Consider the following 57,671-nt stretch of genomic DNA (forward strand, 5'->3'; position numbering starts at 1 on the left):
CTGGAGCGGGTGGAGCGGGCGGGGTCAGGTGACCTCAACGCCCGGGTCACCCGGGACGTGTCCCGGGTCGCCGAGGCGGTGCGCACCGCGCTGCCGGAGCTGGCCCGTTCGGTCCTGTCCATCGTGCTGACCCTCGTGGCCCTCGCCGTCCTGGACTGGCGGTTCCTGCTGGCCGCGCTCCTCGCGGTGCCCGTGCAGGCGTACACGGCCCGCTGGTACGTGCGCCACGCCGTGCCGCTGTACGCCCGCGAGCGGATCGCCACCGGCGCGCAGCAGCAGCAACTCCTCGACACCATCGGGGGCGCGGCGACCGTACGGGCCTACGGGACCCAGGCCGAGCACACCGAGCGCGTCACCGAACGGTCGCGCGCGACCGTGGAGTTGACGATGCGGGGTGTGGGCCTGGTGCTGCGCTTCTACGGCCGGCTGCACATCGCCGAGTACGCCGGACTGGCGGCCGTGCTGACGACGGGCTTCCTGCTGGTGCGCGCCGACTCCGTGTCCCTGGGCACCGCCACGGCCGCGGCGCTCTACTTCCACAGCCTCTTCGGTCCGGTCAACACGGCGCTGGTGCTCCTTGACGACGCCCAGTCGGCGACGGCCGGGCTGGCCCGCCTGGTGGGCGTGGTGGACGAGCCCACGACACCGACGGCGCCTGTACGGGCAACGGCCCCGAACTCCGCCGCCGTCACCCTGCACGGGGTCTCCCACGCGTACGTGCCGGGCCGTCCGGTGCTGCACGAGGTCGACCTGGCGGTCCGGCCGGGCGAGCGGGTCGCGCTCGTCGGCGCGACGGGGGCCGGCAAGACGACCCTGGCCAAGCTGGTGGCGGGCCTGCACCGGCCCGCGGTCGGCCGGGTCGACGTCGGGGGCGCGGAGCCCGACGAGGCGGGCCGCTCGGTGGCCCTGGTCACCCAGGAGGTGCACGTCTTCGCCGGACCGCTCGCCGAGGACCTGCGACTGGCCCGCCCCGAGGCCGACGACGACGAACTGCGCAAGGTGCTGGCCACGGTCGGCGCCCTCGAGTGGGTCGACGCCCTGCCCGAGCGGATCGAGACGGTGGTCGGTGACGGCGGCCACCGGCTGACCGCCGACCGGGCCCAGCAACTCGCCCTGGCTCGGCTGCTGTTGGCGGATCCGCCGGTCGCGGTGCTCGACGAGGCCACCGCCGAGGCCGGCAGTTCGGGCGCGCGGCAGCTCGAACAGGCCGCGCTGCGCGTCCTGGACGGCCGTACCGCGTTGATCGTCGCCCACCGCCTCAGCCAGGCCGCGTCCGCCGACCGCGTGGTCGTCCTGCACGAGGGACGCGTCGTGGAGAACGGCACGCACACCGAACTCCTCGCCGCGGAAGGGCCGTACGCGGTCCTGTGGCGTGCCTGGTCCGACAACCGGTCCGACGGGACCTCCGGGACCGCCCACTGACACCCCCCGCGCACGTCCTCCTCGTACCGAACAGAAGGATCACTCGATGGCCCGCCCCAGAACCGCCGTCCGGCTGACCGGACTTCTCACCTCAGTCGTCCTGCTCCTGGGCGGCGCGGTCGCCTGCGGTTCAAGCGACTCCGACTCGTCCGGCTCCGCCGGTTCCTCCGACACTTCCGAGTCGACGGTGTCGGCCGACGCGTACCCGGTCACCATCCAGCACAAGTACGGCAGTACGACGATCAAGTCCGAGCCGAAGCGGATCGTCACCGTGGGTCTCACCGACCAGGACGCGGTACTCGCCCTGGGCAAGGTGCCGGTCGCCACCACGCAGTGGCTCGGTGACTACAAGGGGGCCGTCGGCCCCTGGGCGCAGGACAAGCTCGGCGGTTCGGCGGCGCCCGCGCTGCTCACGGACTCCGGCACCGGTCCGCAGGTGGAGAAGATCGCCGCGCTCAAGCCGGACCTCATCCTCGCTCTGTACTCGGCGCTGACGAAGTCCCAGTACGAGAGCCTGTCGAAGTTCGCGCCGGTGGTGGCACAGCCCAAGGAGTTCAACGACTACGGCATTCCCTGGCAGGAGCAGACCGAGGAGATCGGCAAGGCACTCGGCAAACCCGACGAGGCGAAGAAGCTGGTGACGGGGGTCGAGGACAAGTTCGCCGCCGCCAAGAAGGCCAACCCCGCCTTCGCGGGGGCGACCGCGGTCATGGCGACCCCGTACGAGGGCACCTTCGTCTACGGCAGCCAGGACCCGCGCTCCCGGCTGCTGTCCGGCCTCGGTTTCTCGCTGCCGACGGACCTGGACAAGCTGATCGGGGACCAGTTCGGCGCCAACATCAGCAACGAGCGCGTGGACCTGCTCGATCAGGACGTGGCCGTGTGGATCGTGCCGGATCTGACGACCGCGGTCACCAAGCTGCACGGCAACAAGGTGTACGGCGATCTGGACGTCGTGAAGCAGGGGCGCGAGGTGTTCGTCAAGGAGACCAGCGACTACGGCAACGCGGTGTCCCTGTCCACGGTGTTGAGCATTCCCTACGTCCTGGACCGGCTCGTGCCGCAGTTGGCGGCGGCGGTGGACGGCAAGCCCGCGACGAAGGTCGAGCAGCCGGCGTCCTGAGCACGGCGGACATGCGAGAGGGGCGGGCCCACGTGGGCTCGCCCCTCTCGCGTCGCGCGAACGTCAGGCTCGGTCCACGAGGCTCTTGGGCCGCATGTCCGTCCAGTTGGCCTCGATGAAGTCCAGGCACTCCTGTCGGCCCGCGGGACCGTGGACGGGCCGCCAGCCGGCGGGGACGGCGACGAACTCCGGCCACAGGCTGTGCTGTTCCTCGTCGTTGACGAGGACGGAGTAGACGCCGTCGGGGTTCTCGAACGGGTTGCTCATGCGGGGTTCATACCTTTCGTGGGAGTGGTGCCGGACGTGGGAGTGGTTGCGGACCCGCCCGGGCCGGCTTCGTGGGCGCCCGCCCGCCGGACCAGGGCCTCCAGGGCCCTGAACCAGGTGCGGCCCAGGTCCTGGACCGCCTCCTCGGTCAGCAGGTCGGCCGCGAAGGCCCAGTGGGCGGTGAGTTCGGGGCCGCCGGGGCGGTCCTCGGTGAGGGCGTTGAGGGTCAGCGCGTGCGACATGGGCATGGCCGGGTCGGCGTCGAGGTCGGCGGCGTCGTCGTCCTCGGTGTAGGACCAGTCGGCGGCCTCGGGGTGGTCGAAGCGGCCCATGTAGTTGAACTCGATCTGGGGTTCGGCGAGTTCGGAGAGCTGGGCGCCGGTGCTCGCGTTGAGGTGGCGCAGCAGCCCGTGGCCGACGCCGGCCGTGGGCAGGCTCGCGAGGTGGTCGCGGACGCGGGCCAGCACCGCGTCCAGGGCCGGTCCGCCGGCGAACGCCTCGGCCGGGTCCCCGTCACCGGTGTCCAGCCGTACCGGGACGACGCTGGTGAACCAGCCGACGGTACGGGACAGGTCGGCGTTGCCCGCGAGTTCCTCCTCGCGGCCGTGGCCCTCCAGGTCGACCAGGACGGCGCCGCCGGGCGCGGTGCCGAGAACCCGGGCCCGCCAGTCGGCGACGGCCAGCGCGAACGCGGTGAGCAGCACGTCGTTGATCGTGGCGTCGAAGGCCGCGGGAACGCGCCCGAGGAGGGGGCCGGTGACGTCGGTCGGCAGGCTCAGCGACAGGTAGCGGGTGGTGGTGACGGTGTCCCGGGCCGGGTCGAGCGGCCGGGCCAGCGGCAGTCCGGCGCCCTCGGCGAGGACCGAGTTCCACAACGGGAGTTCGTCCTCACGGACGGGGTCGGCCGCACGGGCCGTGAGGAGCCGGGACCAGCGCGCGAACGACACCTCCACGGGGGCGAGTTCGGCGGTACGACCCTGGCGCTCGGCGGCCCAGGCGGCGGCGAGATCCGGGAGCAGGACGCGCCAGGACACGCCGTCGACGACCAAGTGGTGGACCAGGAGCAGGAGTCGGCCGGGCTGCCCGGGGCCGGCGTCGAACCAGACCGCGCGGACCATGGCTCCCGCGTCCGGGTCGAGTCCGTCCCGGGCCGCTTCGGCGTGGCGGGCGATCGCCTCGCGCAACCGAGATCGATCGGCACCGCGCACGTCGACGCGAGCGAGCCAGGCTGCGATGTCGGTCTCCCTCGCTGCGGGCACCCGCAGGGTCCACTCGGTGCCGTCCGGGCCCCGGTCGAGGCGGGCCCGCAGCATGTCGTGGCGGTCGGCGACGGCTCGCAGGACCGCGAGCAGGCCCGGTTCGTCAAGGTCGGCGGGTGTCTGGACCAGGGCGGCCTGGTGGTATCCGGCGATCGGTCCGCCGCGTTCGCGTAGGGCGTGCATGATCGGGGTGAGCGAGACCGTGCCGGTGCCGTTGTCGTGACCGGGGATCCACTCACCGGCCGCCAACGGGGTGGCGACGGCGGCCAGGGCGGCGACGGAACGGTGTTGGAAGACTTGGCGGGGAGTGATCCGCAGGCCCAACGCCCTTACACGAGCGACGAGTTGCATGGCCACGATGCTGTCGCCGCCGAACGCGAAGAAGTCGTCGTCGGTGCCGACCGCGTCCGCGGGCAGACCGAGGAGGTCGGCGAACACGTCGCGCAGGGTGCGCTCGGTGTCGTTCTCAGGTGCCCGGCCGCCGCCCGCCGCGGTGAAGTCCGGTGCGGGCAGGGCGGTGCGGTCGAGCTTGCCGTTGGACATCAGCGGCAGCCGGTCCAGGACGACCACGGCGGCCGGGACCATGTACTCCGGCAGCACGGACGCGGCGTGGGCGCGCAGCCCGGCCGGGTCGGCGTCTCCCTCGGGGACGACGGCGTACGCGATGAGCTGTCGGACGCCGGGGCGCTGTTCGCGGGTCGTCACGACGGTCCGGTCGACGGCCGGGTGGGTGTCCAAGGCGGCCTCGATCTCGGCGAGTTCGACCCGGTAGCCGCGGATCTTCACCTGGTCGTCGGAGCGGCCGGCGAACTCCAGCTGCCCGTCCTCGGTCCAGCGCGCCAGGTCGCCGGTGCGGTACATCCGGGCGCCGGGCTCGGTCGCGTGGGGATCGGCGACGAACCGTTCCGCGGTCAGAGCGGGCCGGTCGAGGTAGCCGCGGGCCAGGCCGGGTCCTGAGAGGTAGAGCTCGCCGGTGACGCCGGGCGGCACCGGGCGCAGGGCCTGGTCGAGGACGTAGGCGCGGGAGTGGTGGACAGGGCGGCCGACGATCGGGCGGGCGCTGTCGCGGACGCGGCCGACGAGGGCGTCGACGGTGGCCTCGGTGGGGCCGTAGAGGTTGAACGCCTCGGTGTCGGGGAGCGCGGCGAGCCGGGTCCACAGGGCGTCGGGCACCGCCTCCCCACCGAAGCCGACGACGGCGAGGGGGCAGTCGCCGTCCGGGCCGATCAGCCCGCTGTCCGCCATCTGCGCGAGCAGCGACGGGGTGACCTCGATGAAGTCGATCCGCCGCTCGCGGATGAAGGCGGCGAGGAGTTCGGGGTCGCGGCGGGTCTCGTCGTCCGCGATGTGCAGGGCGTGCCCGTCCAGCAGCCACAACTGCGGTTGCCAGGAGGCGTCGAAGGAGAACGACCAGGCGTGCGCCACGCGCAGGTGGCGGCGGCCGGTGCGGCGCCGGGCGAGGGCGTGCAGGTCGTGCTGGTGGCTGTGGAAGAGGTTGGCGACACCGCGCTGGGTGACGACGACTCCCTTGGGGCGACCGGTGGATCCGGAGGTGTAGATGACGTAGGCCGGGTGGTCGGGGTCGGGGGCGGTGGGGTCGGCCTCGGGCAGGTGGTCGGCGGCAAGCAGGTCGTCGAGGTCGAGCACGGGCACCTCGGCGTCGGGCAGTCCGGCGGCGGTCTGCCGGGTGGCGAGGACCAGGGTGGGACGGGCGTCGGCGAGCAGGTCGCGCAGCCGGGTCTCGGGGAGGTCGGGGTCGAGGGGCAGATAGGCGGCGCCCGCCTTCATCACGGCCAGGATGGCGGCGATGTGGTCGGCGGTGCGGGGCAGCGCGAGGGCCACGGTCCGCTCCGGTCCGGCGCCATGACCGGCGAGGATCCTGGCCAACCGGTCGGTGCGGGCATCGAGTTCGGCGAACGTCCAGGTGGTCCGGCCGTCGGTGACGGCGGTGGCGTCGGGGCTCGCCGCGGCCTGGGCGGCGAAGAGCGCGGGCACGGTGGCCGGTCGGTCCTCGGCGGCGGGCAGCGCGGTGTCGTTCCAGGTCTCCACCACGGTGTGCCGGTCCGCGGGCCCGAGCAGGTCGAGGCGGCCGACGGGGAGTTCGGGCTCGGTGGCCATGGTGTCGAGCAGGGCGACCAGGGCGGTCGTGATCCGGCGTACGACGGCCGGTTCGAACAGGTCGGGCCGGAACTCGGCGGTCAGCCGCAGCCGTTCGGCTGGCTCGACGGCCCAGGCGAACGGGTAGTGCGTGGCGTCCTCGTGGTCGCGCACGACGACCCGGGGTGAGGTCTCCTCGGCGGAGTCGGCGACCGGGTAGGACTCGAACACGACCAGGGTGTCGAAGAGTTCACCGAGTCCGGCGGCCCGCTGGATGTCGGCGAGGCCGAGGCGCTGGTGGGCGATCAGCCCGGACTGCTCGTCCTGGAGCCGGGCCAGCAGACTCGCCGCCGTCTCCTCGGGACGGATACGGACACGCACGGGAACGGTGTTGATGAACAGGCCGATCATCGACTCGGCACCGTCCAGCTCCGGCGGACGTCCGGCGACGGTGGCACCGAACACCACGTCGTCACGGCCGGTGAGCCGGCCCAGGAGCACGCCCCAGGCGGCCTGGACGAGTGTGTTGAGGGTGAGGCCGTGCTCTCGGGCGAACGCGTCGAGGGCGGCGCTGCGTTCGGCGTCCATTTCGACGGTGTGGGTGTGCGGGACGGCGGAGGGGCGGGCCGGGTCGGCCGGTGCCAGCCGGGTGGGCTCGGCCAGACCCTCAAGTGCCCGTGTCCAGGCCTCGGTTGCCAGGGCGGGGTCCTGGGCGGCGAGCAGGCCGAGGTAGGAGCGGTAGGACGCGGGCACGGGCAGGGCGCGGCCGTCGTACAGCGCCCACAGTTCATCGGTCAGCAGGGGCAGGGACCAGCCGTCGAGGAGGAGGTGCTGGTGGGACAGGACGAGCCGGTGCCGGTCGGGCCCGATGCGGGCCAACAGCAGGCGCAGCAACGGAGGTTCGGCCGGGTCGAAACGGCGCCGCTCCTGACCGAGCAGCCGCTCCCACGCGTCGGTGTCGTCCCCGTCACCGGTCAGGTCGACCTGCCGCCACGGCAGCGTGGCCGTGCGCGGTACGACGGCGACGGCACGTCCGGAGGCCAGGTGCCGGAAGCCGCTGCGCAGGTTCTCGTGCCGGTCGAGCAGCGACTGCCCTGCGGCGCGCAGCCGTTCGGCGTCGAGGGGTCCTTCGAGGTCGTAGGAGATCTGGACGGTGTAGACGTCGGGACCTTCGTCGCCCGAGTCGAGGGCGGCGTGGAAGAGGAGGCCGGCCTGGAGCGGGGAGACGGGCAGGAGTTCGGTGCCGGCGGGCCACCCCGCGAGCTCCGTGCGCTCGTCCTCGGTGAGGTCCAACAGGCCTGCGACGGGTGCCGGACGGTCGTCGGTGGTGAGGGGCATGGCCAGAGCCGCCAGTCCCGCCGCCGTCTTCCGTCGGAACACGTCACGCGGGCTGAACGCGAGGCCGGCCGCACGAGCACGGGCGACGAGCTGCATGGCGACGATGCTGTCCCCGCCGAGGGAGAAGAAGTCGTCTTCCGGGCCGACGCGTTCGAGGCCGAGGACGTCGGCGACGAGCGCGCAGACCGTCTCCTCCATCGCGGTGCGGGGTCGGGTGTCGGAGACTTCAGCGGCGAAATCCGGTGCGGGCAGGGCCCGTCGGTCCAGCTTCCCGTTGGGGGTGAGCGGGAGCGTGTCGAGGACGATGACGGCGGACGGGACCATGTGGTCGGGCAGGACGGCGGCGGTGTGGGCGCGCAACGCGGCCGGGTCCGGGGCACCGGCGGTTGCCGGGACGACGTAGGCGACAAGACGTTCGTCGCGGACGACGACGGTCGCGTGGTCGACGGACTCGTGCGCGGCCAGGACCGTCTCGATCTCGCCGAGTTCGATGCGGAAACCGCGCAGCTTGACCTGGTCGTCGATCCGGCCCAGGTACTCCAGCTCTCCGTCCGTCGTCCAGCGGGCGAGGTCGCCGGTGCGGTACATGCGCTCACCGGGGGCGCCGAACGGGTCGGCGACGAACCGCTCGGCGGTCAGGCCCGGGCGGTTCAGGTAGCCGCGGGCCAACTGGACGCCCGCCAGGTACAGTTCGCCCGCCGCACCGGGCGGGACCGGTCGCAGGCCGGCGTCGAGGACATACGTGCGGGTGTTCCAGACCGGACGGCCGATCGGGACGGTCCTCGGGGCCGTGCCCACCTCATGGGCGGTGACGTCGACGGCGGCCTCGGTGGGGCCGTACAGGTTGTGCAGCCGGGTGTCCGGGAGCAGGTCCCCGAAGCGCGCCGCCAGCGGAGCGGGCAGCGCCTCGCCGCTGCACACGACCTGGCGCAGTCCGGTGCAGCGGGCGGCGGTGGGCTCGTCCAGGAAGGCGCGGAGCATCGACGGTACGAAGTGCGCGGTGGTGATACCCGTCCGCTGGATGAGCGCTGCTAGGTAGGCCGGGTCCTTGTGGCCTTCCGGCCGGGCCACGACGAGGGTGGCGCCGGTGACCAGGGGCCAGAAGAACTCCCAGACGGACACGTCGAATCCGGCCGGGGTCTTCTGCAACACCCGGTCGTCCGCGTCGAGTTGGTAGGCGCCCTGCATCCACTGGAGGCGGTTGGCGATGGCCTCGTGGGGGACGGTGACGCCCTTGGGGCGGCCGGTCGAGCCGGACGTGTAGATGACGTACGCGGGGTGGGCGGGGTCGTAGGCCGTCGGCAGCGGCGAGCGGCGAGTGCTCTCGGGCGTGCCCTCCGCGTCGACGACGAGGCGGGGTGTGTCGTCGGTGTCCGGGAGGCGTACGCCGTCGGTGGTGACCAGGCAGACCGGGCGGGCGTCGGCGAGCATGTGCGCGAGCCGGTCGGCCGGGTGGTCCGGGTCCAGGGGCAGGTAGGCGGCGCCCGCGCGGAGGACGGCGAGCAGGGTCACCACGAGTGCGGCCGAGCGGGGCAGGGCGACGGCGACGGTGGTCTCGGCGGTGGCGCCGTGTGCCGCGAGGACGTGGGCGAGTCGCTCCACGCGCAGGTCGAGGTCGGCGTAGGTGAGGCTGCCGTCCCCAGAGCCGTGCTCCGAGCTGTCCCCGGCTCCCTCCTCGAAGACGAGGGCGGTGGCGTCCGGGGTGCGGGCCACCTGGGCACGGAAGAGTTCGGGCAGGGTGAGGTGCGGGACCGGGTGCGCGGTGGCGTTCCAGGTGTCCAGTACGAGGGTGCGCTCGTCGTCGCGCAGCAACTCCACTGTGCTGATGGGCCGTTCGGGGTCGGCGACGATCTGGGCGAGCAGGTGTTCCGTCCGGCGGGCGAGTCCTTCGGCCGTGGCGGGGTCGAAGAGGTCGGCGCTGTACTCGATCCAGCCCTGGATGCCCTCGCCGTCGCCCTGCTCGACGAAGTCGAAACTGAGGTCGAACTTGGCGGTGTCCTGGCCGACCGGTTCATGACGCGCGCTCAGCCCGGGGAGGGTGGGTGCGTCGCCGCGTCCGGCCAGGTGGACGACCATCACCTGGAAGAGGGGGTGGCGGGCGAGGGACCGCTCGGGGTTGAGGGCCTCGACCAGCCGCTCGAAGGGCAGGTCCTGGTGTTCGTAGGCAGCGAGGTCGGTCTCGCGGACGCGGCCGAGCAGGTCGGCGAAGCTCGGGTCGCCGGACAGATCGGTGCGCAGCACAAGGGAGTTGACGAAGAACCCGACCAGGTCCTCCAGCGCTTCGTCGCCGCGTCCGGAGACCGGGGCGCCGAGCGGGATGTCGTCGCCGGCGCCGAGGCGGTGCAGCAGGGTGGCCACGGTCGCCTGGGCGACCATGAACATGCTGACGCCGTGCAGACGGGCGAGTTCCCGCAGTGCGCGGGTGAGTGAGGCGGGCACGGTGAAGCCCACGGTTCCGCCGCGCCCGCTGGACTCCGCCGGACGCGGCCTGTCGGTGGGCAGGTTCAGCTCCTCGGGCAGACCGCCGAGAGCACGTGTCCAGTGGGCGAGCAGATCGGGCTCGGTCGCGTCGAGCAGGTCGCGCTGCCAGAGGGTGTAGTCGGCGTAACTCGCGGGCAGCGGGGCCCAGTCAGGGGTACGACCCTCGACGCGGGCCGCGTACGCGGAGCCCAGGTCGGCGAGCAGCGGCCGGTCGGACCACTCGTCGGTGGCGATGTGGTGCAGCAGGAGCAGCAAGACGTGTTCGTCGGGGCCGGTCGCGAACAGGGTGACGCGGAGCGGTAGTTCGCGCTTCAGGTCGAATGCGTGCGCGGCCTCGCGGGCCAACTCCTTGTACGGCGCAGTGTGTACGGGTACGACCGTGTCCTGCGGGTCGAGCACGTCCTGGTACGGCACTCCGTCCTCGGCCGGGAAGAGCGTGCGCAGCGGGGCGTGCCGGGCGACGAGGTCGCCGACGGCGGCTTCCAGCGCGGCGCGGTCCAGTGGGCCGGTGAGTCGCCAGGCGGCGGGGATGTTGTAGGCCGGGTCGGGTCCGGCGACCTGGTGGTGCAGCCACAGTCCGCGCTGGGCGGAGGAGAGGGGAAGTCGGTCCGGACGGGGGCGCGGGTCGGCCAGGGCCGGGCGGCTGTCGGTGCGGCCGACGTCGAGGCGGGCGGCCAGCCGGGCCACGGTGGGCGCGTCGAACACCGTCCGCAGGGACAGCTCGCCGCCCAGCAGGCTTCGGACGCGGCTGACCAGACGCATGGCGAGCAGGGAGTGGCCGCCGAGGGCGAAGAAGTCGTCGTCGAGGCCGACCCGGTCGACGCCGAGCACCGCGGCGAACTGCTCGCACAGCAGCTCCTCGCGCGGGGTGCGTGGCCGTCGGCCGACCGGTGCGGCCGTCGCCACGGGCGCGGGCAGGGCGGCCTTGTCGAGCTTGCCGCTGACAGTGCGCGGCAGCGCGTCGAGGACGACGAAGGCCGCGGGGACCATGTGGTCCGGCAACACCTCGGCACAGTGCGCGCGCAGCGCCGCCGGGTCCCGCGTCTCACCCGCTCGCACCCGAGTGGTGTACGCGACCAGGCGAGGTGCGCCGGGCTGATCCTCGTGGACGACGACGGCCGCGGCGCCGACGGCCGGATGGCCGGCCAACACCGCCTCGATCTCGCCGAGTTCGATGCGGAAGCCCCGCAGCTTGACCTGGTCGTCGGCGCGGCCGAGGAAGACAAGGGTGCCGTCGTGACGGCGCCGGACCAGGTCGCCGGTGCGGTACATGCGTGTGCCGGGGTCACCGAACGGGTCGGCGACGAAGCGCTCGGCGGTCAGAGCCGGGCGGCCGAGGTAGCCGTGGGCCAGGCCCTCACCGGCGAGGTACAGCTCGCCGGGCACGCCGACCGGGGTCGGGCGCAGGCGGTCGTCGAGGACATGGGCGCGGATGTTGTCGAGCGGGGCGGCCCAGTCCGTGGTGCCGTGGTGCCAGCCGTACGCGTCGACCGCGCACTCGGTGGGGCCGTACAGGTCGTGCACGGCCGTGTCGGGCAGCTCGGTCAGCCGCTGCCACAGGGCGGGCGGGGTGGCCTCACCGCCCACCGCGATGACGGCGGGTACGCGGCTGCCGGGGGCGAGGAAGCCGTGGTGCAGCAGTTCACGGAGGTAGGTCGGTGTGAGGTCGACGAAGTCGATGTGCGCTTCGTCGATGCGGTGCAGCAGGGCGGCCGGGTCGAGCATGGTCGTCTCGTCGACGACGTGCAGTTCGTGACCGGCGAGCAGCCACAGCAGCGGTTCCCAGGAACCGTCGAAGACGAACGAGGCCGCGTGGAGGGCGCGCAGCACCTCCCGGCCGGTGTCGCGGACGGCCGGCTCGATCAGGTCCCGCAGGTGGGAGCCGTACAGGTTGCTCAGGCCCCGGTGAGTGCCGACGACGCCCTTGGGGCGGCCGGTCGAGCCGGAGGTGTAGATCGTGTAGGCGGCGTCCAGGGGGTGGGAGCGGTGGTGGTGCGGCTGGTGCGGGACGGGGAGCGGGCCGTCGATCAGCAGCCTCGGCACGCCGGGTGTCTCGGGGAGGCGCTCGGTGAAATCGCGGGTGGTGAGCAGGCAGCCCGGTTGCGCGTCGGCGAGCATGAACTCCAGCCGGTCCGCGGGGAGTTCGGGGTCCAGCGGGAGATAGGCGGCGCCCGATGCGAGGACGCCGAGCAGGGCCGGGACCATCTCATGGCGCGGCAGGGCGATGCCCACGACACCGCCGCTCTTAGCGCCGTGGGCGCGCAGGAGAGCGGCGAGGATCTCAACGCGAGTGTGCAGTTCGGCGAAGGTCCAGCGGCGGAGTGCGTCCGGGGTGCCGGTGACCAGCGCGGTGCGGGTGGGGTGGGCGTGTGCGGTGTCGGCGAGCACCTCGGTGACCGTGCGGGTTTCGCGGGGGTGCGCGGTGTCGTTCCAGGCGCCGGTCGCGGCCGTCTCCTCGGCCGGGGTGAGCACGTCGAGCAAGGCCAGCGGGACGTCCGGGGCGTCGGCGGACCGGGTGAGCAGCAGGACGAGCCGGTCGGCGAACAAGGCCGCGCTCTCAGTGTCGAGCAGGTCGGTGGCGTACTCCAGTAGGAGGGTGATGCGGCCGGAGATGTCGGACTCGTCGACGAAGGTGAAGTCGAGGTCGAACTTCGCGGTGCCGGTGTCCATCTCGTACCACTCGGCGGGCAGCCCGAGCTGGGTCTCCGGGTCGCCCTCGGGCCGGTGGTGGTAGCCCAGCATGACCTGGAAGAGCGGGTTGCGGCCGGCCAGCCGGGGCGGGTTGACGGCCTCGACCACGCGGTCGAAGGGCACGTCCTGGTGCTCGAACGCGGCGAGCGAGGACTCCTTTACCCGGTCCAGGAGTTGACGGAACGTCAAGTCGCCGTCGGGGCTGGACAGGTCGGTGCGCAGGACGAGCGTGTTCACGAAGAACCCGACGAGGTCGTCCAGCGCGCTGTCGGTGCGCCCTGCGATCGGGGCGCCCAGCGGGATGTCGTCGCCCGCGCCGAGCCGGTGCAGCAACGCGGCGGTGGCCGCCTGAAGCAGCATGAACATGCTGGTGCCGGTCGCGGCGGACAGGTCACGCAGGGCGCGTCCGGTGTCCTCGGGCACGGTCCGGCGTACGGTGTCGCCGCGCCCGCTGGGCTCGGCGCGCCGGGGGCGGTCGAGGGGCAGCTCCAGCTCCTCGGGCAGGTCGCGCAACACATTGGTCCAGTAGGCGAGTTGGACCGCTCCGAACTGGTCGAACAGCCGGTCCTGCCAGAGGGTGTAGTCCGCGTACTGCACCGGCAGCGGCTCCCAGCCGGGACTCTCGCCCGCCGCACGGGCCGCGTAGGCGGTGTGCAGGTCGGCGAGGAAGGGCCGGTCCGACCACTCGTCCGTGGTGATGTGGTGCAGGACCACCGCGACCACCTGGTCGTCGGGCGCCAGGCGGAACACCTCGGCACGCACGGGCAGTTCACGCGTGAGGTCGAAGGCGCGGAGCTGCGCGGACTCGATACGGGCGGGCAACTCGTCCTCGACGCAGTCCGTCAGGGTGAAGGACGGCTCGGCATCCTCGGGGGCGAGGATGTACTGGCAGGGCTCTCCCCCGTGTTCGACGACCAGGGTGCGCAGCGACTCGTGGCGGGCGGTGACGTCCCGCAGAGCCTGGCGCAGGGCGGGTATGTCGAGGGTGCCGCGCAGCCGGAAGACCAGCGGGAAGTTGTAGGCCGCTCCCCCGCCGGTGATGCCCTCCACCAGCCAGAGCCGACGCTGTGCCGCCGACAGCGGGAGGTGCGCGGGGCGTTCGGCGACGGCGGTGACCGGCGGCCGGGCGGGCTTGTTGTTGTCGGCACGCAGGGCGAGCCGGGCGGGCGTGGGCGCCTCGAACAGGTCGCGGATGGCGAGTTCGGTACCCAGTTCGCCGCGGGCCCGGCTGACCAGGCGGGTGGCGAGGAGCGAGTGGCCGCCGAGCTCGAAGAAGTCGTCCTCGGCACCGGTCTCGGGCAGGCCGAGCACCTCGGCGAAGAGCCGGCAGAGCGTCTCCTCGCGCGGGGTGCGCGGGCCGCGTCCGCCGCCCAGGGCGACGGCGGGTTCGGCGTCGGGCAGGGCCCGGACGTCGAGCTTGCCGTTGGCGTTCATCGGCAGGGTGTCGACGGTGACGAAGGCGGCCGGGACCATGTAATCGGGCAGTTCACGGCCCAGGTCGTCACGCAACCGCCGTACGAGTGCGCTCTGTTCGCGTGCCGAGGTCGGGTCGTTGGCATAGGGCGCGCTGCCGCCGCCCGGGCGGTACAGCCCGGCGGTGAGCCGGAAGGCGTCCTGGCCTGCGTTGGCGGACTGGGCGGACTGGTCGGACCGGGGGATGAACACGGCCTCGTAGCAGCCGGGTTCGGCGGACCAGGTGGTCAGCGCCCGGCAGCCGTGACGGTCGGCGAGGTCGTGCAGGGTCTCCGGGTCCACGCCGTGCTCGACGGTACGGCCGTCCGGGATGCCCGTGACACGCAACGAGCCGCCACCGTTCAGCCGTTGACCCAGGTCGCTGATCTCGCTCCAGGCGACGGCCGGCACGTCGTCCAGCCGCAGATCGGGCTCGCCCTGGTACAGCACCACGTCGTAGCGGTGCCGGGTCAGCTCGTTGTGGTGGTGGCCGCGCTTGGTGCGCAGGTCGACGCCGTGGCCGAGGGAGGCGAAGTAGTCGGGGTCGACCAGGAGTTCCTTCTCCAGGCGCAGTCCGCGCTCGACGGCCCGCTCCAGGTCGGCCTCGGCGGTGCCGCGCGCCCGCTGGATCTCGGTGTGGAAGGTGCGGGCCCGGCGCGGGTCGCGCACGTCGCCGACGAACAGGGCGCCACCGGGGGCGAGCAGTTCCATGGCGCCGTTCAGCACGGTGGTGAGGTGGTCGATGCTCGGGAAGTACTGGATGACGGAGTTGATGACGATCGTGTCGAAGTAGGCGAAGGGCAGACCGCTGAGGTCCTCGGCGGGCCGGCAGCGCAGTTCGACCTTGGCGGCCAGCTCCGGGTCGCGCCGCACCTCCTCGCCGATCTTGCGGATGACGGGGGCGGCGAAGTCGGTCGCCCAGTAGGCCTCCGCGTCCGGGGCCAGCCGGGAGAGCAACAGGCCTGATCCGACGCCGATTTCGAGGATGCGGCGGGGCTTCAGCTCGCCGATGCGGTCGAGGGTGGCCTCGCGCCAGGCGTGCATCTCCTCGAAGGGGATGGGCCGGCCGTCGTAGGAGCTGTCCCAGCCGTCGTACCGCTCGGTGAAGACGGCGGTGCCGATCTCCTCGTACTCGTCTTCGTAGATCTCCTGCCACTCGCCGACCTGGGCGGCCTCGGCGGCCGACCGTTCCTGGTCGGTGCGCGTCGCGGGGACGACGTAGCCGACGAGCCGTTCGTCGCGGACGACGACGGCCGCCTGGGAGACCAGCGGGTGGTGGCTGAGGGCCGTCTCGATCTCGCCGGGCTCGATGCGGTAACCGCGGATCTTGACCTGGTCGTCGGTGCGGCCCAGGAAGTCGAGGTTGCCGTCGGGGCGGCGGCGCACCAGGTCGCCGGTGCGGTACAGGCGCTCCCCCGGCTCGCCGAACGGGTCGGCGACGAACCGTTCGGCGGTCAGGGCGGGGCGGTCGAGGTAGCCACGGGCCAGACCGATGCCGGCGATGTACAGCTCGCCGGGCACGCCCTCGGGCACGGGCCGCAGCCACGCGTCGAGGATGTGTGCGCGGGTGCCGCGGATGGGGCGGCCGACGGTGGGCGTGTCGCTGTCGAGGGTGCCGCCGCCGAGGGTGTTGATGGTGTACTCGGTCGGCCCGTAGAGGTTGTAGCCGTACGTCCCCTCGGTGTCGCGCAGGGCCGTCCACACCGTCTCCGGTACGGCCTCTCCGCCGAGCAGGACGAGCGGCGGTACGTGTCCCTCCAGCAGGCCCTGTTCGATCAGCAGCCGGGCGTAGGTGGGGGTGACGTTCACGACGTCGATGCGGTGCCGCTCGCAGTAGGCGGTCAACGCCTCGGCGTCGCGCCGGAGTTCCTCGTCGCAGATGTGCACCTCGTGGCCCTCGACGAGCCAGAGCAGTTCCTCCCACGACATGTCGAAGGCGAAGGAGACGGTGTGCGCGATGCGCAGCCGTCGACCGCCGGCCGAGGCGATGGCGGGGGCGAAGATCTCTTGCTGGTGGTTGAGCTGCATGTTCGTCAGGCCCCGGTACGGGGTGACGACGCCCTTGGGGCGGCCGGTGGAGCCGGAGGTGTAGATGACGTAGGCGGGATGTTCCAGGCTGAACCGGGACCGGACGGGTGCGTCGGACAGATCCGCCAACTCCCGCTGCACGTCAGGGTCGTCAAGCAGGACCGCGGGTGTCTCCCCCAGGTTCAGGGTGGCGGCGACGGGCGCGGTGGTGAGCAGGACGAGCGGGCGGGCGTCGGCCAGCATCAGGGACAACCGGTCGGCCGGGTGGTCGAGTTCGAGGGGCAGGTAGGCGGCGCCGGTGCGCAGGACGGCGAACAGCGCCACGACCATGTCGGTCGAGCGGGGCAGGCCGAGGGCGACGACCCGCTCGGGGTCGGCACCTCGGTCGAGGAGCAGCCGGGCCATGCGGTTGACGGCGGCGTCGAGTTCGGCGTAGGTGAGCGTGCGGTCGCCGAAGACGAGGGCGCGGTCGTCGGGGGTGCGGGCCGCCTGCTGGGCCAGCAGGTCGGCCACGGTGTCCTCGGGGTCGGGGACCCGACTCGACGCCCACTCCTCGCGCAGGGCCGCGCGCTCGGCGGGCAGGACCGGGTCGAGGGAGCCGACGGCGGCCGACAGATCGGCGGTCATCCGCTCCAGCAGCAGCGCGAAGCGGTCAAGGAGGGCGTGCGCGTCGTCCGCCGGGACGAGGTCGGCACGGTGGGTGAGGGTGACCTGGATGGAACGTCCTGGCGTCACCACGAGGTTGACCGGGTAGTGGGTCGCGTCGACGTTGGCGACGGCGGTCGCGCCGTGCCGGACCCGCAGCTGCTCCAGGCGCTCCTCGGTGTCGTTGTTGCGCAGCACGAAGAGGGTGTCGAACAGCTTGCGGTGGCCGGACTCCGCCTGGATCACGCCGAGGCTGAGGTGCTCGTGGGGCATAAGGTCGAGCCGTTCGCCCTGGACGCGCCGGAGCAGGTCGAGGACCGGCTCGGCGGGGTCGTACGCGATCCGGGCGGGGACCGTGTTGAGGAACAGGCCGATGACGTGCTCGACGTCGGGCACCTCGCTGGGGCGGCCGGCGACGGTGGTGCCGAAGACGACGTCGGTACGCCCCGTCGTGGACGCCAGGGTCAGACCCCAGGCGGCGTTGAGCACGGTGTTGAGGGTCAGTCCGTGCGCCCGGCCCGTCTCACGCAGCCGCTCGGAGAGTTCGGGCGTCAGCCGCGTGTCCAACTGGTCCGGGATCACCGGTTCGAGGCCGTCCGCCGCCGTCGGCGCGAGCAGCGTGGGCTCCTCGAGACCGGCGAGGGCCGAGCGCCAGGCGCCGTTGGCGATCGAGTCGTCCTGCTCGTCCAACCAGGTCAGGTAGTCACGGTAGTTGCCGGGCCGGGGCAGCTCGGAGGCGTCGCCGCCGGACGCGTAGAGAGCGAAGAGTTCGTCCAGGAAGAGCCAGGCCGACCAGCCGTCCCACAGGATCAGGTGGCGGCCGATGACGAGCCGGTCGCCGCGCTCGGCGCCGAGGCGGACCAGCAGCAGACGGAACAGCGGGGGCGCGGAGAGGTCGAAGCGGCGGGTGCGCTCGGCGTCCGTCAACTCCCGCAGAAGGGCGTCCTGTTCGGGTGCGAGCAGGTGCGAGAGATCGACCTCGTCGAGCGGGATGTCCAGGTCCTCGACGATGAACTGCACCGGGCTGTCGAGCCCGTCGCTCGTGAAGCCGGCGCGCAGGCCCGGATTGCGGGTCAGCAGGGTACGGACGGCCGCCCGGAGCCGGTCGGTGTCGAGACGGCTCGCGAAGTCGAAGGTCTCGTGGACGGTGTAGACGTCCAGCGCGCCGGCGTCGTAGGCGGAGTGGAAGAACAGGCCTTCCTGGAGGGGCGCCAGGGGCCATACGTCGGCGACGGCGGCGGGCGCGGCCAGGGCGCGGAGGCGGGCGCGCTGGGCCTGCGTGAGTGTCGGGCCGGTGGGCGGGGCGCTCTCGCGGGCGACTCGCCCGGTGGCGACGGCGGCCGTGGCGAGGGCCGCGGGGGTGCGGTGGGTGAACACGTCGCGCGGGGTGAGTTCGAGACCTGCCGAGCGGGCGCGGCTGGAGACGCCGATGGAGCTGATGCTGTCGCCGCCGAGCAGGAAGAAGTCGTCGTCGGGGCCCGTGTCCTCGATGCCGAGGACGGCCGCGAAGATCTCCATCAGCAGCTGCTCTCGCGCGCCCGAGGGTGCGCGGCGCACGGCACGCTCCACCTCGGGGGCGGGCAGCGCGCGCTGGTCCAGCTTGCCGCTGGGGGTGAGCGGGAGCGCGTCGAGCACGACGTAGGCGTCGGGGAGCAGGGCGGCAGGCAGGCGCTCGGCCAGAGCGGCGCGCAGGGCGGCCGGGACGACGGCGGTGGGGTCCGCGTCCCGCGCGGGAACCACGTAGGCCACGAGTCGGTCGTCGCGTACGGTCACGGCGGCCTGGGCGATGCCCGCCAGGGTGCCCAACTCGGCCTCGATCTCGCCGAGTTCGACGCGGTTGCCGCGCAGCTTCACCTGACGGTCGGTGCGGCCGAGGTAGTCGAGGGTTCCGTCGGGGCGACGGCGGACCAGGTCGCCGGTCCGGTACATCCGTCCGCCGGGCGCGCCGAAGGGGTCGGCCACGAAGCGGTCGGCGGTCAGGCCGGGGCGCGCGTGATAGCCGCGGGCCAACTGGACACCGGTCAGGTACAGCTCGCCGGGTACGCCGTCGGGGACGGGGCTCAGGCAGGAGTCGAGGACGCGCAGGCCGGTGTTCCAGACGGGCCGTCCAATCGGCACGGTCGTGTCCGGCGCGCCGTCATGGGTGTGGTGCGTGACGTCGACGGCAGCCTCGGTGGGGCCGTACAGGTTGTGCAGCGGTACGCCGGTCAGGGCCTGCCAGCGGTCGGCGGCGCGACCGGGCAGCGCCTCGCCGCTGCTAAAGACCCGGCGCAGGCTCAGCGCCCACCCGGGGTCGGCGGTGATGTCCTCGGCGGCGAGGAACGCCTCCAGCATCGACGGCACGAAGTGCAGGGTCGTCACGCCCTGTTCGCGGATGACGCGGGCGAGATAGGCGGGGTCGCGGTGTCCGTCCGGGGCAGCGAGCACGACGGCCGCGCCCTCGCACAGCGCCCAGAAGAACTCCCAGACGCTCACGTCGAAACTGGACGGCGTCTTCTGCAACACCCGGTCGTCGGCGGTGAGTCCGTAGGCGCCCTGCATCCACGCGAGGCGGTTGACGATTGCGCGGTGGCTGACCACGACGCCCTTGGGACGGCCGGTGGAGCCGGAGGTGTAGATCAGGTAGGCGGGGTGGTCGGGGTCAGCTTCGGCTTCGGCTTCGGCGTGCTCGGAGTCCGGGTCGGTGGCCCGGGTGGCGTCCGGGTCGGCAAACGGCACTTCCCGTCCGTCGGCAAGCAGCAAGTCCTGTCCGTCGACGAGCACCACTTCCGCGCCGTCGACCACGGGCAGCCGTTCCGCCGCCCACTCCGTGCTGACCACGAGCGTCGCGCCGGAGTCGGTGAGCATGTGGCCAATGCGATCGGCCGGGTAGTCCAGGTCGAGCGGCAGATAGGCCGCACCGGACTTCAGGACACCGAGCAACGCCACCATCAGCTCGGGAGAGCGCGGGACGGCGACGGCGACGAACTGCTCGGGACCCGCTCCCTTGGCGCGCAGCCGGCGGGCCAACACCTCGGCCCGGGAATCCAGTTCGGCGTACGTGAGAGTCGTGCCGTCGAAGACGACGGCCGTGGCGTCGGGAGTACGGGCGACCTGGGCGGCGATCCGGGCGGTCAGGGTCGTGGCGGGAACCGGGCGCGCCTCACCGGCGGAGTGCGCGTTTACTCGCTCGCGCGCGGTGAGCAGGTCGAGGGCGGCCACCTGGGTGCCCGGGTCGTCGGCGAGGGTCTCCAGGAGGAGGGTGAGCCGGTCGGCGAGGACCTGGACGGCCTCTGCGTCCAGACGGCGGGTGTGGTGCTTCAGACGCAGGTCGAGGCGGCGGCCCGGCTTCACGATCAGGGCCAGGGGGTAGTGGACGGCGTCATGGAAAGCGTGACCGGCGATCCGGACCGTGCCGGTGCGGTCGGTGACGTCGGACTCGGCCGGGTAGTTCTCGAACACGACGAGGGTGTCGAAGAGTTCGCCGGCGCCCGCGTGCCCGCTGACGCGCTGGATCTCGGCGAGGCCGAGGTGCTGGTGGTCCAGGAGTGCGGCCTGCTCGTCCTGGAGCTGGTCGAGCACCGCTCCGAGGGTGGCCTCGGGCGTCCACCGCAGGCGGGTGGGCAGGGTGTTGATGAACAGGCCGACCATCGACTCGATGCCGGCCACGGCCGCGTCCCGGCCGGAGACGGTCGTGCCGAAGAGTACGTCCTGACGGTCCGTCAATCGGCTGATCAGCAGACCCCAGGCACACTGCACGAGCGTGCCGAGGGTGACGCCCCGCTCCCGGGCGCGGGCAGTGAGCCGCACGGTCGTCCGCTCGGACAACTCCACGCGGATCTGGGCCGGTTCGACGGGCCCCGGCACGGCGGGCACGGTGACCAGCCGGGTGGGCTCGTCGACCCCGGCAAGGGCGGCCGACCAGGCGGTACGAGCGGCGTCCCGGTCCGCGCGGGCCATGCGCCGCAGGTAGGAGCGGTACGGGGCCGGCTCGGGAAGCGTCGGCTGCGCCCCCGACGTAGATGCCGACTGGTCCAGGGTGATCGAGTCGGCGACAGCCGAACCAGTCTCGTACAGCGCCAGCAGCTCACGATGCAGAATCGGCAACGACCAGCCGTCAGCCACGATGTGATGGAACGTCAGCACCAGTCGGCACCGTTCCGGAGAGAGCCGCACCAGCGCACACCGCACCAACGGCGGGCGCGCGAGGTCGAATCGCCGGGCCCGCTCATCGGCGGCCACGGCCTCCGCGAGGGTGCGCCGTACGGTCGCGTCCTCCTGCGCGACCAGGTCCACCTCACGCCAGGGCAGATCCAGACCGGCCGCGATCAGCTGCACGGGACGACCGTCGGGCAGCTGACGGAAGCAGGCACGCAGCGGGGCATGGCGGGCCAGCAGACCCTGCGCCGCACGCCGCAGCGCCGCGCCGTCCACCGGTCCCGTGAGCTCAATCATCTGCTGGACGACGTAGGCGTCATGCTCGGTACCGTCCACGAGGGCGTGGAAGAAGAAGCCCTCCTGGAGCGGCCCGAGCGGCAGCACCTCGTCCACCTCGACGGGGAACTCCCCCTGGAGCGCACCAAGTTCGTCGGCGGACAGCTCGTCCCACGGGTCCACGTCCGCCGTGTCCGTGAGGTCGCCCGTGCGCGCCACCGTGGCCAGTTCGGCCACCGTCCGGTACCGGAACACGTCGCGGGGGGTCAGTTCCAGACCGGCGGTCCGGGCGAGGACAAGCAGGTGGATGGCGACGATGCTGTCCCCGCCGAGGGCGAAGAAGTCGTCGTCGACCGTCACCGCGGGTACTCGTAGGGCCTGCGCGTACAGGTCGCACAGCAGTCGCTCGCGCGGGGTGCGCGGGGCGCGGCCGGCGCTGAGGCGGGTGTAGTCGGGGGCGGGCAGGGCGGCGGTGTCGAGCTTGCCGCTGGGCGTGACGGGGAGCCGGTCCAGCGGCACGACGGCGGACGGCGCCATGTACTCGGGCAGGTACTCGGCCGCGTGCGCGCGCAGGGCGCCCACCAGCGCCGTGATGGTGCGGAAGGGTGCGGGCCGGTTGGTGTGCGGGCGTCTGCCGCCCGGCCGGTAGGGCGTCAGCAGGACAGGGTCGCCGTCGGGGGCCAACACGGCGTCGAGCGAGCCGTCGTCCGCCTCGCCGTTCCAGGTGAGGACGGCGCGGTAGCCGTGCCGGGCAGCGATCTCGTGCAGCGTCTCGGGGTCGACGCCTCGCACCGCGGCGAGAGAGCCGAGGGAGCCGTCGGCCGAGAGGGACCCGTCGGCGGTCAGCGGGCGGCTGCTGTCGTCGAGGGAGCCGAGTGCCGCGAGGTCGTCGGCGAGGCGGTCGTTGGGGACTCCGGTGAGTCGCAGCCGCGTCGGGCGGGTCTCGGCCGCCAGCAGGTCGTCCAGCGCTTCGGGGGTGCCGAGCGCCGACCAAGGGGTTTCCACGGGTTCCTGGATCGGGGGCGGTACGGCACCCGCCCCGTCACCCTCCTCGCCCGCTTCGGCAGCACGCAGCACGACGTCGTACCGGTAGCGGGTGAGTTCGTTGTGGTGGGTGCCGCGCTTGACCCGGACGTCGGCGGTGAGGCCGTCGAGGGTCGTGAAGTAGTCGGGGTCGACGAGGAGTTCGCCCTCCCAGGCGACGGCCCGTTCGACGGCGGCGCGGAGGGTCTCCTTGTCCTCGTCGCCCTCGTGCGCCGCGCGGAGCTGTTCGACGGCCGCGCACAGGGTGCGCAACAGACGGTGGTTGCGGACGTCGCCGACGAACACGGCGCCACCTGGGGCGAGTAGGCCCGCGGCCGTGCGAAGCACGTCGGTGAGGTAGTCGGCGCCGGGGAAGTACTGGGCGACGGAGTTGATGACGACGGTGTCAAAAAATCGTTCCGGCAGACCGGCGAGGTCGTGTGCGGGCCGGGCCGACAAACGCACCCGGTCGGCGAGTTCAGGAACCTGGTCCACCTGGGTCCGCAGCGCGCGGACCGCTTCCTCGGAGAGGTCGGTGCCCCAGTACTCCTCGCAGTCCGGGGCAAGCCGGGACAGCAGCAGGCCGCTGCCGACGCCGATCTCCAGGACGCGGCGCGGGCGGAGTTCGCGGATGCTCGCCACGGTGGTCTCGCGCCACTCGCGCATGTCCGCGAGGGGGATGGGCAGCCCGTCGTACATGCTGTTCCAGCCGGCGAAGTTCTCCTCGAACCCCTCGGATCCGGCCGCCGAGTACAGCAGTTCGTGCAGGCCCTTCCAGGCGGCGACCTCCGCGCCGCCCTCCAGGGACGGCACGACGTAGGCGGCCAGGCGGCGTTCGCCGGGGCGGTCCTCGCGGACGACCACGGCGGCCTGGTCGACGGCGGGGTGCGCGCGCAGGACGGACTCGATCTCGCCGGGTTCGATGCGGAAGCCGCGCAGCTTCACCTGGCTGTCCGCGCGGCCGTGGAACTCCAGGCGCCCGTCGGCTCTCCAGCGCACGAGGTCGCCTGTGCGGTACAGGCGTTCGCCGGGCGCCCCGAAGGGGTCGGCGACGAAGCGTTCCGCGGTCAGGGCCGGGCGGCCGAGGTAGCCGCGGGCCAGTCCCGCCCCGCCGAGGTAGAGCTCGCCGGTGACGCCGGCCGGGACTGGGCGCAGCCGGTCGTCCAGGACGTAGGCGCGGGTACCGGGGTCGGGGATGCCGATGGGCACGAGGGTGCCCGGCGGAGTGTCGGGGTCGCAGCGGCCGAGCGTGGAGTTGGTGGTCGCCTCGGTGGGACCGTAGGCGTTGAACATCATGCGGCCACGCGCGTAGCGCCCGACGAGTTCGGGCGAGACCCGTTCGGTGCCCGCCAACAGGGTTGCTTCCGGCGGGAGGTGGACGTCGTCGGGCAGGGCGGCGAGCAGGGCGGGCGGCAGGATCATGAAGGTGATCCCGTGCTCGTGGGCGTAGTCGGCGAGGGGCGCGCCGGGGACGCGGCGGTCGGCGGGGACGACGACGAGGCGCCCGCCGGAGAGCAGGCCGAGGCACAGGTCCCAGAACGCCACGTCGAAGCTGGGCGACGCGAACTGGAGGACGCGGCTGTGCGGTCCGATGCCGAAGCTCTCGGACTGGGTGGCGACCAGCTTGGCGACACCGGCGTGCGTGAGCACGACGCCCTTGGGGCGGCCGGTGGAGCCCGAGGTGTAGATGACGTACGCGGCGTGCGCGACCGTCAGCCCGGCCGCGGACCCCGGCGCCTCGGCCGGGTGCGCGCTCAACTCGGCGACGGTGTCGGCTGCGTCCAGGACGAGTCGCCGCGGCCCGTCGGGCGGCAGGTCGGGCAGGACGTCGGTGGTGGTGACCAGGCAGACGGGATCGGCGTCGGCGAGCATGTGGGCGACGCGGTCGGCCGGATAGTCGGTGTCGACGGGCAGATAGGCGGCGCCCGCCTTCAGCACGGCGACCTCGGCGACGATCAGGTCGGCCGAGCGCGGCACGGCGAGGGCCACGACCTGGTCGGGTCCGGCGCCGCGGGCGGCCAGCGCGTGGGCCAACCGGGAGGCGCGGGCGTCGAGTTCGGCGTAGGTGAGGCGGACGTCCTCGTGCACGAGCGCGATCTCGTCCGGACGTGCGGCGACCTGGTCGGCGAACATCTCGGGCCAGGTGCGGGCGGGCACGTCGTGGTCAGTGTCGTTCCATTCGACGAGGACGCGGTGCCGTTCGTCGTCCTCCAGGAGCGCCAACTCGCCGACGGGAGTGTCCGGGTGTGCGAGGGCGTCGGTCAGCAGGGTGACGTAGTGGCCGAGGACGCGGTCTGCGGTGGCGGCCGCGAAGAGGTCGGTGCGGTAGTCGACGCGGACCTCGCCGTCGGCCACGGACAGGGCCAGGTCGAGCGGGCCACCGTCGTTCCAGGGCTCGGGGCCGAAGCCCACCGTGCAGAGCAGGCCTCCCCCGCGCACGGCCCCCGGCTCCAGCAGGGCCAGCAGCTCGGCGGTGGGCATGCGATGGGCGTCGGCCTCGGCGTAGGCAGCAGTGATCCGCCCGGTCAACTCCCGGAACGGCGTGGCACCTTCGGCCGCCACCCGCAACGGAAGTCCCGCATGGGCCAGGGTCACGTCCGCCGCCGCACCGCCGTAGCGCAGCAGCAGGGCGGCGCAGGCGGCGAGCAGGACGGAGTCGGCGGCGGACCCGTCGAAGGCGCGGGTCCGGGTCGCCAGCGGTACCGGGTCGGGTACGACGTGCGGGTACGGGAAGTCGGTCGGCAGCGGCGGCTCCTGGGCCGTCGCCGCGTACAGGTGTCGCCAGTAGGCCTCCGCGGTCCCGCCCGCCGAAGCCGTCTCAGCCGAAGTGCTCTCGGCCGAAGCCGTCTCAGAAGATCGCGTAGTGCCCGACACAGCGGCCCGTGCCTCCCATTGCGGTGCGGATCCGGCCTGGCTGGCCGTAACCGCTCGAATAGTAAGGTAAGCATTGCCTTACTAAGAAGACCTGTCGGTGAACCAATCACGACCGGTGACCGCGGTGAGGTTATGCTCCCCTTACCTCCGAACGGGGCAGCGATTTACGGACAATGACGTGGAGACAGGCCAGTGGCTCCAGGCAAGAAGACTCGCGCCACCTTGCTGGTGAGCTCGCTCGTGGCCCTGGTGGTCCTGCTCTCCCTGCTGTCCTTGGCGCTGGGCGCGCTGAGCATTCCGCTCGGCGATGTGGTGCGGGCCGTGCTCGGGCACCCGCCCAGCAGGCTCGTGGACAACGTGATCTGGTCGGTCCGCATCCCGCGCACCCTGCTCGCGTTGACGACCGGAGCGGCCCTCGGGATGTCGGGGGCGCTGATGCAGGCGCTGACCCGCAACCCGCTCGCGGATCCCGGCATCCTCGGTGTCAGCGCCGGAGCGTCCTTCGCGATCGTCGTCTCCGTCGCCGTGTTCGGGGTCACGTCGCTGTACGGATACGTGTGGTTCGCGTTCGGCGGGGCGCTCGCGGCGAGCGTGGTGGTCTACCTGCTGGGGCAGTTGGGCCGCTCCGGGGCCACTCCGGTGAAGCTGGCGCTGGCCGGCGTCGCCGTCACGTCCCTGCTGTCGTCGTTCACCAGCGCGGTGGTGCTGACCGACCCGGACGCGCTCAACCGCTACCGCTTCTGGTCGGCGGGTTCGCTCGCCGACCTGGACGCCGGAGATCTCCAGCGCATCCTGCCGTTCCTCGCCGTCGGCGCCGTACTCGCCCTGGCCTGCGCGCCCGCCCTCAACAGCCTCGCCCTGGGCGACGACGTGGCCGCCTCGCTCGGCCGCCGGCTCGGGCTCGTCCGGCTGCAGGGCGTCACCGCGGTGGTGCTGCTCACCGGCGCGTCGGTCGCCGTGATAGGTCCGGTGGTCTTCCTCGGTCTGGTGGTCCCGCACATCGCGCGGGTGCTCGCCCAGTACGCCGGGATCGGCCCCGATCAGCGCTGGCTGCTGCCCATGTCCGCGGCGCTCGCCCCCGTACTGCTGCTCACCGCCGACATCATCGGGCGGATGGCCGCGCGACCCACCGAGATCCAGGCCGGCGTCCTCGTCGCCTTCGTCGGCGGCCCCTTCTTCATCGCCCTGGTACGCCGCCGGAAGCTCGCGGAGGTCTGAGCCCGTGTCCGTATCGCCGCCGCCGACGTCCTCTCCGCCCCTGCCGCCGTCCACCTCCGTGCCGGCCCCCGTCTCCCGCGGTGGCGCTCGGCCGTTCCGGTTGAGCACACCGCCGATCTCCGGCGTGCTGCGTCCCCGACTGCTCCTGACCGGCGTACTCCTGGCCGTGGGCGCCTTCCTGCTGTTCTGCTGGGGACTCACCCTCGGCGACTACCCCGTCTCCTTCCCCGACGTACTGCGGGCGCTCACCGGTTCGGGCGACCCCGGCACGCTGACGGTCGTGCAGGACCTGCGCCTGCCACGAGCCCTCACCGGGCTGCTGGTCGGGATCGCGTTCGGCGTCTCCGGCGCGGTGTTCCAGACGATGACCCGCAATCCGCTGGCCAGCCCGGACATGATCGGGCTCACCGAAGGCGCCGGTACGGCCGTCGTGGCCGGGCTGGTGCTCGGCTGGACCGGCGGACTCGGGCTCCAGACGCTTGGTCTGCTCGGCGCCCTCGCCACCGCGATCGTCGTGTACGCGCTGGCATGGAAGGGCGGCGCCACCGGCTACCGGATCATCCTGGTCGGCATCGGCGTGTCCTGGATCTGCACCAGCGCGACCGACTTCCTGGTCGCGCGCGGCAGCCAGTTCCAGGCGCAGGAGGCCGTCGGCTGGCTGGTGGGCAACCTCAACGGCCGTACCTGGGACCAGGTCACCACGCTCGCCCTGGCGATGGCCGTGCTGCTGCCGGTCACCCTCGGCATGGGGCGCTGGATGCGCACCCTGCAACTGGGCGACGACGTGGCGGCGGGCCTGGGCACCCCGGTCCAGAAGGTCCGGCTCACCCTGTTGCTGGCCGGCGTCGGACTCATCGCCTTCGGCACGGCCGCGGCCGGACCGGTCGCCTTCGTGGCGCTGGCCGCACCCCAGATCGCCCAGCGGGTCGCGGGCACCGCCTCACCACCGCCCCTGGTCTCCGGGCTCACCGGCGCGTTCGCCGTCCTGGGCGCCGATCTCCTCGCCCGCGAGGCGATCCCCGGGACCGAACTGCCGGTCGGAATCGTCACCGGCGCGCTCGGCGCGCCGGTCCTGCTCTGGTTGCTCATCCGCGTCAACCGCGCGGGCTCAGGAGGCTGATCGCATGGCGTCCACCGACTCCCGCACCACGGTGCCCGGCCAGGGTGTCGCCTCCGCCGACAGCAGTGCCGCACCCGGTCCCGAGCTGCGGGCCCGGGACCTGCATCTGGCGTACGACGGCCGGACCGTCGTCGAGGATCTGCAGCTGTCGGTACCGACCGGGCGCGTGACGGCGATCGTCGGCGCCAACGCCTGCGGCAAGTCGACCCTGTTGCGCGCCCTCGCGCGCCTCCTCGCGCCCCACAAGGGCGTGGTGGAGCTCGACGGCGCCGCGCTGCGCTCGATCCCGACCCGCCAACTGGCCCGCAAGGTGGGCATCCTGCCCCAGACGCCGGTGGCGCCCGAGGGCTTGACGGTCGGCGACCTGGTCAGCCGGGGGCGTGCGCCGCACCAGACGTGGTGGCGCCAGTGGTCCGAGGCGGACCAGCGGGCGGTGCACGGGGCGCTCGCGGCGACCGGTCTGACCGACCTCGCGGACCGGCCGGTCGACGAACTCTCCGGCGGCCAGCGGCAACGGGCGTGGATCGCCATGGCCGTGGCCCAGGGCACGCCGGTGCTGCTCCTCGACGAGCCGACCACCTATCTGGACCTGGCCCACCAGATCGACGTACTCGATCTCGTCACGGACCTCAACCGGCGCGAGGGCCGCACCGTGGTGATGGTGCTGCACGACCTCAACCAGGCGTGCCGCTACGCCGATCACGTCATCGCCATGAAGGCGGGCCGGATCGTCGCGGAGGGCACTCCGACCCAGGTGGTGACCGAGGAGACCGTCGAGGACGTCTTCGCGCTGCGCTGCCGGGTCATCACGGATCCGGTGAGCGGAACCCCCCTGGTCATCCCCCTGGGCCGGCACCACGACGACGCTTCGGCGCCGGTGGAGTCCGCCGCCGTCCCGGTGACTCCACCGGACTCCGTTGCCAGGTAAGGCTAACCTTACTTAGCATGTGGCTGCCTGATGGGAGGCGATGCCACGGTGAAATCACCGCTCGACGATTCCGACGTCGTCCACGATGTACTGGGAATCGGCTTCGGACCGTCAAATCTCGCTCTCGCCATAGCGATCGAGGAACACAACGCGAGCCACCCGGAGGACGCGGCCCTCAACGCCCTGTTCCTGGAACGCCAGCCGGGCTTCGGCTGGCACCGGGGCATGCTGATCGACGACGCGACCATGCAGGTGTCCTTCCTCAAGGACCTGGTCACACTGCGCAATCCGACCAGCGACTACAGCTTCCTGTGCTTCCTGCGGGAGCGCGGCCGGCTGATCGACTTCCTGAACCAGAAGACGCTCTTCCCGCTGCGGGTCGAGTTCCACGAGTACTTCGCATGGGCGGCGGCCCGGGTCTCGCACCTCGTCTCCTACGACCAGGACGTGGTCGCGGTGGAGCCGGTGCGCGACGGCGAGGGCGCGGCCGACCACCTCCGGGTGGTCTGCCGGAGCACCGACGGCACGGGGCGCACGGTCGTGCGCCGGGCGCGCAACGTAAGCGTCGCCATGGGCCTCGAACCGCATGTGCCGCCCGGCATCGAACTCGGCCAACGCGTCTGGCACAACAGCCGGTTGCTGCCGGGAACGGATGAACTGGCCCGGTCGGGAGCACCGGTCCGCAGGGTCGTCGTGCTGGGCGCGGGGCAGAGCGCGGCCGAGACGGTCGACTATCTGCACCGCTCCTTCCCCGAGGCCGAGGTCTGCGCGGTCTTCGCCAAGTACGGCTACACCCCGGCCGACGACAGCCCGTTCGCCAACCGGATCTTCGACCCCGAGGCCGTGGACGTGTACTTCGGCGCGCCCTCGGAGGTGAAGCAGTCCCTCTTCGACTACCACCGCTCGACCAACTACTCCGTGGTCGACATGGAGTTGATCGAGGCGCTGTACGCAACCGCGTACAAGGAGAAGGTGAGCGGGCAGGAGCGCCTGCGGTTCCTCAACGTGTCCCGGGTGCGGGAGGTGCGCCGGAGCGCGGACGACGGACCGCTCGACATCGCCGTCGAGTATCTGCCCACCGGCGAACAGCAGGTGCTGGAGGCCGACTTGCTGGTGCTGGCCACCGGCTACCGGCCGCGTGACCTGTCGGCGCTGCTCGGTGAGGCGGCCAAGGTCTGTCTGCGGGACGACGGGGACGCGCTGCGGGTCAGACGCGACCACCGCGTGGAGACCGTGCCCGACGTCACCGCGGGCATCTACCTCCAGGGCGGTACCGAGCACACACACGGCCTGACCTCGACACTCCTGTCGACGGCCGCGGTCAGGGCGGCCGAGATCCATCAGTCGCTCAGGAACTCCTGGGCCCGGGTCTGAATCACCCACCGTCTGTCGGGGCAGTCTCCCCCGACAGACGGTGACCGTCGCTCCTCGCGAGGCGGTGGCTGCCGTTCCCGGAGCACGGCCGCAGCACCTCACGCACCCCTCCCGTTCCACTCCACCACAGCTGTCTCACGGACAACATCCGAGGTCAGGGCGCCGAACAGGGATTCATCAGGGAGTTCACCGGAATCCCTACCGAACACACGAACGCCCGCATAGCGTGCGGAGACCCGAACCGCTGCCCCACCGTCCGGCGGTCCGTATTCCTCGGGCCCACGCTCACCAGGAGACTCCGGGATGTCCTTCGACAGCTCCGACTTACGCCGCGCCCGGCAAGAACGCGAACGGGCTCCCTCCTCCACCCTGGCCCTGCGAGTTCCCCGCTGGGCGGCCGACCGTCAGTCACAAGGAGTCACGACCCGTCCACGGTCGTACACCGGACCGCACCGCACGCTGCGGCTGCTGCGCCGCGCCTGCCGCTGGCAGCGCCGCGTCGCCACCTTCGCGGCCCTCGGCTATTTCGCCCTCTTCCTGGCCCTCACCGTCGAAGTCCCCGAGCTGATGACCCGCCCCGCGCCGGGCGGCCTGCCCACCGGACTGGTCCTCGCACTGCTCCAACTCCCCGTCACCTGGCTGGCGGTGATCCTCTACGAGTTCACCGCGCGCCGCTACGTCGATCCGCTCGCCCGCCGGGTGCGCCGGCACGCCCGCGCGTCGGCCGCGACCGAGGAGACGCAGCCGTGACGGTCTTCAGCGGCGCCGCGCAGTCGTGGTCCCTGGTGGCGTTCTGCAGCGTGGTGACCCTCACGCTCCTGCTCTGCGTGCTGACGGGCCCCGACGGCGAGGACGACCTGGCCGAGTACTACACCGGCTACCGTTCCCTCTCGCCGCTGCGCAACGGCCTGGCCATCGCCGGTGACTACATCTCCGCCGCCACCGTCCTCACCATCGGCGGGGTCATCGCGTTATGCGGCTACGACGGTGTCGTGCTGGCCACCAGCGCGCTGCTGTCGCTGGTGCTGCTGATGTTCCTGATGGCCGAACCCCTGCACAACACCGGCCGGTTCACCATGGGCGACGTGCTGGTCCGCCGACTGCCCGGCCGGTCCGTGCGCATGGCCGCCTGTCTGGTCACGATCGTCGCGCTGGCGCCGATGATGGTCGTCCAACTCGCCGGTGTGGGGCAGCTGTTGGCCTACGTCCTCGGCTTCTCCGACAGCGGCATGAAGACCGGCTGCGTCATCGGGGCCGGCACGCTGATGATCAGCTACGCGGCGCTCGGCGGGATGCGGGGCACCGCGCTGATCCAGATCCTCAAGACGGTGATGCTGCTCGGCTCCGGGCTCGTGGTCGCGACGCTGATCCTGTACACGTTCGGCTGGAACCCGCAGGCGCTGTTCCAGGCGGGCGCGCGGGGCAGCGGGACCGGACCGCACTACCTGCGCTGGGGCATGCAGTTCGCCGGCGGACCCCACCCCGCCCTCGACATGATCAGCACCCAGGGCGCCATCGTGCTGGGCGGCGCCTGTCTGCCGCACGTGACCATGCGCATGTACACCGCAGGCAGCACCCGTCAGGTGCGGCGGGCGATGTCCTGGGCGGTCTCGTCCGTCGCGCTGTTCGTCCTGGTCCTCACCGTCGTCGCCGTCGGAGCCATGGCCCTGATCGGCAAGGCGGGTATCGCCGCCGGGGACCCGCGGGGCAACACCGCCTATCTGCTGGGCGCGAGGGCCGCCTTCGGCGCGCACCTGTCCCGGACGGAGGCCCTGGTGTTCGCCACCGTCACCACCGCGATCTTCCTCACCCTGCTCGCGTCCGTCGCCAGTATGACCCTCGCCTGCGCCAACTCGCTTGCCCACGACGTGATCGCCGCCAAGCGCCCCACCATGACACCGCGCCGCGAGATGGCCGTCGCCCGGTGGTCCGCACTGGTCGTCGGAGTCCCGGTGATCCTGCTGGCCGCGCTGGCCCAGCACCGCAGCCTCCAGCCGCTGGCCATCCTGTCCTTCTGCATCGGCGCGTCGGCGATCGCCCCCGCGCTCACCTACAGCCTCTTCTGGCGCCGCTTCACCCGTGCGGGTCTGCTGTGCACACTCATCGGCGGCACCCTCAGCGTCCTCGTCCTGATGACCGGCACCAACCTCGTCTCGGGGTCCCCGCTCGCGGCCTTCCCGGACGCCGACTTCAACTGGTTCCCCTTGACCACCACGGCACTTGTCTCGGTCCCCGTCGGGTTCCTCTCCGGCTGGCTGGGCACCATGCTCTCCGGCCGCAAGACCATCCGCCGCGAACGCGGACGCTACGAGAGCATGGAACACCTGCTGCTCGCCGGCCCTCCGGGACGCGGAACCGGATGAGCCCGACCGCAGACATGCCGTCCGCCGAGGCCGGCAGGCCGGCTCAACGACCGCGCAGCGCCGCGTCGATGATCCTCGCCGTCTGCTCGGTGACACCGACCAGCCGCTCCAGACTGTGCGCGGGATCGGTCAGGACACTCAAAGAGGCCACCGGCACACCGCTCGGGCCGTGCAGCGGCACGGCCAGACAGCACACCCCCACCGTCAACTCCTCGCGCTCGAAGGCGACTCCACGGATCCGGATCTCCGCGCACTCCTGCCGCCAGGTCGCGGGCACCGGGCCCACCGTGATCCGTGGATGCGCCGCGGCGACCAGGACCTTGCCCGCCGCCGTGAACCACGGCCAGTCCACGCGGTCCAGCAGCGGACCGAGCGCCGCCGGGGTCTCGCCGACCGTCCAGTCCAGGACAAAAGTCCGGCCTTCCCGCAGAACGTTGACCCCCACCGTCGCACCCGTGATGCGCGCCAGCCGGCGGGCCGGCTCCCGTGCGGCGGCCCGCAGTCCGGGATGGGGCTGCCATCCCTGCCCCAGCCCGAAGAGCCGCGGGCCCATGCGGTACCCCCTGCGGTTCCGCTCGACCACCCCCAACTCGACCATCTGCTCAAGGAGTCGGTACGCGGTCGTCTTGGGCAGTCCGCACTCCGCCGCGAGCCTGGTCAGTCCCGCCTCGCCGGCCCGCTCCACCGCGCCCAACAGCCCGAACGCACCCTCCAGCACACTGCGTCCGCCGCCGTCCGGCGCGGACAGCGGCGGTGGCGCGAGCCGCACGGCCGCCGGCTCGTACGGATGGCCCGGCAGCCGTGCCGGTGCCTCCGCCCTCCTCGTCGCGGTCGCTCCCCGTTGTTCGTTCACGTCCCACTCCCCCAGACACCGCCTGACCGGCTCCCCACGACGTCGCTCCCGCCCCCGGTGCGCCGCCGTGCGTGGAGACTGTGCGCCACCCCAGACTGAAGTTCGAGTGTGGCTCGGAACGTTGTCGATAGGTTGTCGCTCGGCATGAGAGTGTGCGCGCGGAGTGAAGAATATCTGTGCGGGGAGTGTGGATACCGTGGTCGAACTGCGCCTTCTCGGTCCCGTGGAGTTCTCGGTGGAGGGCCGGACCGTGGAGGTCGGACCGCCACAGCGCAGGGCCGTCCTGGCGGCGCTGGCGGTGGACGCCGGTCGGCCCGTCGCGACCGACGTACTCATCAAGCGAGTCTGGGGCGCCGAGCCGCCCGAGGGGGCACGGCGCGCGCTGCACGCGCACATAGCCCGGATCCGCCGGCTGTGCGAGGAGACCGACGACGCGGGGCATTCCCGGTTACGGCTGATGCGCCGCTCGGGCGGCTACCTCCTGGAGGCGCGCCCCGACCAGGTGGACATCCACCTCTTCCGGCAGTCGGTGGGCCGGGCCCGGGAGGCGGGGCGGACGGACGAGGCGCGTACGGCGCTGCTGCGCGAGGCGCTCGGACTGTGGCACGGCGAGCCACTCGCCGGCCTCGGCGGCCAGTGGGCGGCGCAGGTCCGCGAGGCATGGCGGCGGCAGCGCGTGGACGCCGCCGTCGGCTGGGCGCACATGGAGTCGCGCGTCGGTGATCCCGTCGCCGCGATCGGCCCCCTCACCGAACTCCTGGGCGAGTACCCGCTGGTGGAGCCCCTGACCGAGGCGCTGATGCGGGCGCTGCACGCCGCCGGACGCGGCGCGGAGGCACTGGACTGCTACGCCGTCGTCCGCAAGCGGCTCGCCGAGGAACTGGGCGCCGACCCCGGCCCGGAGCTGCGCAGGACACACCAGGCGATCCTCCGAGGAGGCCTCGGCGAACCCACCGCATGGCCGGCCTCCCGCACCCAGCCCGGACCCCCTCTCCCCGCACCTCCCCCGCCGCGGCCCTCACCGGTGACACCTTCTCGGCCAGGCGAGGTGCCCGTACAACTGCCCATGGGAGTACGGGGGTTCAGCGGGCGCGACGAGGAACTCGCCCGACTGGAGGAGATCCTGGTCTCGGCGACGGAACAGCCGTCGGCGGTGGTGATCTCGGCGGTGTCGGGCACCGCGGGGGTGGGCAAGACCGCGCTCGCCGTGCACTGGGCGCGCCGGGCCCAACGGGCCTTTCCCGACGGCCAGTTGTATGTGAACCTGCGCGGATTCGCGCCAGGCGGCTCGGTGATGAGTCCGGCGGAGGCGGTACGAGGATTCCTGGACGCCCTGGGGGTGCCACCCGCGCGGATCCCGGCCGGTCTCGAGGCGCAGGCCGGGCTGTACCGCAGCCTGCTGGCCGGGCGACGGATGCTGGTGGTGCTGGACAACGCCCGCGACGCCGAACAGGTGCGCCCGCTGCTGCCCGGGGCTCCCGGCTGTCTGGCGCTGATCACCAGCCGGAAGTCGCTGACCGGACTGGCGGCGGCCGAAGGAGCCCACCTGCTCACCATCGGACTGCTGGCTCCCGGCGAGGCACGGGAGTTGCTCATCCGCAGACTCGGCGCGGACCGGGTGGCGGCCGATCCCGGTGCTGTAGGGGAGATCATCGGCCGGTGCGCGGGGCTGCCGCTGGCGCTCGCGATCGTCGCCGCCCGCGCCGCCGCCCAGCCCGAACTCCCGCTCGCGGCACTGGCGGAGGAACTGCGCCGGGCAGACGGACGGCTGGACGCCCTGGACGGCGGGGAGGCGGCCAGTCAGGTGCGGGCGGTGTTCTCGTGGTCCTACCACGCGCTCAGTTCCGACGCCGGCCGGCTGTTCCGATTACTGGGTCTGCACCTCGGGCCCGACGCCGCGCTCCCGGCCATCGCCGCCCTCGCCGGCCTGCCGGAACCCCGCGCCCGCGTCCTGCTGACCGAACTGGTCCGCGGCCATCTGCTCACCGAACACCCCCTCGGCCGCTACGGGTTCCACGACCTGCTGCGCGCCTACGCCGCCGAACTGGTCGCCGCGCACGACAGCGACGACGCCCGCCGTGCCGCCTCGCACCGCATGTTCGACCACTACCTGCACACCGCCCATCTGGCCGACGCCCTGCTGACTCCCAGGCCCAACCCGACCCCCCTGCCGGCCGCCCAACCCGGCGCCGCACCGGAGGAGTTGACCGACCACCGGCAGGCGCAGGCCTGGTTCAGCGCCGAGGCACCGGTCCTCCTCGCGGCCGTGGAACGGGCGCCCGCCGCCGGCTTCCCCGTCCACACCTGGCGGCTCGCCTCGGCACTCACGACGTATCTCGACCGGCACGGGTACTGGCGGGCGCTGACCGACGTCCACACCAAGGCCCTGGACAGCGCCCGGCACCAGGGCGACCGGGCCGGGCAGGCGGAGGCCCACCGCGGTCTCGGCCTGGCTCAGGACCGGCTGAATCGTCCCGCCGAGGCCCGTGCCAACTACCTGCGCGCGCTGGAGCTGTTCGGCGAGGTCGGCAGCCATGACGGGCAAGCGCGGATCCACCAGCACCTTTCCCGGATGTACAACGCCCAGGGCCGCCATCAGCAGGCGCTGGGGCACGCGCACGACAGCCTCGCGCACCACCGTGCCGCCGAGGACCGCGCCGGGCAGTCCGCCGCGCTGAACAACATCGGCTGGACCCTGGCCCAACTCGGCGACCACCAACAGGCGCTCACGCACTGCCGCCAGGCTCTCGATCTGGCCGAGGAGACCGGGGACCTCAACGGACAGGCCCACATCCAGGACAGCCTCGGCTACATCCACCACCGCCTCGGCCGGCACACCGAGGCCGTCGACCGGTACCGGCAGGCCCTCGACCTCTTCCACCAGACCGGCGCCCGCCGCAGCGAGGCCGCCGCTCTCGTCTGCCTGGGCGACATCCTGCACACCATCGCCCGGCCACACGCCGCCCGCACCGCGTGGACCCAGGCCCTGACCATCACCACCGAACTCGGTCTCCCGGACACGGATCTCCTGCGCGCCCGGCTGCTGGACCAACCCGGCCCGGCCCCCACCGACAGCACCACTCAACCGTCCTTCTCCGAACCGGTCCGGAGCCCGCAGCAGCCGCGTCCGGCACCGGCCTGAGGTCCTGTCCCCGGCATGATCACTGCCGGGTGTCGGGGGAGAAGTCAACGCCCTGGTCGTTGAGTTGGTGCCGGATCACGAACTCCTCGACACCACCGGTCGGCCAGATCGATCCGTGCCGGCGCAGCGCTTCGAGGTACTGCTCGTTCTGCGGCGCGTCGGTGACGATGAGATTGTCGGGGTCGTTGTACCGCCAGGGGTCGTCCGAGAGCCGGGTGCGGTGCTCCACGCCGAGCGACTCGAACCGGTCGCCCGCGGCCGTGCGCGTGTTGACCTGCAGTGCGGTGCCTCCCTGGGCCGCGTCACCGGTGTCCTGGAGCTGCCCCTCGATCCGCTGGAGATCGGAGTCCGCGCGCAGACGGCGCCAGATCCCGTCCCGCACGTTGTTGAAGTCGGCCCTCGCCAGGTTCCTCGCCTCCCGCAGGATGGCGGTGGCATCGGCCCGCTGGGCCGGCGTCATCGGCCCGCTGCCGACCTGCCCGCGCAACTGGTCGAACTGCTGCCGCAGTTGAGCCAGTCGGGTGCGGGTGGCAGTGGTCCGCTGGCCTCTGAGCACGTCACGGACCACCGCCCCCATCTTGCCGTTGGCGACACGTTCGTACTGCGCGAGGACGCGCGGCTGGGACACCGCAGGGGCACGGGTCTGCGGTGAGATCACGGTGGCGGCCTGTGCGGCGGAGGGAGCGGTGGCAGCTGCCGCTTGGGGCGCGGAGGCGGTGGGCGCCGGCCGGGCCGGGGTGGGGGGCGAGGCCACGGCGTCGGCCTGCTGCCCGTCCGGCAGGGTGATCGACGCCGGAGTGTCCTCCAGGCGCAGCGCCGGAATCGGCTCGGCGAGTCCGATCACGGCGCCGGCAAGGTATCCGCGGCCTCGTCGACCGGCGGAGCCGATGCCGCGTCGTACGGACTGCCCTGCGCGGAAAGCCCGTTGCTCGGCGTTCCCGTTGATCCCGCTTTGGCGTCCGGTCGTCAGGGCGCTGACGGCCAGGCCGGTGCCGGCGGCTGTCAGCGACTGTTGCAGGTCACCCGTCTGCGCGTAGGTCAACCCGCCGTCGGCGAGGCTGGGCAGTCCGATGCCCACGGCGAAGCGCGCGGTGGGCGACGCAAGTCCCTGTGCGTAGGTGCCCGCGGCTCCGCCGAGCGCGCCCAGGCCGAAGCCGGTCAGGCCGGCCCGCAGGGCCGCTTCCCCGCGGCCGGTGCCCTCGGGCGGGGTGAGGAGGGCGCCGGTGACTCCGCCGAGGGCGTTCCCGCCGCCCTGGGCCAGCGCACCGCGCCCGAACGAGCCGAGCCGGGACAGACCCTGGGCGCCGACGCCGAGGGTCCGGGCGAGGCTGAGGCTCGCGCCGCCGCCCACGCCGATCGCGACGCCCTGCGCCCCGACGCGGAGCCCTTCGGTCCAGCCGGTGCTGAGGGCCGCGTCCACCCCGTGTCCGGCGACCAGTTCGCCGGCGGCACCGCTCGTGAAGCCCAGCGCCAGTCCTTCGCCGCCGACGACGGCTCCGGTGCCGACGGCTGTGAGCGCGGTCGCGGTGAGTCCGGTCGCGCCCAGTCCGGCGACTCCGGCCGCGACCACCGGGGCGGCGAGGATCGCGCCCACGGACAGCGCGACGACGAAGGCCACGTTCCGGGTGATCTCCAGTCCGTGCACGATCGACCCGGCCGTCGACACGGCGCGGTCGATGCCGTCGAGCACGATCTGCTGGGCCTTGTCCGCGGATTCGACGGCGGTGAGCACCGCGTCCGCCATGTCGACGAGGGATCCGCGCCCTGCCGCCTCCCGGTAGCGGGCCAGCGCCGTGTTGGACGCGGTCAGCGGTCCCCGCATCCGGGCCTGCAGTGTGACCGGGCGCTCCCAGTTGGCCACACTGATGACGATGCCGACCACCGGATGTTCCTCGTAGTTCAGGCGCAGATGCTCGTCCATCCGGAACTCGGTGGTGTCGTTCATGCCCCGCGTCCGGCGGGCGGCGTCCGCCAGTGAGTTCAGCACCTGGGCCCGCACGCGCTGCGCGGTCTCCAGGGGGAAGACGAGCAGTTCGCCTTCGTGGATGACGTACGCCGAACCCGGCGAGGCGTCGTAGGGCCTGATCGACTCGATGATCCTCAGGTTGGCGAGGATGCCGGCCCGGTCCCCGCTGCCGGTGGGTGCCAACGCCCGTGTGAGGCGGCCCTGTTGTCGCTCGGTGCTCGCCCGGTCGAGGTCGGCGGCGACGGCGGGGGCGAGCAGGGCCAGTTCCTGGCGGAGGGTGGCGCGGTCGGCGCGGCTGACGTCCGTCCTCAGCAGCCAGGCCGCGATGCGGTCCGCCTCGGCGCGGACCTCGACCGGGTCGGTCAGCGGCATGCTGACGCGGTCCCGCAGCACGTGCGGTATCTCGGTCTCGGGGAGGACCTCGGGCGTGGGGGCGGGGGCCGAGCGGCGTCCGCCCCGTGGGCGCGCGGGCCGGCTTCGCGGGCCGCCCGGGGTCAACGCCGGTGAACGGCGGGAGAGTTCGGCCTGGAGTGCGGCCTTGGCCTCCTGCATCCGGTCGACCTCGGGGGTCGTCGCGATCTGCCGGGCCAGCCACTCGTCGACGGCCCGTGCCTCGTCCATCAGGTCGGACAGGCCGTAGCGGCGGACGTCCGGCGTGGTCGACAGCCAGTCCTCCGGGGCCCACGCGACATAGGGCGCCGTGCCGGCCGGCGCTCCCGTCGAGGCGCCGCCGCGGCCGACCGCGACGGCCTGCCGTTCCGCCTCGGCAGCGCCCGCGGTGCCGCCGAGGCTCTGCTGGGCCGCGTGCACGGCCTCGTGGACGAGGAGTTGTCGGGGAATGCCCTCCCCCGGGCCGGTCGCGATGCCGATGTCGCGGCCGTAGGTGAATCCGGCGGCGCCCGAGGCCCGGGCCGCCGCCCGGACGCGTGGGCCTGTGTGCACCCGGACCTCGCCGGGATCGTGGCCGACGGCCCGTTCGGCGGCGGCCCGGGGGCCGGCGTCGAGGGGTGTTCCCGGGCCGTCCAGGGCGCGTACCGCCTCGGCCGCCAGCGCGCTGTTGCCGAGTGCGCGGCGCAGTCCGTCGCCGGAGTGATGTGCCGGGGCCGGAGGCCGACGGGCGGGGGTGCCCGCTCGGTCGTGCGCGGGTGTGTGTGCTGACTGCTGCTCGAACACCGTCGGCCTCCGTCCCTGGTCGTGCCGTGAAGGTGGTCAGTCGCTGAAGCCCTGGAGCCGGCGCCTGATGTCGATCGTCGGCAGCACCACCTTGGCGGCCTCGACGACGACCTGCGGTGACTGCCGCTTGGTGAAGAGGACGACGGCCTGGTAGGTGCCGTCGGTCTCGACCGGGGCCGGCTGGTGGTGGAGGACGTGCTGGAAGGTGCCCTCGCGCAGCGACCAGATGACCGAGTCGTCCTTGCCGGGGCCGAGGTCCTCGCCGCGGGCGTCCTGCGGGGTGATGACCACCAGGGCGGCCAGCATCCCGCTCGGGTCGTTGGGCAGCCGGGTCACCTTGATCTTGGTGGCCTTGCGGTCCACCTTCACCCCGGCGAAGGTGGAGGTGCTCAACTCCCTGGTGAACGCGTTGCCGTTGACGTCGTGGCCGTCCACGGACAGCCGCCAGCTGTAGGTCCCCTCCTTGAAGACCTGGGCGAAGGTGTTGGTGTAGTTGCCGTTGCCGTCCGGGTCGAAGAGCTGGTCGGTGCCGTCGACGAACAGTCCGCCGGTCGGCTTGTGCCGGGGCAGGTGGTGCCACTTCTTGTGGGTCAGCAGGGTGCCGATGCGCCCCTCCAGCCAGGTCGGCTCGTCCTCGTCGGCGTGGGCCAGGTCCGTCGGCACGGCGCCGAGGGCCGTCAGCTGCTCACCGAGACCGACGGCGGGCGCGTCGAGCACGGCCCTGACGGTCGCGCCGGTGACCGGCGCGTCGTCCTGCCGGATCCGCACGGTCAGTTCCATCCGGTCGCCCGTGAGATACGCGGGCCGGTCCAGCAGCACGTCGGCCAGCAGGTGCAGGTCCACGTAGGCCAGCACCTGATCGGGGACGAGCTCTTCCGCGGTCGAGGGGCCCGTCCCGTGGATGACCCGCCAGTGGAGGGGAGCGCCGTGCGCGAGTCCCGGGAGCTTGGCCACCGACGTCGCCCGGTCCGAGGCGGTCTCCAGGATGTCGATGGTCTGGGGGAGGTACGAGGTGCCGTCCCACAGGGCGAGCTGGATCGTGCCGGTGAAGAGGGTCTGGCCGTTCGGCGGGGTCACCGCGAGGACCAGCCGGTCGGCGTCCGGCTCGGTGGACAGGTAGACGGCGGGCAGCGTCCCCGCGGGATCGTCGGGGTCGTCGACACCGGTGGTCGGCGAGTCCTGCTTGGAGACCAGGTTGACGGTCTGCGTGTTGGCCAGCATCTCGCCGAAGGATCCGGCGAGTTCGCTCGGGTTCTCGACGAGTGCGAACCGGCCCGCTCCGAAGGTCGCGAGCTGGCTCAGCACGTTCTGGTCGGCGGTCGGGCCGAGCGCGATGGTGGACAGCTTGCAGCGGCCGGTGTCGAGCACGGCCCGGCGCACCGGGCTGGAGTTGACGGCGGCCTGGAAGGAGATCGCGCCGTTGACCGCCGAGGAGGGCACCAGGGCCACGGTGCCGGCGTTCTCCTGGCCGTCGGTGCACATGATGATGGTGAACCGCTGGTCGGTGATGGTCCCGGAGGCGCCCAGCAGGTCGATGGCGGCGATGAGTCCGTCGCCGATCGGGGTGTTCGTGCCGGGGGCGCCGAAGTCGAAGTCCGGTTTGCCGATGGCGAGGACCGCGTCCGGCAGATTCGTCAGCGGGAGCAGGGTCTGGATCCGGCCGGAGGGGGCCCCGCCGCGGAATCCGACGGTCTCGTCCTCGAAGGCGATGACGGCCACGCGGTCGACCCGAGTGCCGGAACTGAGGCCTTCGCGCAGCCCGTTGAAGAGGTGTATCAGGACCCGGCAGGCGGTCTTGGCGTTCTCGAAGCGGTTCTCCGCCGCCATGCTGCCGGAGCGGTCGAGCACCAGCACGATGTCCTGCACGCGCTGGGCGATGGTCATCGTCGCGGGTGCGCTCGTGTTGTTCAGGAAGCCCGAGTAGATGCCCGTCGGGTCGTTGAGCCTGGTGGTGACGGTGAAGGCCACGGGAACCGGCTCGTAGACGCCGGGGGTGTGGACGGTCAGCGACGGCGTGGGGGTCGTGGTGTCGGTGGTGATCTCCAGGATCGGTGCCGCGCCGGTGTACGCCCACTGGTATTCGGGGGTCAGGCTGACCCCGGCGGGGAGTGAGCCGGCGATCGTGTGCGTCGAGACGGCCCCGCTCGCGTTGAGGTCGACCGGTTGCAGTTCCAGTGCGTCGGCCGGCACGGTCAGCGAGGCCACCGGGTCGACGGCCAGCCAGTTCACGTCGACGCTCCCGCTGGACAGGCTGAGGGTCCAGGTCGCCGCGACGTCCGCCGAGGCACGCAGTTCCCAGCGCTCCTGGGGCGCGGTGCCGTTCCCCTCGCTCTCGTTGATGTTGACGGCGAGGGTGACGATGCCGTTGGCAACGGAGGGCGGGCTGGTGGTGACGGAGTAGTGCGAGACGTTTCCGCCGGCCGGCAGCGGCACGGGCGCGCTGCGCCCGGTCGTGGGAGCCGAGTCGATGTGGATCAGGGACAGGGACAGACCGGGCAGGTTGTCCGGGTAGGTGAGGGTGAAGCCCTGGTCCTGAAGGGGGTTGATACCCGCCTTGAAGACGGTGACGAACGCCGAGGAGTCGGCGACGGTGTAGTTCGGCTGGCTTGCGGTGATCGGATTGACGGATGGTGCCGGCATGCGGAGTTCCCCCTAGATGGCGGTGATGATCTGCTTGGCGTAGACGTCGACATCCCCGGTGCGATTGCTGACCCACAGCAGCCACAGGCCCAGGTCGGGCACGAGGAAGGGATGCGGACTGAGGTTGGGTTGGGACTGGGTGGCGGCGACGAGCCGCTGGGCGGCGGTCCAGTTGCCGCCGATCACGGTCCGGCGGCGCAGGACGAGATCCGAACCGCCGCTGATCCCGGGCCTGTTGCTGACCAGGTACACCGTGCCGTCCGCGTCGCGCACCGCGGCGGGCGTGGCGTCGGCGGCGTCGGAGTCGGGCACCCGCAGCGTGGTCCAGGTCCCGTTGCTGCCCGAGACGACGGTCAGTCCCGCGCCGTCGTCGTAGAAGACCAGGACCTCGGTGCCGCTGAGCGCCAGGACGAACACGCTCAGCTCGCCGGTGGCCGGGAAGTCCTTCTGGAGGTCGATGACCGGCGGGTCCTGCGGGTTGGAGGTGGTCGGGACCGGGTTGAAGCGCAGGATCTGGAGTTTGGTCCCGTCCGCGTACGCCACCCACACCTTGCCCTCGGCCGAAGCCGTGTGCAGGTCCCTTTGGGTCAGACCGGTCGCCGACAGCGCCACCGGCGCGAGGTCGAGGAAGACGTTGTCGGTGTGCCGGTAGCGCCGGTAGAACCACTGCTTGAGCGTGGAGCTGCTCTGGTGGGTGAAGAACACCACCTGGTCCCCGGCCAGCACGGCGCGCACCCGCTGGTCCGACACCGGGGCCGCGGTGGCGGCCACCGTCTGCGGGGCCGCGGCGCCGAGCCCGGCCAGCGGCCCGCGTTTCATCAGTACGTCCGTGGCGGGCCCGTCCAGCAGCCCGTTCTGGTACGCGATCAGAAGGTCACCGCCGGGCAGCGCCACCGCCGCGGGCTCGATGTTCTGGCCCTCGCTGGTGATGGCGGGCGCGAGGGCGAAGCCGAGGTCGGGGCGGCCCGGATCCAGCCGGGCGGCGAGGATCTGGTTGCTGCCGGACCGCGACGCCTGCCATACGGCGACCAGCCCGCCGGCCGCGTCGACCACGCTGGCCTTGTTGAGCAGGTCCGCCTTCTCCCCCGGGGACACGGATATCTCCGGGCTGGGCGGGAGTTGGCCGGCCAGCAGGGCGTTGATCGCGTCGCGCAGGCTGGCGCGGGGGCGCTTCTGTCCCCTGCGATAGGCCGGCGCGATCGAGGTGTCGCCGCCGATGGTGCCCAGGACGTCGTCGACCAGGGTGCTCGGCGGCACCTGGAGGTTGCGCGGGCGCAGGTCGATGAGCGCCGGTGGCCGGATGGCGGTGACGCCGGACTGCCTGCCGATCCGGGCCAGTTGAAGGTAGGAGTGCCCGCTGACGTAGTCGGTGTCGTTGGGCACCGGCGGCTGGGTGGCGCCCGGCCGCACCCGTACCGCCCACTCCCGGCGCACCCGCACGCAGGTCTCGATGCCGACCAGCGGGTCGAACAGGGTGTCGTCCTCGGCCGAGGTGACCTCCCGGTCCCACACGTCGAGGTAGACCAGGTCCGAGCGGGTGCCCGACGTGGGCGCGGCGAGTTCCTGGACGACGGGCACACCCCAGGCCGTGGCCAACGCGGTGTTGGCGTACAGCGGTTGGGAGCTGTAGGCGAGCCGGCCCTCGTGGACGGCGTCGCGGCCGTCGGTGAGGCAGCGCCCCGCGCCCTCGGGGGTGCCGTCGCCGCCGGCGACGAAGAAGTCGTTGCCCGTGCCGGCCGAGGCGACCACGCGGTTGGCGGCGGCGTTGATCACCGCGGTCACCTCGGCCGCGGTGGCGGCGCCGAGGTCGGCGAAGCCGCTCGCCGTGAACGTCACCGTCTGGGGCGGCGCCCCGTTCGCCGAGACCACCAGGGTCATCCCGGCGGTGAGCGCGAACGGCTGGGCGGCGTCGCCGGTCAGCCGCGCGGGGGCCAGGCCGCGGGCCGCCTGTCGGTTGACCTGGGTGAAGCCCAGGGCCGTGGCGGCCGTCGACGCAGTCACGTCCACGCTCACGGAGGAGCCCACCGTGCCGGTCGCCGCCGGGGTGAGCCGGATCGTGCCGACTCCGCCGCCCGCGGCGGCCACGATCCGGAAGCCGTCGTTGCCGGCCGGCACGCCGTCGCCGACGAACCACTTGAGGAAGGCCTCGACCTCGAACCGCCGGATGTCCTCCAGTTCGTTCCAGTCGGCGTCCACCAGCGGGACGCCCTGTTGGAGCCGTATGCCCACGTAGTGCTTGACGCGGTCGAAGGTGCTGCGGGAAAAGTCACCCACGGTGACCCCCTCCCCGGGACGTGCGGACGGTGCCGCTGGGCGGATGCGTGATGAAGACCGGTCGGGTGGTCACCGGCATGAAGTCCGCGAGCGCGCCCGCGAGTCGGGTGACCACGGCGTCGGTCCGTACGGGATCGGTGGTGTCCGGGGTGAGGAACAGGCCGACCGTGTCGCGGGAGATCCGGTCGGCGTCGGTGCGCCGGCCGCCGGACCCGGTGTCGTACGTATAGGTCTGGAAGTCCTCGAAGGTGCCGCGCGCCTCCCGTTTCGCGGTGTCCCGGGTGTCGACCGAGGTGGTTCCCGCGTACCGGTTGTCGAGGGTGCTGGTGGCGCCGAACTCCTCGCTCGCGTACGTGATGCCCTCGTTGGAGCGGTAGGTGAGCAGGGTGCCTTGGCCGGTGGGTACGGCGAGGGGGCCACGGCGCGCGTACGGGGCGCCGACGACTTCCTCGGGTGTGTCCCACGCGAGGGTGCCGGGTGTCAGGCCGGCGCGGACGATCGACCAGCCGCCGCCGCGGGTCGACGACCAGAACACCTCGACGGTGCCCGACGGCGTGACCCGGGGTGCGGGTTGCCGGTCGTGGAAGCCCTCGGTCGTTCTGGGCAGCGACCGGACCTGGGACCAGTCCGAGGTGGCCGGGGCGAGCCCTTGCTTGATCCGGTAGAAGACGCTCCAGCGGCTCTGGCCGGCCGGACCCGCCGGTTCGCGCCGGGCCCAGAACAGCCAGAGGCGCGCGGCGGTTTCGGTGGGGTGGAAGACCACGCACAGGTCGTCCTCGACCCGGGGGTCCTGGCCGCCGGCGAGCGGGAAGGCGGCCGGGGTGGTGAGTTGCCAGTCGGTGCCGTCGTGCCGGTTGTGGCGCAACTGCCAGACCCCGGCCACTCGTTCCAGCCAGAACAGCCACACACCGCCGGCGTCGTCGGCCACCGCGGCCGGCAGCCGGCGCTCGATGGACGGGTCGCCGAACACGGCGGGCACGCTCCACCGCGGGCCGTCGGCGGTGGGGGTGCGGACGGTGAAATTGATCCGCCAGTGCCGGTCCCGCGCCGCCTGTGCGGGATCGTAGGTCTGCCAGAACAGCCACAGCTTGTCGCCCTGGCGTGCCGCCGCCGGGTTCTTGTCGGTGGCGGGTCCGTCGGTGACCGGTCGGCTCGGCTCCCAGTCGCCGTCGGCGTACCGCTTGGACCAGATGTCCCAGCCGTGCTGACGGTGCGTGTGGTAGACGAACAGCGTCGAGCCGTCGGCCTCCTGCACCGCGGCCGGCCGGCCGTCGTGGGCGAAGTCGACCGACGCGAGGGACGGTGTGCTCCAGTCGCCCGCCGCATCGCGCAGCGTGGACCACAGGTTGAGCCGCTCGGGCCGGTTGCTGCGGGCCACGTTGTGGACGAACTCCTTGGTGCGGTTGGGCCAGCCGGAGACCCTGGCGACCGTCGCGTCCAATGTGGGGACGCTGCCCGTGCCCCGGTACAGCCGTGGCGCGTAGCGGATCTCGTTGCGCTGCGCGGCGACCGGCAGGCTGTGGTCGGTGCGCCAGCCGATCCACTGGGCCAGCAGCGGCAGCAGCCCGCCCTCGACCCGCTCCAGGTCGGCCAGCGACAGCGCGGCGCGGCCCAGGCTGTAGAGCCGGTCCAGTTCGGCCCCGGGCAGGTCCAGGAATCCGCGCAGTTGGCCCGGGTCGGTGTCCAGAGACGGCTTGTCGACGCTGCGTGCCGGGGGCCGGTCGGCGTCGTAGCGCCGGTAGAGCGCGGGCAGCATGCCGTACAGCCGGTCGGCGAAACCGTAGTGCGTGGTGGCGGTCGCGGCGGCCACGTTGTGCGGGTCGGGGTCGTAGACGGGCGGGTCCCCGGTGAAGGGGAACAGGGCGTAGTAGTAGACGTGTTCGCCGAGCAGGCCGTTGTCGCTCGTGCCGGTCAGGCCCTCTCCCTGCGCGATGGTGACGCCGTCGTGGGGATCCTGCGGGTGGGTGCCCTCACGGCGCACCACTCGGATGCTCGGAGGGACCACGTCCTTCGGGTAGGCCCAGGTCAGGTCGATGCTGTTGCCGTCGGAGCGGGCGGTGGCGGTGATGTCGAGCAGTCGCATGGTCAGCCCCCCGCCTGGCCGATGAGGACGACCTTCAGGCCGGACGCGTAGTCGGTCTCGGTGGGCACGACCGGCACCTCGTTGGGACCGAGGGTGATCGTGCCGTGCGGTTCGACGGCCGGGGTCGGCCGGTCGCCGCGGCGGAACTCCGTGATGTTGACGAAGACCACGCCCGGCACGCTCTGGCTGACGTCGTAGAAGCGGCTCAGGTACACGCTCTGGCTGAAGTCGACCCGGTCGAAGGCCAGCAGGCCGGCCGCCGCCCGCTGCACCGCGGCCACCACGTCGGCGGGCACGTAGAAGCTCTCCACCGAGATCTCGGCCGTGACGAAGATCGGGACGTAGTCCACGTCGGCGATCTCGACGATCTGGCTGAGCATCCGTTTGTCCTCGAAGTAGGCGGTGAGGCTTGCCGCCAGGACGTCACTGACCTTGCCGCCGCCCTCGGGTGCGACGTAGAGGGTCACCTCGTTCCAGCCCGTGGCAGCGGCGCGCACTTTGCCGACTCCCTTGTGACTGAGGGCCAGTGCCTCGAAGTCGGGTGCGGTGACCGCGCGTCGCAGGGAGCGGAAGACGGCCGGTGCCTGCCGTACGGCGTGGGTGATGTCCTCGCGTTCGGCACCGCCGGTGGCGGGCAGCGGGTTGGTGATCTGGGCGCCCAGCAGGGCGAGTTGAGGGGTGTCGGCGATCGTGGTGATCGCTCCGGCGGGCACGTTGCCGGCCGAGCCGCCGCCGACGCGGTAGGTCGCGGTGATCTGCGCCCCCTGGCGGGGCACCGAGCCGAAGGTGCCGTCGCCGAAGACGACCGTGGCCCGGTCGTTCTCGTCGACCTCGATGACGTAGTCGTCCTGTCCCGACTGGCTGAACGCGAGGGTCTCGCGCCGGGTCCACGCGTCCACCGTTCCGGACAGGGTCGTCAGCAACAGGACGTCCTGGCCGGTGAGTTGTGGTGCCGACAGGCGGTCGAGCAGGGCCCCCGGGTGGGCCAGGGGGAAGCGCTGGTTCGCGGTTCCGTCGGAGGTGCCGAGCACCTCGTCCTCGATGAGCCGGCCCTCCTGCACGGGCAGTCCGGTGAACGTCTTGCGGCCGGTGGTCGTATCCGCCGTGAGCGCGCCGAAGTCGATGGTCAGGGGCGAGTCGCCGGCGTACTCGAACCGCACGCTGGGCCGGTCCTTCTGGCTCCTGGTGGCGAACGCGTCGCCCTTGACGATCGTGACCACCTCGCCGACCGAGCCCGGTACGGACACCGTCAGGGCGGCGGCGGCCGGCGCCGCGGTGCCCAGTTCGTAGCCGATCAGCCGCAGGTGGTCGATGACGCTGCGGCGGGTCTGCGCGGTACCCAGGAAGCTCTCGTTGGCCACCCGGTCCTGGTAGTAGCTGAGGATGTCGCCGATGTGCGCGAACAGTTGCAGCAGCACGTTCCCGAAGTCGGCCTCGTTGGTGAAGTCCGTCCACTGCGAGAGCTTGTGCGGGATCTGGTCGCGCATGGCCTGGAGCAGGCTCTCGTAGTCACGGGCCATGTAGTCGATGACCGGCTGGCCGTTCACCTGCGCTATTTCCGCCATCACGTCGCCCTTACCTGAAGTGGACGCGGAGTGCCTGGGGAGCCAGGTCCTTGCGTCGTACGTAGGCCACTTCCACGGTCAGTGCCTCGTCGTCGGAGCGGACGTCCACCCCGCCGACCACCAGGAGGTCCCCCAGCCAGCGGGTGAGCGCCGAGCTGACGGAGAACTCCACGGCCGCGGCCATGATCGTGTTCGTGGGATCGAAGACGAGGTTGAACAGCCCGCAGCCGAACTCGGGTTGGTTCACCCGCTCCCCCGGTGCGGTGAACAGCACCTGGACCACCTTGCCGCGCAGTTCGGCGTCCTCCCCGTCGGGCCGGATCGCCCCCGAGGCGTCGACGCCGAGCGGGAATCCGAATCCCGTCGCCATGTGCTTCCTCCCTCACCCGGAACACGTCACGAAGTCCTGGCCGTGCGCGGCGACCGTCGAGTCGGCGGGTTTGCCGAGGCCGCTGCACGTGTCGATCGCGTCGCCGTCCAGCAGCACCCGGACCCCGCCGACCGTGAGCAGGGCGTTGCCCGCCGCGCTGTTGGGCACGCCGGTGCCCAGGGGCTTGTCGGTGATCTGAAGAGAGGCCGGCGTGGGTACCGCGGCGATGGTGCCCTCGCCTGGCACGAACTTGCCGCCCGACGGACCGGCATGGCCGCCGCCCGGCGCGTCCTCGCCGGGATCGAGCCCGCTCCTGCTGGTCACCAGGGCCACGGGCGTACCGGCGATCGTGACGAAGGTGCTGAGCGCCTCGGTGACCGAACCCTTGTAGGCGTAGTCGCCGATGCCGACGTACTTGGCGGTGGAGGGCGGGGGGCCCGGGATGGGCCCCAGGCCTTCGACGTGGTGCTGGTCGGTGCCCGTGACCGGATCGCCCTTGACGACGAGGAGTTGTCCCATGGCTCAGCCCTTCTTGAAGTCGACGGTGTCGCAGACGATCCGCACGGGCTGGCCCGGGGCGTCGATGGTGAACGGCACGGCGGCGTGCAGGGTCATCGCCCTGTCCGTCATCTCGATCGCGTTGCCGGTGGCGTCGGTGATCCGGATGCCGTCCTGGGTCAGGGTGATCAGGTGGCCCTTGCCGCCCTCCCGGAGGAGCACGGACTCCGCTCCGTCGCGGTCCTCGAACTGGAGGGTGTGTCCCTTGCGGGTCTTGATGATCTTCCGGGTGGGCGGTTTCTGGACCTCGGACTGCTCGGTGCCGTCGTCGTCGTTCGGCTTGGGCAGCTGGCCGGCCGCGTCCGGTGCCGTCCAGTAGGTGCCGACCCAGATCGGGAACTCCGGGTCGCCCTCCTCGAACTCCACCCACACCCCGGCGTCCCGCTCCGGCACGAAGAGGAATCCCTGGTCGGGCGCGCCGCCGAAGGGCGCGCACGGGGTGGCCCAGCCGGTGACGACGTCCGGGCCCAGCACGCTGGGCACGCTGACCTTGAGCCGGCCGAGCCGGGAGGGGTCCTCGTTGTCGCGCACGATGCCCCGGTACTTGCCGTAGAAGCGGCGCTCGACCTTGTCCGCGAGGTCGGCGACGACCCGTTCCAGTTCCAGGGTCATCGCACACCTGCCGGGATGCCGAGGCCGGCGCGGGTCGCCGTCAGGGCGTTGCGCTTGACCCGGAAGTGCTGGTTGTAGCTGTTCTCCCGGAAGCGGTGGGTGACATGGGTGACGTAGTAGGTGCCGCTGTGGGTCGCGCCGACGCCGTTGATGACGACGGTTCGGCGCGGCAGGAGCACGGAGCCGTACTGGTTGGCGGCCACCTCGCCCTCTCCGCTGACGAACCACTCGCCCCGGTCGTGCAGGGCCTGGCAGATCGACTCCATCTCGTGGGCGCCGGTGGCCACGGTCCGGGCGACGCGCACCTGGCCGGGTTTCATGCGCGGGGGCAGCACGTCCGCTGGGCGGCGGGCGCCGAGGGCCGGTTCGTGGCCCGGGCGCGACACGGCTTCCAGCGGGGTGCCGGTGGCGTGGTCGAGCGCGTTCATGGTCACGTCCGCCGGGGCGAGCGCGTTGACCTCGAGGCTGAACTTGTTGACGTTGGTCCGGGCGCCGGCGTGGACGTTGAGCGGGGCCTGTGCGGGCGGGCCGAGGTCGGGCGGCCGGAAGTATCCGGTGCCGCCCTCCACGAAGCACTCGTAACCGTTGCGCAGGGCCAGCCGCTTGAGGAACCGGATGTCGGTCTCGCGCTGGACGATCGTGGAGATCTCCTCGTTGTGCACGATCGTGGTGTCGGCCACCCGCGGGGTGAGTTCGGCCTGCTGGAAGACCAGGGCGGCGATGTCGCTGTCCTTCATGTTCGGCCAGGCCTTGAGCACGTCCGTCCGGTCCATCAGCACGCTGCCGTCCATCCCCCACACCTCCAGCCGGCACTGCTCCATGCCGGGGCCGAACTCCGGTCGTACGTGCGTGATGTACGCGGTCAGCAGCTTGCGGGCGTCGTCCTTGAGCCCGGCGGTCACGGCGACCTTCCGCCACAGCGCGAACCGCCCGTCGTCCAGGTGGGTCCACGAGCCGTCGGCCCGCAGCCGCAGCGCCAGGGTCATCCGGAACATGCCGGCCAGTTCCTCGTCGAGTTCGATGTCGAGACCGATCAGGTCGCACTTGAGGTCGGAGGCCTCGGCACCGTCGATCTCGATCAGCAGGTGGTCGTTCTGCATGGCCCGCCCCCTCAACCCACCTGCGGAGGAACGACGACCGGCCGCCCGAGCCGCCCCTGCTCCACCGGGAGGCCGACACCGAATCCGGTCGACCTGATCACCTCGGACAGCGCCTGGGCGTCGACACTCGCCCGCGCGTGGGTCACCAGGACCGCCCGGTCGACCCGCTCCACCACCCCGCCGCCCGGCTGCGGAACGGCGCTCACGTCGTCGACCACGGTCACCTCGTCCACGCCCACCGTCCGGGACAGTTCGCTGATCAGGGCGGCCCAGGGCGGTGTGCCCTGGCGCACGGAGAGGGGGAAGCGGTGGGTCACCAGCGGTCCGCCGTCCAGCAGGTCGAGGGGCGAGAGGAACGCGGGGTTGGCGTCGCAGATGTGCCAGTACTGGAGCGGCTGGCGGTAGTAGGCGAAGGCCAGTTGGTCCAGCCGGTCGCCGCTGTCGACGGTGTGGGTGAAGGTGCCGGTCACCTCGGGCAGGGGCCGGACGTCCTTGGCCGCCACGACCCTGCCCCGGGCGTCGACGACCGCGATGTCCGGCACTTCCAGATAACGGGAGAGCTTGTCGAACATGCCGCGTCACCCCGGGACCACGACGTTGGCGGCGTCGGTGCTGTTGGCGACGTTGAGCGCCGACATCGCCTCGACCATGGCCTTGGAGTACAGGTACGGCACGCTGTTGCCCTCGATGACGGTCAGGTTCACCGACACCGTGGCCCGCACCGGGTTGAGGTCGGCGCTGAACTCCGTCTCGGTGATGTTCATCGCGTTGATGTTCACCGGGAGCACCCGCTTGCGGCCGAAGATGAAGAGGATCATCGGCGGGTTGGGGCTCCTGGCGAAGCTGAAGCCCGCGGACTTGCCGAGCAGGGCGTCCCCGGCCCGGCCGAGCAGGCTCTCGTCCTTCGGGTACACCATCAGTTCGAGCGTGGAGATCTGTGGGGCGATGCCGAACTGCTCGGTCACCGTGTCGCGGTCGTCGAGCTTGTCGGTGGCGTCCAGCCGCAGGTCGAACGCGATGGTCTGGTCCTGCACGTTCACCAGTTGCTGCCGCTGCAGTTCCAGCAGGTCGGAGAACTCACCGCGGCACTGCCGCAGGGTGCGTTGCGGCGCGGCGGCCGGCGCGTCGCCTGCCGGGGCCGGGCCGGGCACTCCGGGGAACGAGAACGTCAGCGCGTGATTGCGGGTCAGCTGTACGGGGTTGAACTGGAACACCACCGTCAGCGGTGGCACGCTCAGCCCGAACTCCACGAAGGCGCCCCGCAGGATCCTGGGCTTGTTCGGAAAACCGTCGGTCATGACTCCCCCACCTCGGCCCAGAGCTTGCCGATCTTCTCGAACTCCCTGCGGGTCCCCCGCAGGATGTGCGGCCGCCCGATGGCGGTCCCCTCGGCCGCGGCCAGGAACGCCGCCTGCAGCACGATGTTCTTGATGTTCGCGCCGGTCACCGCGAACTCCCGGGCCAGCCGGGCCGGATCGACGTCCGCCGCCAGCGGCGCCCCGGGCGGGAACAGCGTCTGCCAGATCCGCCGCCGGTCGTCCGCCTCGGGAAAGGGGAACTCCACGACGAAGCGGATCCGCCGGGTGAAGGCGTCGTCGATGTTCTGCCGCAGGTTGGTGGCGAGGACGACGACGCCCTCGTACTCCTCGATCCGCTGGAGCAGATAGCTCGTCTCGATGTTGGCGTACCGGTCGTGCGCGTCCGACACCTCGGTGCGCTTGCCGAACAGCGCGTCGGCCTCGTCGAAGAAGAGGATGGCGTTGCCGGAGCTCGCCTCGGCGAAGATCCGCGCGAGGTTCTTCTCCGTCTCGCCGATGTACTTGCTGACCACCCCGGACAGGTCGATCTTGTAGAGGTCGACGTCGAGTTCGTGCGCGAGCACCTCGGCGGCCATCGTCTTGCCGGTACCGGGCGGCCCGCTGAAGAGCACGCTGAGACCGGTTCCGTAGCCGAGACGGGTGCCGAACCCCCAGGTGTGCAGCACCTGTTGGCGATAGCGGACCTGGTCGCAGATCTCCCGGAGCTGGGTGACGCGGTCGGCGGGCAGCACCAGGTCGTCCCAGCCGCAGCGGGTGCGCACCTTGGTGGCTGCCGGGCCGAGCGAGTGCTGGGACTCGCTGCGGCAGGCCGCGGTCAGATCGGCCAGGGTCAGCTCCCGTGGCACGGGCTCCATCAGCCGCCGGTTGTCGGCCAGCCGGACGGCGGCCCGGATCCGCGCGGCCGGCAGCCGGTACCGCCCGGCCAACTCGGCGGCCCAGTCGGCTTCTTGTCCGGCGTGGGCACCGAGGACGTCCTGCCAGAGCGCGGTACTGCGGGACAGGTCCGGCAGCGGTACGTCCATGGAGTGCACCGGCAGCTCCGTCGCCCCCGCCCTCCACGGCGAGGTACTGGTGAGGAAGACCGGGAGTCCGAAGTCGGCGACGGCGTCGGCGAGCGCGGCGAGCAGTGCCCTGTTCTCCTCGCCCAACAGGACGTCCACATGCGCGAGATGCACGGCCGCATCCCTCAACAGGCCTTCACGGAAAGCCAGTCGCACCAGGTTCGCGCCGTCGGGGCCGACCAAGGTCCTGGCATCGGCGCTGACGAACGGGAGGTCGAGGCGGCGACTCGTGAGCCGGAGCAGGTCGAACTGACCGTCGTCGTCCGGGCCGTGGAGGTGGCAGACCAGCGGCGGTCGGCCGGGGGTCAGATGATGGACAGCCAACCGCAGCAGTCGGTCGGCGAGTTCGGGATCGGCCACCTCGTGCTCGATCGGATCGGTCGGCTCGTACAAGCCGATATGACCGACGAGCCGGGCATCGGACTCGCCGGAGCCCAGCAGGTACTGGCGGATCCGCGGATCCAGCACCAGGAACCGGGCCAGCCCGGACGAGCCGGACGGACTCAGCGGGTCGTCGACGGTCCGCAGAATGCCGTAGCGCAGCAGCGGCGCGTCGGCCAGGAAGAGGCTGCCGGCGATCCAGCGCTCCCGCTCGCTCGTGCAGAGCAGCTCCAGGATCAGGTCGACGCTGGGCCTGCGGCGGGTGATGTCGTCCTGGAGGTAGGCGTACAACCGGTCGTACTTGCGGCGCAGTTCGGGCGCGAGACAGATGAGTACGGCACCCAACTCCGTCGGCGACAGCCCGAAGAGTCGACCGAGGGCGACCAGCGGCGGTTCGACACCTTCGTGTGCGCTCTCCCGGACCCTGTCCTCGATCTCGGCGGAGAGCACCTTCAGAGCGACCAGGTTGGCCGCCGTGCCGGAGCTGATGCCGGTGTCGAGGCCTTCGGCGAGCAGCCGGTCGACCTCCTGCCGGGTGATGTACACGGTCCGGTCCACCTGGGAGTGCGGGAACGCCTCGTTCTGAAGCGCGGCCGTCTCCAGCCGCAGCGCGATCAGCAGGTCGAGACGGCGCAGTTCGTCCGTGAGGTGCTCGAAGGTGTCCTGGTAGGCCGTCATGGGGTCACCTCGTAGAGGGTCATGGGGTCACCTCGTAGAGGAAGGTGCGCCGGTAGAGGCTGACGACGTCCACCCGCACCTCGTAGAAGCCGGGGAGCAGGTCGTCGGGTACTACGGCGGTGAAGGTGTCGCCGGTCAGCTGTTGTCCCGGCAGCACCGCTCGGTCACCGATCCGCACCCGGCCCCGCCATCGGGCGAGATGGACGCCGGTGAAGGTGAGCGTGGTGCCGGCGGGGCCCGCGGCCGGGGTCATGGCGGTGACCGCGGGCGGGTCGAACGGCGCCCCGACGTCGACGCCGACCTGCCGCACGCGGTTGGCCAACGGCTGCCGGGCGGCCGGGAGTCGGTCGAGCTGCACGGTGGAGACCTGGTAGAGCACGGACAGGCGGAACGGCTGCGAGAAGGTACTCCAGATCCGGCTGAGTTCCTCAGGGTCGAGGGCGTTGCCGGCGATCTGGAGCCGCTCGCGGGCATCGGCGAGGCCCGGGTCCAGGTAGACGGACGGGACGACGGCGTTCTCGTAGAACACCCGCATCGCCTCGCCGAGGAGCTGGTGCGCGGCCGCGTTGCCCTCTTGCGGGTCGTTGGGCGCGTACGGAGTCAGCAGGTAGGACATGGTCAACGACAGGGGCGCCGGCACGAGTTGGTTGGGGCTGCCCGGTTGGACGGTGAAGTCCTGGTTCTTCAGGAACGGGTTCTCGGCCAGCTTGTAGAGGAACAGGTTGATCCGGCGCGTGCTGCTCTGCTCGTCCGGCGCGAGGATCGTGACGTCGGGCGCGGGGCTGAGCCGCATCTCGCCGACCAGGAGGTTCCGCAGCGACGCGCTGACCATGCCGAGCGCGGTGGAGGCACTCATCGCACGACCCCGTTCAGGAACCGCCCGAGATGCCGACGCTCCCAGAAGGCGGCCTCGCCCGACGGCTCGGCGGGGGCCCGGACCACAACGACCTGCGGTGGGACGGGAGTTCGGGTGGGTGCCGAGGCCTGGGGCGCGGTGGGGGCGGGTTCGGCGGGCTGCCGCTGCGGGGGTGTGGGCGCGGCGGTCGGTGGAGGTGCGCTCCGGCGGTAGGGCGGGGTGATGTGCCGGCGGGGAGAGGTGGGAGAGGCAAGTAAGGGGGTGAACGGGTCGGCGGGGTCAGGTTCGGGTGAGGTGTCGATCGTCTCTGGGTGCGCCATCGGTCGGGCGGTGGGGAGGGTCCGGGAACGGGTAGGGGCGGGCGCTGCGGGGGTGTGGCGAGCGGTGGGGTGAGGGGCGGCGTGGGGCGTCGGACTGGGCGTGGAGTCAGGACTCGATGTGAGGTCAGACGCAGGCCGGGAGTTGGACGCGGCCATGGGCGCAGGCGCGAGCTCAGTCGCGGGCGCGAGCTTGGCCACGGTTGCAGGCATGGCCTTGGACACGGGCAGAGACACGGTCGGTAGCTCGCCGCGAAGTACCCGTGCCGGAGCGTTCCGCACTGCGTTCGCCGACTCTCTCTCCGTGGCGCCCTCCGCCAACACACCCTCGGATACGGGGACTTCAGTCACAGGCCGAGTTGCTGTGTCCGACGCCTTCGCGGGGCGGCTCGCGGTCGGCTCCTCCGTCCGGCGAGGCTTGGCCGGCCCGGAGGACAGCGGCCCCGAGTCAGCTACGGGTTCAGGACGCCGTACCACCGCGGTAGTCGCCGCCCTCGTCCGACCGCCCGGCACAACCATGTCGACTATGACCGGCGTGACGGCGGCCGCAACTGTCTCGCTCGGCTCCGGCTCACGGGGCTGAACCTCGGTCGTCCTGACGGCCTCCGTCTGCGCCAGGACGTCGTCCCAGCCCGACGGCGCCGTCGAACTGTCCTCGCCCTCATGGACGTAGCGGAAAGAACGCCCCCGCCCAGCCGTCGTGAAGCTCGTCCGGACACCCGTGTCCTCGGCCACCCCGAGCAGGGCGCGCGCACCGGAACGGTGGAGGTAGGGCTGAGCCCCGTCGACCAGCACCGCGCGCGCATAGCTGTCGGCGACCGCTTGCGGCTCGGCGTCATGTGGTCGTGGCGGACGCGCGGCGCTGGACGCACCATGCGCTGCACGCGTGTCAGCCGCACTCTCTTCAAGCGCAAGCCCCTCAACCGGCCTTGTGCCAGGCGCCAGTTGAGTTGCAGGACGAGTCAGCCGCCCCCGCCCGCCGGTCCCCGCCTCGGCCGCCACCTCCGCCAGCACGTCGTCCCACCCCGACGGCGCCGCCGTATCGCCCTGATACTCGCGGACGTAGCGAAAGGAACGCCCCCGCACCGCCGGTGCGAAGCTGACCCGTACGCCCGTGTCCTCGGCCGCGCCCAGCAGGGCGCGGACGCCAGCGCGGTGGTGGTAGGGGCGGGCGCCGTCGGCCAGTACCGCGTGGGCGTAACCGTCACGTGCCACTGTTGAGCACCTCGATCGCGTCGGCGAGCACGTCGATGTACGTGTGCCGTCTGTCGCGGGTCATGGCCATGATCTCGGTCTCGCTCCAGTGGTAGTGATAGGCCAGGTAGTGGACTTCCTGGTACAGCGCGGTGGCGTCGGTGCGCAGTTCGCCGAAGAAGAAGCGGTGGACGTCGAAGGGCGCGAGGAAGGTCCGGCCGCACTCGGCGCACTCGGCCTCCAGGGTCTGTTCGACCGAGGGGGCCCTCTCCCGCATGGCCTCCTCGATCTCGGCCCTGACGGCCGCCGGCAGCGCGGCCACCGACTCACGGTCCGGTGGGTCGCCCTGCGGGCCCATCCGCAGCACGCAGCGGGCCAGCAGTCCGGTGAGCGTCTCGGCCTCGTTGACCGCCAGGTGGGCCGAGAGTTCCTCCTGGTCGGCGCCGGTGGGCAGTCGGAAGGTGACCTCCGTGCCGTCGGAGGTGGTCATCGTGTGGGTCGGTGCGCGATCCCGGGCCTCCTCGACCGGCACGCTGTCGACGGAGAACTCGATCGAGACCCGTCGACCGCACTCCGGCCAGGGGCAGATCAGGCTCGCCCCGACCCGGTCGCCGAAGGTGGCCCTGCGCAGGTGCAGCAGCAGGAACTGGCGGTCGGCGACCAGCAGTTGGCGGGTCACCTCCGGCGGCACCGGGCTGATGTCGCCCAGTCGGGCCACGCACCGGCTGAGCACCTCGGTGACGAACGCCGCCGTGTGCGGCGAGCGAGCGCCGGCCAGCAGCTCCTCCTCGCGGCCGGTCAGGGTCGCGAGTTCGAACTCTCGGTGCAGTCGTCCGGCGGAGTCCCAGTAGCCGCCCGGAAGCACGCCCATGGGGAACCTCTCAGGTCTCCTTGAGCTCGGTCACCGAGGTGTCCCGGGCCCAGCCTTCGTTCTCGAGCTTGATCGAGCTGATCATCACCGCGTTGCCGCCCGCGTCGAGCTCGGGCAGCGCCTGGTACTCGGAGACCCAGCAGCGGTAGACGTTGTAGGCGAGGACCTTCTGGCCGCCGAGGTTGTAGACCTCGATGGCGATGTCCTTGCGGAAGGTGGCCAGGGACATCGCGGCGTCGCCCTGGAAGTTGTTCACCTTGTTCGCCCAGTCCTCGAAGGTGGTGTCGTGGGTGACACCGGCCTCCAGCGTGATCTGGGCGTGCTGGGTCTTCCCCGGTATCTGGTGGGGGCCGCTGGCGTCGCCGCCCTCGTACCAGGAGGTGACCTCCGTGGTGCGCTTCAGCGGGCTGCACTTGTTGAGGCCGGCCACGTACTGGCCGTCGATCTTGATCTTGAACCTGAATCCCAGGTAGGGGTCGAACCGGGTGCTGTTGACAGTGAACTTGGGCATCGGCCCTGCTCCTTTTGTAGTTCGTCCGCCG

General features: G+C 72.1%; 27 protein-coding genes (1 of these 27 running past the window's edge). 9 read left to right on the forward strand and 18 right to left on the reverse strand.

Annotated features, from left to right (window positions below; translation table 11 throughout):
* A protein-coding gene (locus tag ACIP6U_RS11095; protein ID WP_401715044.1) for an ABC transporter ATP-binding protein crosses the window boundary here: on the forward strand, positions 1 to 1,422 show its 3' portion. The gene continues 414 nt to the left of window position 1, outside the view; only the last 1,422 of its 1,836 coding nucleotides appear in the window; the start codon falls outside the window, past its left edge; it ends in the stop codon at positions 1,420 to 1,422.
* A 46-nt stretch (positions 1,423 to 1,468) separates the two neighbouring features.
* Entirely contained in the window at positions 1,469 to 2,545 is a 1,077-nt protein-coding gene (locus ACIP6U_RS11100; protein ID WP_401715046.1) for an iron-siderophore ABC transporter substrate-binding protein, read from the forward strand.
* A gap of 63 nt (positions 2,546 to 2,608) precedes the next feature.
* Here the strand turns inward: ACIP6U_RS11100 and ACIP6U_RS11105 are convergent, their stop codons facing one another.
* Together ACIP6U_RS11105 and ACIP6U_RS11110 are read right to left on the reverse strand one after the other, a co-directional pair.
* On the reverse strand, positions 2,609 to 2,812 hold the full coding sequence (locus tag ACIP6U_RS11105; protein ID WP_401715048.1) for an MbtH family protein: 204 nt from the start codon (positions 2,810 to 2,812) through the stop codon (positions 2,609 to 2,611).
* Entirely contained in the window at positions 2,809 to 25,113 is a 22,305-nt protein-coding gene (locus ACIP6U_RS11110) for a non-ribosomal peptide synthase/polyketide synthase (protein ID WP_401715050.1), read from the reverse strand. The genes ACIP6U_RS11105 and ACIP6U_RS11110 overlap by 4 nt, the downstream gene beginning before the upstream one ends.
* Positions 25,114 to 25,335: 222 nt before the next feature.
* Here ACIP6U_RS11110 and ACIP6U_RS11115 point away from each other — a divergent pair, with 222 nt between their 5' ends.
* The 6 genes from ACIP6U_RS11115 (at position 25,336) to ACIP6U_RS11140 (ending at position 32,116) form a co-directional block, all read left to right on the forward strand.
* A complete protein-coding gene (locus ACIP6U_RS11115; protein WP_401715551.1) occupies positions 25,336 to 26,331 on the forward strand; it encodes a FecCD family ABC transporter permease in 996 nt (331 codons plus the stop codon).
* Between the two features lie 40 nt (positions 26,332 to 26,371).
* Entirely contained in the window at positions 26,372 to 27,451 is a 1,080-nt protein-coding gene (locus ACIP6U_RS11120) for a FecCD family ABC transporter permease (RefSeq protein ID WP_401715553.1), read from the forward strand.
* Positions 27,452 to 27,455: 4 nt separating this feature from the next.
* On the forward strand, positions 27,456 to 28,379 hold the full coding sequence (locus ACIP6U_RS11125; protein WP_401715052.1) for an ABC transporter ATP-binding protein: 924 nt from the start codon (positions 27,456 to 27,458) through the stop codon (positions 28,377 to 28,379).
* A gap of 30 nt (positions 28,380 to 28,409) precedes the next feature.
* Positions 28,410 to 29,753, forward strand: coding sequence for a lysine N(6)-hydroxylase/L-ornithine N(5)-oxygenase family protein (locus ACIP6U_RS11130; protein WP_401715054.1), 1,344 nt, complete (start codon positions 28,410 to 28,412; stop codon positions 29,751 to 29,753).
* A 303-nt stretch (positions 29,754 to 30,056) separates the two neighbouring features.
* Positions 30,057 to 30,503, forward strand: a complete 447-nt coding sequence (locus ACIP6U_RS11135; protein WP_401715056.1) for a DUF485 domain-containing protein — start codon at positions 30,057 to 30,059, stop codon at positions 30,501 to 30,503.
* The gene (locus ACIP6U_RS11140; RefSeq protein ID WP_401715058.1) at positions 30,500 to 32,116 is read left to right on the forward strand and encodes a cation acetate symporter; all 1,617 of its coding nucleotides are present in this window, start codon (positions 30,500 to 30,502) and stop codon (positions 32,114 to 32,116) included. Before ACIP6U_RS11135 ends, ACIP6U_RS11140 begins: the two co-directional genes overlap by 4 nt.
* Positions 32,117 to 32,159: 43 nt before the next feature.
* On the opposite strand, the gene ACIP6U_RS11145 is transcribed toward ACIP6U_RS11140, so the two are convergent.
* Positions 32,160 to 32,969 carry an IclR family transcriptional regulator gene (locus ACIP6U_RS11145; protein WP_401715060.1) on the reverse strand — a complete coding sequence of 270 codons (810 nt, stop codon included), beginning with the start codon at positions 32,967 to 32,969 and terminating at the stop codon, positions 32,160 to 32,162.
* 196 nt (positions 32,970 to 33,165) lie between these two features.
* Between ACIP6U_RS11145 and ACIP6U_RS11150 the strand changes: the two genes are divergently transcribed.
* Complete coding sequence (locus ACIP6U_RS11150; RefSeq protein WP_401715062.1) at positions 33,166 to 36,111, forward strand: AfsR/SARP family transcriptional regulator; 2,946 nt, start codon at positions 33,166 to 33,168, stop codon at positions 36,109 to 36,111.
* A 19-nt stretch (positions 36,112 to 36,130) separates the two neighbouring features.
* Here ACIP6U_RS11150 and ACIP6U_RS11155 read toward each other — a convergent pair whose 3' ends face one another.
* The 15 genes from ACIP6U_RS11155 to ACIP6U_RS11225 form a co-directional block, all read right to left on the reverse strand.
* A complete protein-coding gene (locus tag ACIP6U_RS11155) occupies positions 36,131 to 39,250 on the reverse strand; it encodes a DUF4157 domain-containing protein (protein WP_401715064.1) in 3,120 nt (1,039 codons plus the stop codon).
* Positions 39,251 to 39,286: 36 nt separating this feature from the next.
* Positions 39,287 to 41,890 (reverse strand): VWA domain-containing protein, encoded by a 2,604-nt coding sequence (locus ACIP6U_RS11160; protein ID WP_401715066.1) that lies wholly within the window; start codon positions 41,888 to 41,890, stop codon positions 39,287 to 39,289.
* Between the two features lie 12 nt (positions 41,891 to 41,902).
* A complete protein-coding gene (locus tag ACIP6U_RS11165) occupies positions 41,903 to 44,164 on the reverse strand; it encodes a DUF6519 domain-containing protein (RefSeq protein WP_401715068.1) in 2,262 nt (753 codons plus the stop codon).
* On the reverse strand, positions 44,157 to 46,247 hold the full coding sequence (locus ACIP6U_RS11170; RefSeq protein ID WP_401715070.1) for a hypothetical protein: 2,091 nt from the start codon (positions 46,245 to 46,247) through the stop codon (positions 44,157 to 44,159). Before ACIP6U_RS11170 ends, ACIP6U_RS11165 begins: the two co-directional genes overlap by 8 nt.
* Before the next feature lie 2 nt (positions 46,248 to 46,249).
* Positions 46,250 to 47,812, reverse strand: coding sequence for a baseplate J/gp47 family protein (locus tag ACIP6U_RS11175; RefSeq protein WP_401715072.1), 1,563 nt, complete (start codon positions 47,810 to 47,812; stop codon positions 46,250 to 46,252).
* Between the two features lie 10 nt (positions 47,813 to 47,822).
* Positions 47,823 to 48,182, reverse strand: a complete 360-nt coding sequence (locus ACIP6U_RS11180; RefSeq protein ID WP_124003105.1) for a GPW/gp25 family protein — start codon at positions 48,180 to 48,182, stop codon at positions 47,823 to 47,825.
* Between the two features lie 12 nt (positions 48,183 to 48,194).
* A complete protein-coding gene (locus ACIP6U_RS11185) occupies positions 48,195 to 48,701 on the reverse strand; it encodes a hypothetical protein (RefSeq protein ID WP_401715075.1) in 507 nt (168 codons plus the stop codon).
* Between the two features lie 3 nt (positions 48,702 to 48,704).
* Positions 48,705 to 49,352, reverse strand: coding sequence for a phage baseplate assembly protein V (locus ACIP6U_RS11190; protein WP_401715077.1), 648 nt, complete (start codon positions 49,350 to 49,352; stop codon positions 48,705 to 48,707).
* Positions 49,349 to 50,452 (reverse strand): phage late control D family protein, encoded by a 1,104-nt coding sequence (locus ACIP6U_RS11195; RefSeq protein ID WP_401715079.1) that lies wholly within the window; start codon positions 50,450 to 50,452, stop codon positions 49,349 to 49,351. The genes ACIP6U_RS11190 and ACIP6U_RS11195 overlap by 4 nt, the downstream gene beginning before the upstream one ends.
* A gap of 11 nt (positions 50,453 to 50,463) precedes the next feature.
* Complete coding sequence (locus ACIP6U_RS11200) at positions 50,464 to 51,024, reverse strand: hypothetical protein (protein ID WP_401715081.1); 561 nt, start codon at positions 51,022 to 51,024, stop codon at positions 50,464 to 50,466.
* Positions 51,025 to 51,030: 6 nt separating this feature from the next.
* Positions 51,031 to 51,750 (reverse strand): hypothetical protein, encoded by a 720-nt coding sequence (locus ACIP6U_RS11205; RefSeq protein ID WP_401715083.1) that lies wholly within the window; start codon positions 51,748 to 51,750, stop codon positions 51,031 to 51,033.
* The gene (locus tag ACIP6U_RS11210; RefSeq protein ID WP_401715085.1) at positions 51,747 to 53,891 is read right to left on the reverse strand and encodes an ATP-binding protein; all 2,145 of its coding nucleotides are present in this window, start codon (positions 53,889 to 53,891) and stop codon (positions 51,747 to 51,749) included. The genes ACIP6U_RS11205 and ACIP6U_RS11210 overlap by 4 nt, the downstream gene beginning before the upstream one ends.
* A gap of 19 nt (positions 53,892 to 53,910) precedes the next feature.
* Positions 53,911 to 54,747, reverse strand: a complete 837-nt coding sequence (locus ACIP6U_RS11215) for a DUF4255 domain-containing protein (protein ID WP_401715087.1) — start codon at positions 54,745 to 54,747, stop codon at positions 53,911 to 53,913.
* 1,521 nt (positions 54,748 to 56,268) lie between these two features.
* On the reverse strand, positions 56,269 to 57,129 hold the full coding sequence (locus tag ACIP6U_RS11220; protein WP_401715089.1) for a hypothetical protein: 861 nt from the start codon (positions 57,127 to 57,129) through the stop codon (positions 56,269 to 56,271).
* A 10-nt stretch (positions 57,130 to 57,139) separates the two neighbouring features.
* Entirely contained in the window at positions 57,140 to 57,640 is a 501-nt protein-coding gene (locus ACIP6U_RS11225; protein ID WP_401715091.1) for a phage tail protein, read from the reverse strand.
* Positions 57,641 to 57,671 lie beyond the last annotated feature (31 nt).

It is taken from the genome of Streptomyces sp. NPDC088794, from assembly GCF_044750545.1.
Taxonomy (GTDB): domain Bacteria; phylum Actinomycetota; class Actinomycetes; order Streptomycetales; family Streptomycetaceae; genus Streptomyces.

What these genes read in the sequence shown, in the direction of transcription:
- ACIP6U_RS11100 (WP_401715046.1), top strand. Translation starts at nt 1,469, where the DNA reads ATGGCCCGCCCCAGAACCGCCGTCCGGCTGACCGGACTTCTCACCTCA.
- ACIP6U_RS11105 (WP_401715048.1), bottom strand. Translation starts at nt 2,812, where the DNA reads ATGAGCAACCCGTTCGAGAACCCCGACGGCGTCTACTCCGTCCTCGTC.
- ACIP6U_RS11125 (WP_401715052.1), top strand. Translation starts at nt 27,456, where the DNA reads ATGGCGTCCACCGACTCCCGCACCACGGTGCCCGGCCAGGGTGTCGCC.
- ACIP6U_RS11130 (WP_401715054.1), top strand. Translation starts at nt 28,410, where the DNA reads ATGGGAGGCGATGCCACGGTGAAATCACCGCTCGACGATTCCGACGTC.
- ACIP6U_RS11135 (WP_401715056.1), top strand. Translation starts at nt 30,057, where the DNA reads ATGTCCTTCGACAGCTCCGACTTACGCCGCGCCCGGCAAGAACGCGAA.
- ACIP6U_RS11160 (WP_401715066.1), bottom strand. Translation starts at nt 41,890, where the DNA reads ATGCCGGCACCATCCGTCAATCCGATCACCGCAAGCCAGCCGAACTAC.
- ACIP6U_RS11170 (WP_401715070.1), bottom strand. Translation starts at nt 46,247, where the DNA reads ATGCGACTGCTCGACATCACCGCCACCGCCCGCTCCGACGGCAACAGC.
- ACIP6U_RS11175 (WP_401715072.1), bottom strand. Translation starts at nt 47,812, where the DNA reads ATGGCGGAAATAGCGCAGGTGAACGGCCAGCCGGTCATCGACTACATG.
- ACIP6U_RS11180 (WP_124003105.1), bottom strand. Translation starts at nt 48,182, where the DNA reads ATGGCGACGGGATTCGGATTCCCGCTCGGCGTCGACGCCTCGGGGGCG.
- ACIP6U_RS11185 (WP_401715075.1), bottom strand. Translation starts at nt 48,701, where the DNA reads ATGGGACAACTCCTCGTCGTCAAGGGCGATCCGGTCACGGGCACCGAC.
- ACIP6U_RS11190 (WP_401715077.1), bottom strand. Translation starts at nt 49,352, where the DNA reads ATGACCCTGGAACTGGAACGGGTCGTCGCCGACCTCGCGGACAAGGTC.
- ACIP6U_RS11195 (WP_401715079.1), bottom strand. Translation starts at nt 50,452, where the DNA reads ATGCAGAACGACCACCTGCTGATCGAGATCGACGGTGCCGAGGCCTCC.
- ACIP6U_RS11200 (WP_401715081.1), bottom strand. Translation starts at nt 51,024, where the DNA reads ATGTTCGACAAGCTCTCCCGTTATCTGGAAGTGCCGGACATCGCGGTC.
- ACIP6U_RS11205 (WP_401715083.1), bottom strand. Translation starts at nt 51,750, where the DNA reads ATGACCGACGGTTTTCCGAACAAGCCCAGGATCCTGCGGGGCGCCTTC.
- ACIP6U_RS11210 (WP_401715085.1), bottom strand. Translation starts at nt 53,891, where the DNA reads ATGACGGCCTACCAGGACACCTTCGAGCACCTCACGGACGAACTGCGC.
- ACIP6U_RS11215 (WP_401715087.1), bottom strand. Translation starts at nt 54,747, where the DNA reads ATGAGTGCCTCCACCGCGCTCGGCATGGTCAGCGCGTCGCTGCGGAAC.
- ACIP6U_RS11220 (WP_401715089.1), bottom strand. Translation starts at nt 57,129, where the DNA reads ATGGGCGTGCTTCCGGGCGGCTACTGGGACTCCGCCGGACGACTGCAC.
- ACIP6U_RS11225 (WP_401715091.1), bottom strand. Translation starts at nt 57,640, where the DNA reads ATGCCCAAGTTCACTGTCAACAGCACCCGGTTCGACCCCTACCTGGGA.